Source organism: Pseudomonas sp. MPC6 (assembly GCF_006094435.1).
GTDB lineage: Bacteria > Pseudomonadota > Gammaproteobacteria > Pseudomonadales > Pseudomonadaceae > Aquipseudomonas.
Map to the genome: position 1 here is coordinate 5086560 of NZ_CP034783.1, position 56946 is coordinate 5143505.

At 60.5% G+C, this 56946-nt stretch carries 55 protein-coding genes and 2 pseudogenes (1 of these 57 cut by a window edge); 17 read left to right on the top strand and 40 right to left on the bottom strand.

From position 1 onward, the window contains the following. Positions 1 to 150: 150 nt before the first annotated feature. The 7 genes from lpdA to sdhC form a co-directional block, all read right to left on the bottom strand. Positions 151 to 1587, bottom strand: coding sequence for a dihydrolipoyl dehydrogenase (gene lpdA / locus ELQ88_RS25450; RefSeq protein ID WP_128870177.1), 1437 nt, complete (start codon positions 1585 to 1587; stop codon positions 151 to 153). A gap of 98 nt (positions 1588 to 1685) precedes the next feature. Next, positions 1686 to 2906: a 2-oxoglutarate dehydrogenase complex dihydrolipoyllysine-residue succinyltransferase gene (odhB, locus tag ELQ88_RS25455; protein WP_128870178.1), complete on the bottom strand. Its 1221-nt coding sequence runs from the start codon at positions 2904 to 2906 to the stop codon at positions 1686 to 1688. Between the two features lie 42 nt (positions 2907 to 2948). Then, on the bottom strand, positions 2949 to 5780 hold the full coding sequence (locus ELQ88_RS25460) for a 2-oxoglutarate dehydrogenase E1 component (protein ID WP_138968532.1): 2832 nt from the start codon (positions 5778 to 5780) through the stop codon (positions 2949 to 2951). Between the two features lie 261 nt (positions 5781 to 6041). Further along, positions 6042 to 6746 carry a succinate dehydrogenase iron-sulfur subunit gene (locus ELQ88_RS25465; RefSeq protein ID WP_128870180.1) on the bottom strand — a complete coding sequence of 235 codons (705 nt, stop codon included), beginning with the start codon at positions 6744 to 6746 and terminating at the stop codon, positions 6042 to 6044. 11 nt (positions 6747 to 6757) lie between these two features. Then, complete coding sequence (gene sdhA, locus ELQ88_RS25470; RefSeq protein WP_128870181.1) at positions 6758 to 8530, bottom strand: succinate dehydrogenase flavoprotein subunit; 1773 nt, start codon at positions 8528 to 8530, stop codon at positions 6758 to 6760. Positions 8531 to 8533: 3 nt separating this feature from the next. Continuing rightward, on the bottom strand, positions 8534 to 8902 hold the full coding sequence (gene sdhD, locus ELQ88_RS25475; RefSeq protein WP_007977503.1) for a succinate dehydrogenase, hydrophobic membrane anchor protein: 369 nt from the start codon (positions 8900 to 8902) through the stop codon (positions 8534 to 8536). After that, the gene (sdhC, locus tag ELQ88_RS25480) at positions 8896 to 9270 is read right to left on the bottom strand and encodes a succinate dehydrogenase, cytochrome b556 subunit (RefSeq protein WP_128870191.1); all 375 of its coding nucleotides are present in this window, start codon (positions 9268 to 9270) and stop codon (positions 8896 to 8898) included. The genes sdhD and sdhC overlap by 7 nt, the downstream gene beginning before the upstream one ends. Positions 9271 to 9633: 363 nt before the next feature. On the opposite strand from sdhC, the gene gltA reads away from it, so the two are divergent. After that, positions 9634 to 10923: a citrate synthase gene (gene gltA, locus ELQ88_RS25485; RefSeq protein WP_128870182.1), complete on the top strand. Its 1290-nt coding sequence runs from the start codon at positions 9634 to 9636 to the stop codon at positions 10921 to 10923. A gap of 466 nt (positions 10924 to 11389) precedes the next feature. On the opposite strand, the gene ELQ88_RS25490 is transcribed toward gltA, so the two are convergent. The 3 genes from ELQ88_RS25490 to ELQ88_RS25500 all read right to left on the bottom strand — a co-directional run bounded on the left by ELQ88_RS25490 (position 11390) and on the right by ELQ88_RS25500 (position 14517). Beyond that, positions 11390 to 13048, bottom strand: a complete 1659-nt coding sequence (locus tag ELQ88_RS25490) for a cation acetate symporter (protein WP_138968534.1) — start codon at positions 13046 to 13048, stop codon at positions 11390 to 11392. Further along, the gene (locus tag ELQ88_RS25495) at positions 13045 to 13356 is read right to left on the bottom strand and encodes a DUF485 domain-containing protein (RefSeq protein ID WP_017337238.1); all 312 of its coding nucleotides are present in this window, start codon (positions 13354 to 13356) and stop codon (positions 13045 to 13047) included. Before ELQ88_RS25495 ends, ELQ88_RS25490 begins: the two co-directional genes overlap by 4 nt. Before the next feature lie 309 nt (positions 13357 to 13665). After that, on the bottom strand, positions 13666 to 14517 hold the full coding sequence (locus ELQ88_RS25500) for a glycine betaine ABC transporter substrate-binding protein (RefSeq protein WP_138968536.1): 852 nt from the start codon (positions 14515 to 14517) through the stop codon (positions 13666 to 13668). Between the two features lie 300 nt (positions 14518 to 14817). Between ELQ88_RS25500 and ELQ88_RS25510 the strand changes: the two genes are divergently transcribed. Then, a complete protein-coding gene (locus tag ELQ88_RS25510; RefSeq protein ID WP_138968538.1) occupies positions 14818 to 16413 on the top strand; it encodes a beta (1-6) glucans synthase in 1596 nt (531 codons plus the stop codon). A gap of 125 nt (positions 16414 to 16538) precedes the next feature. On the opposite strand, the gene ELQ88_RS25515 is transcribed toward ELQ88_RS25510, so the two are convergent. Then, on the bottom strand, positions 16539 to 16907 hold the full coding sequence (locus tag ELQ88_RS25515; protein ID WP_138968540.1) for a hypothetical protein: 369 nt from the start codon (positions 16905 to 16907) through the stop codon (positions 16539 to 16541). Between the two features lie 224 nt (positions 16908 to 17131). Here ELQ88_RS25515 and ELQ88_RS25520 point away from each other — a divergent pair, with 224 nt between their 5' ends. Then, complete coding sequence (locus ELQ88_RS25520; protein ID WP_138968542.1) at positions 17132 to 18430, top strand: serine/threonine protein kinase; 1299 nt, start codon at positions 17132 to 17134, stop codon at positions 18428 to 18430. After that, positions 18423 to 19211, top strand: coding sequence for a VacJ family lipoprotein (locus tag ELQ88_RS25525; RefSeq protein ID WP_138968544.1), 789 nt, complete (start codon positions 18423 to 18425; stop codon positions 19209 to 19211). The genes ELQ88_RS25520 and ELQ88_RS25525 overlap by 8 nt, the downstream gene beginning before the upstream one ends. Positions 19212 to 19400: 189 nt before the next feature. Here ELQ88_RS25525 and ELQ88_RS25530 read toward each other — a convergent pair whose 3' ends face one another. Then, entirely contained in the window at positions 19401 to 20315 is a 915-nt protein-coding gene (locus tag ELQ88_RS25530; protein ID WP_128870189.1) for a DUF808 domain-containing protein, read from the bottom strand. Positions 20316 to 20449: 134 nt separating this feature from the next. Between ELQ88_RS25530 and ELQ88_RS25535 the strand changes: the two genes are divergently transcribed. Next, complete coding sequence (locus tag ELQ88_RS25535) at positions 20450 to 21058, top strand: TetR/AcrR family transcriptional regulator (protein ID WP_128870190.1); 609 nt, start codon at positions 20450 to 20452, stop codon at positions 21056 to 21058. 128 nt (positions 21059 to 21186) lie between these two features. On the opposite strand, the gene ELQ88_RS25540 is transcribed toward ELQ88_RS25535, so the two are convergent. Together ELQ88_RS25540 and ELQ88_RS25545 are read right to left on the bottom strand one after the other, a co-directional pair. Further along, on the bottom strand, positions 21187 to 21645 hold the full coding sequence (locus tag ELQ88_RS25540; RefSeq protein WP_128869378.1) for a transposase: 459 nt from the start codon (positions 21643 to 21645) through the stop codon (positions 21187 to 21189). 231 nt (positions 21646 to 21876) lie between these two features. Further along, positions 21877 to 22317 (bottom strand): heme-binding protein, encoded by a 441-nt coding sequence (locus ELQ88_RS25545; protein ID WP_138968546.1) that lies wholly within the window; start codon positions 22315 to 22317, stop codon positions 21877 to 21879. 265 nt (positions 22318 to 22582) lie between these two features. On the opposite strand from ELQ88_RS25545, the gene gcl reads away from it, so the two are divergent. From gcl to ELQ88_RS35070, 10 genes and pseudogenes are all read left to right on the top strand, one after another. Then, entirely contained in the window at positions 22583 to 24358 is a 1776-nt protein-coding gene (gcl, locus tag ELQ88_RS25550) for a glyoxylate carboligase (RefSeq protein ID WP_138968548.1), read from the top strand. Between the two features lie 135 nt (positions 24359 to 24493). Next, positions 24494 to 25276, top strand: a complete 783-nt coding sequence (hyi, locus tag ELQ88_RS25555) for a hydroxypyruvate isomerase (RefSeq protein WP_128869375.1) — start codon at positions 24494 to 24496, stop codon at positions 25274 to 25276. A gap of 153 nt (positions 25277 to 25429) precedes the next feature. Continuing rightward, on the top strand, positions 25430 to 26320 hold the full coding sequence (locus ELQ88_RS25560; protein ID WP_128869374.1) for a 2-hydroxy-3-oxopropionate reductase: 891 nt from the start codon (positions 25430 to 25432) through the stop codon (positions 26318 to 26320). Between the two features lie 158 nt (positions 26321 to 26478). Beyond that, on the top strand, positions 26479 to 27759 hold the full coding sequence (locus ELQ88_RS25570) for a glycerate kinase (protein ID WP_138968550.1): 1281 nt from the start codon (positions 26479 to 26481) through the stop codon (positions 27757 to 27759). Then, entirely contained in the window at positions 27749 to 29164 is a 1416-nt protein-coding gene (pyk, locus tag ELQ88_RS25575) for a pyruvate kinase (RefSeq protein WP_128869725.1), read from the top strand. Before ELQ88_RS25570 ends, pyk begins: the two co-directional genes overlap by 11 nt. A 130-nt stretch (positions 29165 to 29294) precedes the next feature. Continuing rightward, positions 29295 to 30210: pseudogene (locus ELQ88_RS25580) on the top strand (urea transporter). 21 nt (positions 30211 to 30231) lie between these two features. Continuing rightward, positions 30232 to 31056, top strand: coding sequence for an ion transporter (locus ELQ88_RS25585; protein ID WP_128869723.1), 825 nt, complete (start codon positions 30232 to 30234; stop codon positions 31054 to 31056). 213 nt (positions 31057 to 31269) lie between these two features. Beyond that, positions 31270 to 32268, top strand: a complete 999-nt coding sequence (locus tag ELQ88_RS25590) for a sulfate ABC transporter substrate-binding protein (RefSeq protein WP_064680773.1) — start codon at positions 31270 to 31272, stop codon at positions 32266 to 32268. Between the two features lie 378 nt (positions 32269 to 32646). Continuing rightward, positions 32647 to 33852 carry an MFS transporter gene (locus ELQ88_RS25595; RefSeq protein ID WP_138968554.1) on the top strand — a complete coding sequence of 402 codons (1206 nt, stop codon included), beginning with the start codon at positions 32647 to 32649 and terminating at the stop codon, positions 33850 to 33852. Between the two features lie 86 nt (positions 33853 to 33938). Next, positions 33939 to 34034 (top strand): annotated as a pseudogene (locus ELQ88_RS35070) (DNA-binding protein); the annotation flags it as partial. Between the two features lie 273 nt (positions 34035 to 34307). On the opposite strand, the gene phnP reads toward ELQ88_RS35070, so the two are convergent. From phnP to ccmA, 23 genes are all read right to left on the bottom strand, one after another. Beyond that, positions 34308 to 35057, bottom strand: a complete 750-nt coding sequence (gene phnP / locus ELQ88_RS25605; protein ID WP_138968556.1) for a phosphonate metabolism protein PhnP — start codon at positions 35055 to 35057, stop codon at positions 34308 to 34310. After that, positions 35048 to 35617: a phosphonate metabolism protein/1,5-bisphosphokinase (PRPP-forming) PhnN gene (gene phnN, locus ELQ88_RS25610; protein WP_128869720.1), complete on the bottom strand. Its 570-nt coding sequence runs from the start codon at positions 35615 to 35617 to the stop codon at positions 35048 to 35050. The genes phnP and phnN overlap by 10 nt, the downstream gene beginning before the upstream one ends. Continuing rightward, positions 35617 to 36762 carry an alpha-D-ribose 1-methylphosphonate 5-triphosphate diphosphatase gene (locus ELQ88_RS25615; RefSeq protein ID WP_138968558.1) on the bottom strand — a complete coding sequence of 382 codons (1146 nt, stop codon included), beginning with the start codon at positions 36760 to 36762 and terminating at the stop codon, positions 35617 to 35619. Before ELQ88_RS25615 ends, phnN begins: the two co-directional genes overlap by 1 nt. After that, positions 36752 to 37471, bottom strand: coding sequence for a phosphonate C-P lyase system protein PhnL (gene phnL / locus ELQ88_RS25620; protein WP_138968560.1), 720 nt, complete (start codon positions 37469 to 37471; stop codon positions 36752 to 36754). The genes ELQ88_RS25615 and phnL overlap by 11 nt, the downstream gene beginning before the upstream one ends. A gap of 29 nt (positions 37472 to 37500) precedes the next feature. Then, complete coding sequence (gene phnK, locus ELQ88_RS25625) at positions 37501 to 38310, bottom strand: phosphonate C-P lyase system protein PhnK (RefSeq protein ID WP_128869717.1); 810 nt, start codon at positions 38308 to 38310, stop codon at positions 37501 to 37503. After that, the gene (locus ELQ88_RS25630) at positions 38307 to 39173 is read right to left on the bottom strand and encodes an alpha-D-ribose 1-methylphosphonate 5-phosphate C-P-lyase PhnJ (RefSeq protein WP_168187304.1); all 867 of its coding nucleotides are present in this window, start codon (positions 39171 to 39173) and stop codon (positions 38307 to 38309) included. Before ELQ88_RS25630 ends, phnK begins: the two co-directional genes overlap by 4 nt. 13 nt (positions 39174 to 39186) lie before the next feature. Next, a complete protein-coding gene (locus ELQ88_RS25635; protein ID WP_138968562.1) occupies positions 39187 to 40263 on the bottom strand; it encodes a carbon-phosphorus lyase complex subunit PhnI in 1077 nt (358 codons plus the stop codon). Next, positions 40263 to 40862 carry a phosphonate C-P lyase system protein PhnH gene (gene phnH / locus ELQ88_RS25640; protein ID WP_138968564.1) on the bottom strand — a complete coding sequence of 200 codons (600 nt, stop codon included), beginning with the start codon at positions 40860 to 40862 and terminating at the stop codon, positions 40263 to 40265. Before phnH ends, ELQ88_RS25635 begins: the two co-directional genes overlap by 1 nt. Further along, positions 40862 to 41308, bottom strand: a complete 447-nt coding sequence (gene phnG, locus ELQ88_RS25645; protein WP_138968566.1) for a phosphonate C-P lyase system protein PhnG — start codon at positions 41306 to 41308, stop codon at positions 40862 to 40864. The genes phnH and phnG overlap by 1 nt, the downstream gene beginning before the upstream one ends. Positions 41309 to 41322: 14 nt before the next feature. After that, complete coding sequence (gene phnF, locus ELQ88_RS25650) at positions 41323 to 42027, bottom strand: phosphonate metabolism transcriptional regulator PhnF (protein WP_138968568.1); 705 nt, start codon at positions 42025 to 42027, stop codon at positions 41323 to 41325. Between the two features lie 37 nt (positions 42028 to 42064). Then, positions 42065 to 42847, bottom strand: coding sequence for a phosphonate ABC transporter, permease protein PhnE (gene phnE, locus ELQ88_RS25655; RefSeq protein ID WP_138968570.1), 783 nt, complete (start codon positions 42845 to 42847; stop codon positions 42065 to 42067). 149 nt (positions 42848 to 42996) lie between these two features. After that, on the bottom strand, positions 42997 to 44010 hold the full coding sequence (gene phnD / locus ELQ88_RS25660; RefSeq protein WP_128869712.1) for a phosphonate ABC transporter substrate-binding protein: 1014 nt from the start codon (positions 44008 to 44010) through the stop codon (positions 42997 to 42999). 35 nt (positions 44011 to 44045) lie between these two features. Then, the gene (gene phnC / locus ELQ88_RS25665) at positions 44046 to 44879 is read right to left on the bottom strand and encodes a phosphonate ABC transporter ATP-binding protein (RefSeq protein WP_128869711.1); all 834 of its coding nucleotides are present in this window, start codon (positions 44877 to 44879) and stop codon (positions 44046 to 44048) included. Between the two features lie 234 nt (positions 44880 to 45113). Then, positions 45114 to 45524 (bottom strand): hypothetical protein, encoded by a 411-nt coding sequence (locus ELQ88_RS25670; RefSeq protein ID WP_138968572.1) that lies wholly within the window; start codon positions 45522 to 45524, stop codon positions 45114 to 45116. A 14-nt stretch (positions 45525 to 45538) separates the two neighbouring features. Then, positions 45539 to 46741: a c-type cytochrome biogenesis protein CcmI gene (gene ccmI / locus ELQ88_RS25675; RefSeq protein WP_138968574.1), complete on the bottom strand. Its 1203-nt coding sequence runs from the start codon at positions 46739 to 46741 to the stop codon at positions 45539 to 45541. Next, entirely contained in the window at positions 46734 to 47207 is a 474-nt protein-coding gene (locus ELQ88_RS25680) for a cytochrome c-type biogenesis protein (RefSeq protein WP_128869465.1), read from the bottom strand. The genes ccmI and ELQ88_RS25680 overlap by 8 nt, the downstream gene beginning before the upstream one ends. Continuing rightward, a complete protein-coding gene (locus ELQ88_RS25685) occupies positions 47204 to 47740 on the bottom strand; it encodes a DsbE family thiol:disulfide interchange protein (protein WP_138968576.1) in 537 nt (178 codons plus the stop codon). The genes ELQ88_RS25680 and ELQ88_RS25685 overlap by 4 nt, the downstream gene beginning before the upstream one ends. After that, positions 47737 to 49725 (bottom strand): heme lyase CcmF/NrfE family subunit, encoded by a 1989-nt coding sequence (locus tag ELQ88_RS25690; RefSeq protein WP_128869467.1) that lies wholly within the window; start codon positions 49723 to 49725, stop codon positions 47737 to 47739. The genes ELQ88_RS25685 and ELQ88_RS25690 overlap by 4 nt, the downstream gene beginning before the upstream one ends. Position 49726: 1 nt before the next feature. Further along, entirely contained in the window at positions 49727 to 50182 is a 456-nt protein-coding gene (ccmE, locus tag ELQ88_RS25695; protein WP_138968578.1) for a cytochrome c maturation protein CcmE, read from the bottom strand. Further along, complete coding sequence (gene ccmD, locus ELQ88_RS25700) at positions 50179 to 50355, bottom strand: heme exporter protein CcmD (protein WP_128869469.1); 177 nt, start codon at positions 50353 to 50355, stop codon at positions 50179 to 50181. The genes ccmE and ccmD overlap by 4 nt, the downstream gene beginning before the upstream one ends. Then, positions 50352 to 51107, bottom strand: a complete 756-nt coding sequence (locus ELQ88_RS25705; protein WP_128869470.1) for a heme ABC transporter permease — start codon at positions 51105 to 51107, stop codon at positions 50352 to 50354. Before ELQ88_RS25705 ends, ccmD begins: the two co-directional genes overlap by 4 nt. A gap of 94 nt (positions 51108 to 51201) precedes the next feature. After that, positions 51202 to 51870 (bottom strand): heme exporter protein CcmB, encoded by a 669-nt coding sequence (gene ccmB, locus ELQ88_RS25710; RefSeq protein ID WP_093225052.1) that lies wholly within the window; start codon positions 51868 to 51870, stop codon positions 51202 to 51204. Continuing rightward, positions 51867 to 52502: a cytochrome c biogenesis heme-transporting ATPase CcmA gene (gene ccmA, locus ELQ88_RS25715; protein WP_128869471.1), complete on the bottom strand. Its 636-nt coding sequence runs from the start codon at positions 52500 to 52502 to the stop codon at positions 51867 to 51869. The genes ccmB and ccmA overlap by 4 nt, the downstream gene beginning before the upstream one ends. A gap of 198 nt (positions 52503 to 52700) precedes the next feature. Here ccmA and ELQ88_RS25720 point away from each other — a divergent pair, with 198 nt between their 5' ends. After that, on the top strand, positions 52701 to 54272 hold the full coding sequence (locus tag ELQ88_RS25720) for a flagellar hook-length control protein FliK (protein ID WP_138968579.1): 1572 nt from the start codon (positions 52701 to 52703) through the stop codon (positions 54270 to 54272). Beyond that, complete coding sequence (locus tag ELQ88_RS25725; RefSeq protein ID WP_128869473.1) at positions 54269 to 54598, top strand: EscU/YscU/HrcU family type III secretion system export apparatus switch protein; 330 nt, start codon at positions 54269 to 54271, stop codon at positions 54596 to 54598. The genes ELQ88_RS25720 and ELQ88_RS25725 overlap by 4 nt, the downstream gene beginning before the upstream one ends. Before the next feature lie 541 nt (positions 54599 to 55139). Here ELQ88_RS25725 and ELQ88_RS25730 read toward each other — a convergent pair. The 3 genes in view from ELQ88_RS25730 to ELQ88_RS25740 are tightly spaced (at most 40 nt apart) and all read right to left on the bottom strand, a layout consistent with a single transcriptional unit that may run on beyond the window. Next, the gene (locus tag ELQ88_RS25730) at positions 55140 to 56165 is read right to left on the bottom strand and encodes a DUF6396 domain-containing protein (protein ID WP_228761564.1); all 1026 of its coding nucleotides are present in this window, start codon (positions 56163 to 56165) and stop codon (positions 55140 to 55142) included. A gap of 2 nt (positions 56166 to 56167) precedes the next feature. Beyond that, on the bottom strand, positions 56168 to 56587 hold the full coding sequence (locus tag ELQ88_RS25735; protein ID WP_138968581.1) for a hypothetical protein: 420 nt from the start codon (positions 56585 to 56587) through the stop codon (positions 56168 to 56170). A gap of 40 nt (positions 56588 to 56627) precedes the next feature. Next, positions 56628 to 56946 carry the final stretch of a DUF6396 domain-containing protein gene (locus tag ELQ88_RS25740; protein ID WP_228761565.1) on the bottom strand. It continues 707 nt past the right edge of the window, so 319 of the gene's 1026 nt are visible here — the last part of the coding sequence; its start codon lies beyond the right edge, outside the window; the stop codon is at positions 56628 to 56630.

Below are 56946 nucleotides of genomic sequence, written 5' to 3' on the forward strand. Positions count from 1 at the left end.
GTTCAAGTGCCGCACCACCTGTGACTGCTGCTTGCGTAGCCTTTCCGGACAACCGGTGCAGCTACGCAAGACTGCGTCCAGCGGATGTTCCGCGGTGAGTCTTGCTTGCAAGGCTCACGACGGGCTATACCGCCGTGGTTTCTTATTGTCTTAACGCTTCTTCTTGTTGGCGATGTGAATGGCGCCGCCATTCACTGCCAGAGCGGCTTCGTGCAAGGCTTCGGACAGGGTCGGATGGGAGAAGACCATCATGCCCAGGTCTTCAGCGCTGGTGCCGAATTCCATACCGATCGCGCCCTGCTGAACCAGTTCCGCAGCGCTCGGGCCAATCACGTGGACGCCCAATACGCGGTCAGTCTTGGCATCGGCAATGACTTTCACGAAACCGCCGGTATCGTTGGCTGCCATGGCACGGCCACTGGCTGCGAACGGGAAAGTGCCGACGTTAACTTCAACGCCTTCAGCTTTCAAGGTCTGCTCGGTTTTACCGACCCATGCGATTTCCGGGTGAGTATAAATAACCGAAGGGATCAAGTCATAGTTCATCTGGGCTTTGTGGCCCTTGATGCGCTCGACGACCATGATGCCTTCTTCCGAGGCCTTGTGAGCCAGCATCATGCCGCGAACCACGTCGCCGATTGCGAAAACGCCCGGTACGGTGGTGGCGCAGTGATCGTCAACGTGCACGAAACCGCGCTCGTCGAGGGTCACGCCGCAGTCGGCGGACAGCAGATCAGTGGTCACCGGACGGCGACCAACGGCTACGATCAGCTTGTCGAAGGTGATGGTCTGCTCGCCCTTGGCGTCGGTGTAGTTCACCACGACTTCGTCGCCGTTCACTTTGGAACCGGTGACGCGAGCGCCCAGCTTAATGTCCAGACCCTGTTTGGTCAGGGTTTTCAGCGCTTCCTTGGAAACGGCAGCGTCAGCGGCCATCAGGAAGGTGTCCAGCGCTTCGAGAACGGTGACTTCCGCACCCAGGCGGGACCAGACCGAACCCAGTTCCAGACCGATCACGCCAGCGCCGATCACGCCCAGACGTTTTGGTACGGATTGGAATTCCAGCGCGCCCGTCGAATCGACGATCACATTCTGGTCAACCGGAGCCGGTGGAATGTCGATCGGACGCGAGCCAGGGGCCAGAATCACGTTTTCGGCTTCGATGATTTCTACCGAACCGTCAGGTTTGGTGACTTCGACTTTCTTGCCGGCCAGCAGCTTGCCGTGACCCTGGATGGAGGTCACACCGTTGGCTTTGAACAGGGTCGCAACACCGGAAGTCAGACCCTTGACGATGTTGGCCTTGCGGCCGACCATCGCTGGCACGTCCATGGTCACGCCGGCGTGGTTGATCCCGTGGATCGCGAAGCCTTCTTTGGCTTCCTTGTATTTCCAGGAGCTGTCCAGCAGCGCCTTGGAAGGAATGCAACCGACGTTCAGGCAGGTACCGCCCAGAGCCAGCTTGTCTTCCTTGTCGGTGTACTTCTCGATGCAGGCCGTCGAAAGACCCAGCTGCGCGGCCTTGATGGCAGCCACATAGCCGCCAGGGCCAGCGCCGATCACTACTACGTCAAATTTCTGCGACATTCAAAAATTCCTCTTTTGGCAACAAGCTTGAAGCCACAAGCCTCAAGCCAGGCTGCAATCGCTTGCAGCTTGTGGCTTGAAACCTGTAGCGGCTTCTATCAGATATCCAGCAGCAAACGAGCCGGGTCTTCCAGCAGGTTCTTGATGGTAACCAGGAAGGTCACAGCTTCTTTGCCATCGATCAGACGGTGATCGTAGGACAGCGCCAAGTACATCATCGGACGGATGACAACCTGACCATTGATCGCCATAGGACGCTGCAGAATGTTGTGCATGCCCAGGATGGCCGCTTGCGGCGGGTTGACGATCGGGGTCGACATCATCGAACCGAAGGTACCACCGTTGGTGATGGTGAACGTGCCACCGGTCATCTCGTCCATCGACAGTTTGCCGTCACGGGCTTTCTTGCCGAAAGTGGCGATGCCGCCTTCGATTTCAGCCAGGCTCATCAGTTCGGCGTTACGCAGGACCGGTACAACCAGACCGCGGTCGCTGGAAACAGCCACACCGACGTCAGCGTAGCCGTGGTAAACGATGTCCGCACCGTCGATCGACGCGTTGACGGCCGGGAAGCGTTTCAGCGCTTCGGTGGCAGCCTTGACGAAGAACGACATGAAGCCCAGGCGCACGCCATTGTGGGACTTCTCGAACAGATCCTTGTACTTCGAACGCAGCGCCATGACTTCGGTCATGTCGACTTCGTTGAACGTGGTCAGCATCGCCATGTTCGATTGTGCTTCAACCAGACGCTTGGCGACGGTAGCGCGAACGCGGGTCATCGGTACGCGCTTCTCGATGCGATCGCCGGCAGCGAACACTGGAGCAGCAGCGGCAGGTGCAGCAGCCTTGGCAGGCGCGGCAGCCGGAGCGGCTTTCTTGGCAGCAACGGCTGCAACCACGTCTTCCTTGGTCACACGACCGCCTTTGCCAGTGCCGGCAACGGAAGCGATGTTGATGCCGTTTTCTTCAGCCAGCTTGCGAGCAGCCGGTGCAGCAACAGGATCGTCTTCGCCTTCGGCGGCAGGAGCCGCAGCCTGTGCAGCGGCCGGAGCAGCGGCAGCGGCTGGAGCGGCAGCAGCGCCGCCCGCTTCGATGGAGCCCAGGACTTCGTCGGACAGAACGGTCTCGCCTTCGTTCTTGACGATAGCGCCCAGCACGCCGTCAGCGGTAGCCAACACTTCCAGTACGACTTTGTCGGTTTCGATGTCGACGATCAGGTCGTCACGCTTGACGGCGTCGCCCGGCTGTTTGTGCCAGGTGGCAACGGTGCCATCGGCAACCGATTCCGGGAAAGTGGGGGCTTTGATTTCGATAGCCATTATCTGTGGGTCCTTAAATTCGGTTTCAGGTGCGCGAAGGCGTTAAACAGTAAAGGCGTCTTGCAGCAGTTTTTCCTGCTGCTCGGCGTGCATCGATGCGTAACCGCATGCAGGTGCAGCAGAAGCCTCACGGCCCGCGTACTCGAGTACGAGAGACTTGTCGAGGTTACTGATGCTGCGACGCATGTGGTGTTGGCTGCAATACCACGCACCCTGGTTCATCGGCTCTTCCTGGCACCAAACGGCATGCTTGACGTTGGTGTAAGGAGCCAGGACTTCTTTCAAGTCGTCCTCAGGGAATGGGTACAGCTGCTCGATACGCACGACGGCGATGTCGTCACGGCCTTCGGCACGGCGTTTTTCCAGCAGGTCGTAGTAGACCTTGCCGCTACACAGAACAACGCGCTCGACCTTTTTCGGATCCAGTGCATCGATTTCCGGGATGACGGTCTGGAACGAACCTTCGGCCAGATCTTCCAGGGTAGACACAGCGAGCTTGTGACGCAGCAGCGACTTCGGCGTCAGCACGATCAACGGCTTGCGCAGCGGGCGAATCACCTGACGACGCAGCAAGTGGTAGATCTGAGCCGGTGTAGTCGGTACGGCTACCTGAATGTTGTGCTCGGCGCACAGCTGCAGGTAACGCTCCAGACGAGCCGACGAGTGCTCCGGACCCTGGCCTTCATAACCGTGCGGCAGGAGCATGGTCAGACCGCAGAGACGGCCCCACTTGTGCTCGCCACTGGTGATGAACTGGTCGATGACCACCTGGGCACCGTTGGCGAAGTCGCCGAACTGGGCTTCCCAGATCACCAGCGCTTCCGGCGTGGTGGTCGAATAACCGTATTCGAACGCCAGAACCGCTTCCTCGGACAGGAACGAATCGTACAGGTCGAAACGTGGCTGACCTTTGTACAGGTTCTGCAGCGGAATGTAGCTGCCGGTGTCTTTCTGGTTGTGCAGGACGGCGTGACGGTGCGAGAACGTACCGCGACCGATGTCCTGACCCGTCATGCGAATCGGGTGACCTTCGAACGCCAGGGTCGCGTACGCCATGGTTTCGGCGTAACCCCAGTTGATCGGCAGGCCGCCGGCTTGCATCTTCTGACGGTCTTCGTAGATTTTCGAGACCTGGCGCTGAACCACGAAGCCTTCCGGAATTTCCAGCAGCTTGGCGGACAGTTCCTGCAGGGTCTTCAGATCGAAACGCGTGTCGTGACGCGCGGTCCAGGCGTGGCCCAGATACGGACGCCAGTCCACGAACAACTCTTTGTTCGGCTCTTTGACCAGGCTTTTCACTACGTGCAGACCGTTGTCCAGCGCGTTGCGGTATTCGTCGACCTTGGCCTGGACACGCTCGGTGTCGAGCACACCGCCCTGGGTCAGGCGATCGGCATACAGCTCACGGGTGGTACGCTGCTTGGCGATCTGCTGATACATCAGCGGCTGGGTACCGCTTGGCTCGTCGGCCTCGTTGTGGCCGCGACGACGGTAGCAGACCAGATCGATCACCACGTCACGCTTGAACTGCATGCGGTAGTCGATGGCCAGCTGGGTCACGAACAATACGGCTTCCGGATCATCACCATTCACATGGAGGATCGGCGCCTGGATCATTTTCGCGACGTCGGTGGCGTACTCGGTGGAACGCGAGTCCAGCGGGTTGCTGATGGTGAAACCGACCTGGTTGTTGATCACGATGTGCACGGTACCGCCGGTTTTGAAACCGCGGGTCTGCGACATCTGGAAGGTCTCCATGACCACGCCCTGACCGGCAAATGCCGCGTCACCGTGGATGGAAATCGGCAGAACCTTCTCACCGGTCGGGTCGTTACGACGATCCTGACGGGCGCGAACCGAACCCTCGACCACTGGCGAAACGATTTCCAGGTGGGACGGGTTGAACGCCATGGCCAGGTGAACTTCACCACCGGTGGTCATCACGTTGGAGGAGAAGCCCTGGTGGTATTTAACGTCACCGGAACCCAGCTCGACCTTTTTCTTGCCTTCGAACTCGTCAAACAGCTCGCGCGGGTTCTTGCCGAAGGTGTTGACCAACACGTTCAGGCGACCACGGTGAGCCATGCCGATCACGATTTCCTTGGTGCCGTAGGAACCGGAACGCTGGATCAGCTCGTCGAGCATCGGAATCAGGCTCTCGCCGCCTTCCAGGCCGAAACGCTTGGTACCCGGGTATTTGGTACCCAGGTATTTTTCCAGGCCTTCGCCGGCGGTCACGCGCTCGAGCAGGTGGCTCTTGATGTCGGCGGAGTACGTCGGACGGCCACGCACGCTTTCCAGACGCTGCTGGAACCACTGGCGCTGCTCGGAATCGGTGATGTGCGTAAACTCAGCGCCAATGGTGCGGCAATATGTCTGCTGCAACGCTTCGTGAATTTCGCGTAGGCTCGCCTCCTCTTTGCCGATGAACAGGTCGCCGGCACGGAAGGTCGTATCAAGATCGGCATTGGTCAAGCCGTAATGATTGATCGACAGGTCTGCAGGTGCAGGACGCTGCCACAGCCCCAGCGGGTCAAGCTGGGCTGCCTGGTGGCCACGCATACGGTAGGCCTGGATCAATCGCAGCACTTCAACTTGCTTCTTCTCGTGCTCACTGCTCACGCTGCCGGCGGAAACCGGTTGGGCGCGGCGCTGGTTCTTTGCCAGCAAGACGAAATGATCGCGAATCGTGGAGTGCGAAACATCGGTGGCAGAGTTGCTGTCGGCAGGCAACTTCTGGAAGTAGGTGCGCCACTCTTCTGGCACAGCGTTAGGGTCGTGCAGGTAGAGCTCGTAGAGCTCTTCCACATAGGCAGCGTTACTACCGGATAGGTAGGCGCTGTTCCACATGCGCTGCATCACGCTTTCTTGCATGCTTGGTCACCCTCGGTTAGGGGAACACCACCGGCGTCGACACCGAGCACGCTTGCAGAAGTCCGAATGCAGCGACTAAAACAAGCCACTAGGATCACGCTGATAGTCCGGGTACCAGCCCGGATGCCCCTGCTTGTCTCATTTCTTCAAAATAAGAGCCGCAGCCTTTTAAGCTGCTGCTCAGGTTAAAACTACGGCGCCGGTTGAAGCCTGCGCCGTAGCATCTACGGGTACAGCGGTCTTGCGGGTACTACAGCTGAATCACACGCCGCTTTGCAGAAGCATGTTACGAATGTGACCGATGGCCTTAGTCGGGTTCAGGCCTTTCGGACAAACGTTGACGCAGTTCATGATCCCGCGGCAGCGGAATACGCTGAACGGGTCATCCAGTGAAGCCAGACGCTCGGCAGTCTTGGTGTCACGGCTGTCCGCCAGGAAGCGATACGCTTGCAGCAGGGCAGCTGGACCCAGGAACTTGTCCGGGTTCCACCAGAAGGACGGGCAAGAGGTCGAGCAGCAAGCGCACAGGATGCACTCGTACAGACCGTCGAGCTTTTCCCGCTCTTCCGGGGTCTGCAGACGTTCGATGGCCGGAGCCGGCGTGTCGTTCTGCAGGTAAGGCTTAACCTTTTCATATTGCTTGTAGAAGATGCTCATATCGACGACCAGGTCACGGATTACCGGCAAACCAGGCAGAGGACGAACAACCAACTTGTTACCTTTTACGACGGCAGACAGCGGCGTGACGCACGCCAGGCCGTTTTTGCCGTTGATGTTCATGCCGTCGGAACCGCAAACACCTTCACGGCAAGAGCGACGATAGGAGAAACCTTCGTCCTGCTCTTTGATCAGGGCCAGCACGTCCAGCACCATCAGGTCTTTACCACCGGTGTCGACCTGGAATTCCTGCATGAACGGCGCAGCGTCCTGATCAGGGTTGTAGCGATAAACACTGACTTTCAACATGGCGGCCACCCTTAATAAGTCCGAATCTTAGGTTCAAAAGTCGGAACAGTCTTCGGCGAGAAGTTCACAGCACGCTTGGTCACGCGCTTGTCACCCGGGAAGAACAGGGTGTGGCACAGCCAGTTTTCGTCGTCGCGGTCTTCGAAGTCTTCACGGGCGTGAGCGCCGCGGGACTCTTTGCGGATCTCTGCAGCGATGGCGGTGGCTTCGGCCACTTCCAGCAGGTTCTGCAGTTCCAGCGCTTCGATACGTGCAGTGTTGAACGCCTGCGACTTATCGTTGATCTTGACGTTGGCGATACGTACGCGCAGGTCAGCCAGCTGGGCAATACCCTTCTGCATGTATTCGCCGGTACGGAATACACCGAAGTAGTTCTGCATGCAGTTTTGCAGCTCGCGACGCAGGGTTGCCACGTCTTCGCCATCGGTACGCTCGTTCAGAGCGGACAGACGGGCCAGGGCCGTTTCAATGTTGGCGTCGGTGGCGTCGTCGTATTCGATACCGTCGGTCAGCGCTTTTTCCAGGTGCAGACCAGCAGCACGACCGAACACCACCAGGTCGAGCAACGAGTTGCCGCCCAGGCGGTTGGCACCGTGAACCGATACGCAAGCCACTTCGCCCACTGCGAACAGGCCAGGAATGATGGTGTCGACGCCTTCGGCATCCTGGGTGATCGCCTGGCCATGAATGTTGGTCGGAACGCCGCCCATCATATAGTGGCAAGTCGGAACGACCGGAACCGGGGCAACCACCGGGTCAACGTGAGCAAACGTCTTGGACAGTTCGCAGATGCCTGGCAGGCGGCTGTGCAGTACTTCTTCGCCCAGGTGATCGAGCTTGAGCAGTACGTGGTCGCCATTCGGACCGCAACCGTTACCGGCGATGATCTCTTTAACCATCGAACGGGCAACGACGTCACGACCGGCAAGGTCTTTGGCGTTCGGAGCGTAACGCTCCATGAAACGCTCGCCGTGCTTGTTGATGAGGTAACCACCTTCACCACGGCAACCTTCAGTCACCAGTACACCAGCGCCGGCGATGCCGGTCGGGTGGAACTGCCACATTTCGATGTCTTGCACCGGCACGCCAGCACGCAGAGCCATGCCGACGCCGTCACCGGTGTTGATCAGGGCGTTGGTGGTGGACGAGTAGATACGACCGGCACCGCCAGTGGCCAGAACGGTGGCCTTGGCACGGATGTAGCTGGTTTCACCGGTTTCGATGCAGATGGCGATCACACCGACGAACTCGCCTTCCTGGTTTTTCACCAGATCAACCGCGTAGTACTCGTTCAGGAACGTGGTGCCGGCTTTCAGGTTGCCCTGATAAAGCGTGTGCAGCAGCGCGTGACCGGTACGGTCGGACGCGGCGCAGGTACGGGCAGCCTGGCCACCTTTACCGTAATCCTTCGACTGGCCGCCGAATGGACGCTGGTAGATACGACCTTGTTCGGTACGGGAGAACGGCAGACCCATGTGGTCCAGTTCAAATACCGCAGCCGGGCCTTCCTGACACATGTATTCGATAGCGTCCTGGTCACCGATGTAGTCGGAACCCTTGACGGTATCGTACATGTGCCAGCGCCAGTCATCGTTCGGATCAGCCGAAGCGATGGCGCAGGTAATGCCACCCTGAGCGGAAACGGTGTGCGAACGGGTCGGGAACACCTTGGTGATCACGGCAGTCTTGTGACCGCCTTGCGCCAGTTGCAGCGCGGCGCGCATGCCGGCACCGCCACCACCAATAATGATGGCGTCGAAAGAAATCGTTGGAATGTTAGCCATGAATCAGATACCCCAGAGAATCTGCACACCCCAGACGAAGTAAGCGAACATCGCAACGCCGCATACTGCCTGGAAAAGGAAACGTACTGCAGTCGCGGACTTGCCCAGCGCCATCGGCGTCAGGTAGTCGGTCGCGATGGTCCACATGCCGACCCAGGCGTGAGCGCCCAGGGCCACAAGGGCCAGCAGACTGAAGATACGCATCCCGTTGTGGGCGAACAGGCCATGCCATTGGTCATAGCCAATGCCCGGGTTCGCCGCGAGGTATCCGATCAGGAAGATGAAATAAGCCGCGAGAACGACCGCAGACACACGTTGCGCCATCCAGTCATAAAGACCGGAACGCGAAAGGTTCGTAACGCTGGTTACCATATCCAAACTCCTGCCAGAACGATCAGCACCACGGAAATGGCGATGATGATTTTCGAGCCCAGGCGGCCGCCTTCAAGCGTCTCACCGATGCCCATATCCATGATCAAGTGGCGCACACCGGCTACCAGGTGATACAGAAGAGCGGACAGGAGGCCCCATGCTACGAACTTGGCCAGCGGGCTGGTCAAGGTTGCCTTCACGTCGACAAAACCTTCCTCGGAACCCAGGGATTTGCCCAATGCATAAAGCATGAAGCCAAGGCCCAGGAAGAGGATGATGCCGGAAACACGGTGAAGAAACGACGTAACGCCGGTGATGGGGAGTTTGATGGTCCTTAGGTCTAGGTTTACAGGTCGTTGGCTTTTCACGGCTTTTTTTTCACACTGAAGAGCCCCTAACAATCAGGGCAAAGTTGTTGGGGAGTGCACTGGTCAGGTAACCACCACCCAGGGATGCGACCCCCAATAAAGCAGGCCCAAAAGCCCCTGGCGGTCGGTGGCCGAGTATAGACAGTTAGGCTACTAATGACAACGCGTTCGCCTACCCCCAATAGCGCATTGCACAAGTGGGATAAAAGGCGTAAATGGCAGTCAATTTCGAGGAAAAAGTCCGGTTAAAGCCTTCTGGAGCAAGAGTTTAGGCAAATTGACATTCGAATTTATCTCACTATAGTGGTGCGGGCCCTGCGTGGGGGGTCTGTCTGATGATTTCAAGCATAAATAGGAGGCCACATGGCTGACAAAAAAGCGCAGTTGATCATCGAGGGCGCAGCCCCCGTCGAGCTGCCCATTTTAACCGGCACCGTTGGTCCCGATGTTATCGACGTTCGGGGCCTGACGGCCACGGGCCGTTTCACCTTTGACCCTGGTTTCATGTCGACTGCTTCCTGCGAGTCGAAGATCACCTATATCGATGGCGACAACGGCATTCTGCTGCACCGCGGTTACCCGATCGAACAGCTGGCTGAAAAGTCGGACTACCTGGAAACCTGCTATCTGCTGCTCAACGGCGAACTGCCGACCGCAGAACAGAAGGCCCAGTTCGTCAGCACCGTGAAGAACCACACCATGGTTCACGAGCAGTTGAAGACCTTCTTCAACGGCTTCCGTCGCGACGCCCACCCGATGGCCGTCATGTGCGGTGTAGTCGGCGCCCTCTCGGCCTTCTACCACGACTCCCTGGACATCAAGAACCCCCAGCATCGCGAAATCTCCGCGATCCGCCTGGTGGCCAAGATGCCGACCCTGGCAGCGATGGTTTACAAGTACTCCATGGGTCAACCCATGATGTACCCGCGCAACGACCTGACGTACGCGGAAAACTTCCTGCACATGATGTTCAACACCCCGTGCGAGATCAAACCGATCAGCCCGGTGCTCGCCAAGGCCATGGACAAGATCTTCATCCTCCATGCCGACCACGAGCAGAACGCATCGACCTCCACCGTGCGCCTGGCCGGTTCGTCGGGTGCCAACCCGTTCGCCTGCATCGCCGCCGGTATCGCTGCACTGTGGGGCCCTGCCCACGGCGGCGCGAACGAAGCCGTTCTGTCCATGCTTGACGAAATTGGCGATGTCTCGAACATCGACCAGTACATCGCCAAGGCCAAGGACAAGAACGATCCGTTCAAACTGATGGGCTTTGGTCACCGGGTTTACAAAAACCGCGACCCACGCGCCACCGTGATGAAGCAGACCTGCGACGAAGTACTCAAAGAGCTGGGCATTACCAACGATCCGCAACTCGAACTGGCCATGCGCCTGGAAGAGATCGCCCTGACCGACCCGTACTTCATCGAACGCTCGCTGTACCCGAACGTCGACTTCTACTCGGGGATCATCCTCAAGGCGATCGGCATTCCAACCAGCATGTTCACCGTGATCTTCGCCCTGGCGCGGACCGTGGGCTGGATCTCCCACTGGAAAGAAATGCTCTCCAGCCCGTACAAGATCGGCCGCCCGCGCCAGTTGTACACCGGCTACGAGTCGCGTGACATTCCTGATCTGGAAGACCGCAAATAAGACCTGCCTTGCGATAATGTCTTGAGTTGTACCGGGAACGGCCTCTATTTATAGGGGCCGTTTTTGTTTGTGTGCCTTTTTTGATGCGCGGCGGCCTCAGGGCCGACCGGGAAGGCACCGCGCAATCATGTTGAAGATCAAAAGATCGCGGCCTGCGGTAGCTCCTACAGGGGGTTTGGGTACATTCGGGAGATCAGGTCGGCTGGCAGGCCGCCTTCGCTGGCAAGCCAGCTCCTACAGGGGGTCTGGGTACATTCGGGAGATCAGGTCGGCTGTCAGGTCGCCTTCGCTGGCAAGCCAGCTCCTACAGGGGGTCTGGGTACATTCGGGAGATCAGGTCGGCTGGCAGGTCGCCTTCGCTGGCAAGCCAGCTCCTACAGTTAACATCAGCGCCCACAAAAAATGCCCCGATCTTTCGACCGGGGCATTTCTGTTTAACGCAGCTTATATATGGAAACCTGAAGCCTTAGTGAGCAACCGCCCCACTCGCCCCCAACCCCGTCTGCGAGCGAACAAATTGCGGGAAGAACAACGCCCGCTCATTGGCCCCAGCCGTGGACTTGTCCGTGATCGAGAAGAACCAGATCCCGATAAACGCAATGGCCATGGAGAACAGCGCCGGGTACTCATACGGGAAGATCGCCTTCTCGTGATGCAGGATCTGCACCCAAATGGTTGGCCCAAGCACCATCAAGCCAACGGCACTGATCAGGCCCAACCAGCCGCCGATCATCGCACCGCGGGTGGTCAGCTTCTTCCAGTACATGGAAAGCAGCAGCACCGGGAAGTTACAGCTCGCCGCGATGGAGAACGCCAGGCCCACCATGAACGCGATGTTCTGGCTTTCGAACAGGATACCCAGACCGATCGCCAGCACACCCAGGCAGACGGTGGTGATTTTCGAGACGCGGATCTCATCCTTGTCGTTGGCCTTGCCCTTCTTGACCACACTGGCGTAAAGGTCGTGGGATACCGCCGTGGCACCGGCCAGCGTCAGACCGGCAACCACTGCCAGAATGGTCGCGAACGCTACCGCCGAGATGAAGCCCAGGAAAATACTGCCACCGACCGCATTGGCCAGGTGCACCGCCGCCATGTTGTTGCCGCCCAACAGCGCGCCAGCCGCATCTTTGAAGGCCGGGTTGGTGCTGACCAGCAGGATCGCGCCGAAGCCGATGATGAACGTCAGGATGTAGAAGTAGCCAATGAAGCCGGTTGCATACAGCACGCTCTTGCGAGCTTCTTTCGCGTCACTCACGGTGAAGAAGCGCATCAGGATGTGCGGCAGGCCAGCGGTACCGAACATCAGGGCCAGGCCCAGGGAGAACGCAGAGACCGGATCTTTGACCAGACCGCCCGGGCTCATGATCGCCTCACCTTTAGGGTGAACCTTGATCGCCTCGGAGAACAGCGCGCTGAAGTCGAAGTTGACGTGTTTCATGACCATCACTGCCATGAACGTAGCACCGGACAGCAGCAACACGGCCTTGATGATCTGCACCCAGGTGGTCGCCAGCATGCCGCCGAACAACACGTACATGCACATCAGGATACCGACCAGGATCACCGCGACGTAGTAGTCGAGACCGAACAGCAGCTGAATCAGCTTGCCGGCGCCGACCATTTGCGCGATCAGGTAGAACGCTACCACCACCAGCGAGCCACAAGCGGACAGCGTGCGGATCTGGGTTTGCCCCAGGCGGTAGGACGCCACGTCGGCAAAGGTATATTTACCCAGGTTACGCAGGCGCTCGGCGATCAGGAACAGAATGATCGGCCAGCCCACCAGGAAGCCGATCGAGTAGATCAGGCCGTCGTAGCCGGAGGTGAACACCAGGGCGGAAATACCCAGGAAGGACGCCGCGGACATATAGTCGCCGGCAATCGCCAGGCCGTTCTGGAAGCCGGTGATCTTGCCACCCGCCGCATAGTAGTCGGCCGCCGAATTGTTGCGCTTGGAGGCCCAGTAGGTAATGCACAGGGTCAAGCCGACGAATGCCACGAACATCAGGATGGCGGAAACGTTGAGCGGTTGTTTGTGCACTTCGCCAGTCAGGGCTTCAGCCGCCCAGGCGCCAGGTGCAAAGGCTGCGATGCTCAATAGAGCCATTAGACGCCGGATCATTGCTGAGCCTCCTTGAGAATCGCATTGTTCAGGTCGTCGAATTCGCCATTGGCGCGTCGTACGTAGATTGCCGTCAGGATAAAGGCCGAGAGAATCAGCCCGACACCAATGGGTATGCCCCAGGTAATCGATGATTCAGGACTGATTTTCGCGCCCAGGATATGCGGCCCGTAAGCAATCAACAGGATGAATCCGGAGTAAAGCCCAAGCATGATCGCCGAAAGAATCCAGGCGAACCTTTCTCGCTTACTAACCAGCTCCTTGAAGCGCGGGCTGTTTTGAATCGAGAGGTAAATGCTGTCGTTCATTGTTTTTATCCTCGCAGCACAGATGAAGTTGTAACGTCTTCCACTCTATGCGGCTGCGGAACTGGTTCCAGACGACCTTAGTATTAGAACGACATGACAGAATCGCCAAACTGTAGGAGCGAGCTTGCTCCGGGCGGCGTTCCGACGATGGACTCAAAGGCGCCGCGTTCATCCGGAAGCACGCGTTATCGTTATCGATCATCGCGAGCAATCGAGCGTCGACCGGCTGCTCCTACAGAAAAGCAAAAGGCCGCTCGGCATAAATACCAAGCGGCCCCGGGAGGTGCCGACCAGACGGGTCAGCTCAAATCATTTGGTCCAGTCTGCAACGCGCTCCGGGTGTTTGGCCACCCAGTCCTTCGCCGCCGCTTCAGGCTTGGCACCTTCCTGAATCGCCAGCATCACTTCGCCGATTTCGTCTTTCGACGCCCACTGGAAGTTCTTCAGGAACTTGACCACTTCCGGCGCCTTGGCTTCCAGGCCTTTGCTGCCGATGCTGTTCACGGTTTCAGCCGCGCCATAAACGCCTTTCGGGTCGTCCAGGAAGCGCAGTTTCCACTTGGCGAACATCCAGTGCGGCACCCACCCCGTGACGGCAATGGATTCCTGTTTTTTCTCGGCACGGGTCAGCTCGGCAATCATCCCGGCGCCAGAACTGGCCTTGAGCTGATACCCGGTCAGATCGTAGTCCTTGATCGCCTGTTCGGTCTTGAGCATCACGCCCGAACCAGCGTCGATGCCGACAATGCGTTTTTTGAAGCTGTCATCGGTTTTCAGGTCTTGAAGCGACTTGGCCTTGACGTACTCCGGCACGATCAAGCCGATCCTGGCGTCCTTGAAGTTCGGGCCGTAGTCGACCACCTGATCCTTGTTCTTGGCCCAGTAATCGCCGTGAGTCACCGGCAGCCAGGCTGAGAGCATGGCGTCGAGTTTGCCCGTGGCGACACCCTGCCACATGATCCCGGTGGCGACCGCTTGCAGCTTCACGTCGTAATCGAGTTTCTGCTTGATCACTTCGGCTGCCACATGGGTGGTCGCAACGCTATCGGACCAGCCGTCGACGTAACCGATGGTCACGGCTCCCTTCGCGGCCAACGCCTGGGTGGAGCCGATCGCAAGCGCCAGTGCGGCACTTGCGCCTAAAAGTCGTCGCATCTTCATCGTTACTTCCCCGAAAGTGCTGCGCTCGGCGGATGCCGAGTCGCGTCAACGTATTGTTATGGTGCGCGGCGCCCCCATCACGCCTCACCGCAAACTCGTTCCACATCAGCGCGATTTTCCGATGAGAGCGCTGACGCCTCGATAATCAACCTGACGACAACTGCGACCTGCTCTGCCAGCGACCTCAAGGCATCGAGAAACGACATCAGAACGCCATTAATCTAGACCAGCGAAAGTCCCCCGGCCAATCCGCCCGAACTTTGCATGTCAAAATCATGCAGGCCACCAGACACGCGACAAATGCAGGTAACATGCGCGGCTTTGCTCCCAGACGGCCTGACCATGCCCGCGACATCGCGCTTTCCTTTTTTTGCTTATCTATTTGCCTGCCTGCTGGGGCTTTTTGCCCTGGGTGGCTTCTGGTACGGCCTCGGCAAACCCGTGGTCCTGCCGGACGTGGCCAGCGCTTCGCACAAACTGCAATGTGCCTCCTACACCCCGTTCGACAAGGACCAGTCGCCATTCGATGTGCCGTTCAACTTGCGCCCGGAACGCATGGACGCCGACCTCGCGTTGCTGGCCAAAAGCTTCGAATGCATTCGCACCTATTCCATGACCGGCCTCGAGGCCGTGCCCGCCCTGGCGCGCAAGCACGGTTTGAAGTTGATGATCGGCGCCTGGGTCAACAGCAACCCGGTGGACACCGCGAAAGAAATCGACCTGCTGATCGCCTCGGCCAATGCCAATGCGGACGTGGTGACCTCGGTCATCGTTGGCAACGAGACCCTGCTGCGCAAGGAAATCACCGGCGCGCAGTTGGTGAAACTGATTGACCGGGTCAAGAGCCAGGTCAAACAGCCTGTCACTTATGCCGACGTCTGGGAGTTCTGGCAAAAGCACCCGGAAGTGGCTCCGGCGGTAGATTTCATCACTATTCACTTGCTGCCGTACTGGGAGGATCACCCTTCGAACATCGACGTCGCCCTGTCGCAGGTGGCCGCCGTGCGTCAGTCTTTCGGCAGCATGTTCGCGCCCAAGGACGTGATGATTGGCGAAACCGGCTGGCCGAGCGAAGGCCGCCAACGTAAAACCGCCCTGCCGAGCCGGGTCAATGAAGCCAGGTTCATCCGCGGTTTTGTCATCATGGCCGAGCAACAAGGCTGGCACTACAACCTGATCGAAGCCTTCGACCAACCGTGGAAACGCGCGAGCGAAGGTGCGGTCGGTGGGTACTGGGGGCTGTTCGACGCCGATCGCCAGGACAAGGGCGTTTTGGCCGGTCCGGTGTCGAACGTACCGTACTGGTCGCAGTGGCTGGCGGTCGGTGGCCTGATCTTCTTCGGCACGCTGATCCTCGGCGGTCGAGTACGCAGCACACGCGCGGCGCTGGTGCTGCCACTGCTCGGTGCACTGGCCGCCTGCTCGATCGGCGCCTGGGGCGACCTGGCCCGTGTCACCACCCGCTTCGCCAGCGAGTGGCTGTGGGTCGGCCTGTTGACGGCGTTGAACCTGCTGGTGCTGGCCCATGCGGCACTGACCCTGAGCGCTCGTACCGGTTGGCGTGAGCGCGCGTTCAATGTTCTGGAACGTCGGGCTGGCTGGTGGCTGGCAGCAGCAGGCTTCGCCGCGGCGGTGACGATGCTGGAACTGGTGTTCGATCCGCGTTATCGCAGCTTTCCGAGTGTTGCGTTCATCCTGCCGGCACTGGTGTACCTGTGCCGCCCGGTGAGCGTGCCGCGCCGGGAGATTGCCTTGCTGACCTTCATCATCGGTGCCGGGATTGCGCCGCAGTTGTATCAGGAAGGGCTGCAGAACCAGCAGGCGTGGGGTTGGGCGCTGGTGAGCGTGCTGATGGTTGGGGCGTTGTGGCGCAGTTTGCGGGTTCGCAAAGTCTGATCTTCAGCGGGGCCGCTGGCTTCTTCGCGAGCAAGCCCGATCCCACAAGGGATCTTCAGTGAACACAAATACGGTGTACGGCTAAGATCAACTGTGGGAGCGGGCTTGCTCGCGAAGACTGTCTATCAAACGCTAGAGGAAGCCCTGACCAGACGCAACGCCGCAATCACCACCGCAAAAACAGCCAGCGTTGTGTTGTACAACGCCAACGCCGGCAAGCCGAACACCAACGCCAACACCGCCAACCACCACCCTGCCCGGCCTGGCAGTACAAAACCGATCACCGCGGCCGCCACTGCAGCCCAACCCAATACCCTGAAATGAATCATCAGCCCCAGGTTCGAACGGACCTGGCATTCCCAGCGGCTCGCTTCGTCCACACAGATGCCGACCCATTGAGCATCCTCCATGAAGCCATAACGCGCGCCATAACTGGCGGCCAGCCATAATGGCAGCAAAACAAGCAGCAAAATCACGGGCAGACGGCGGGACATGAAACACTCCAATACGCGAAAACGGCGGCCAGCTTAATCCCCCGGCAGCGGTTAGCAAGCGCGTGACACAGATAATTGGTCACGAAACAGCCGCAAAGTGTATCGTCCAGCTACCATTACTCCGAAATTAGGCCTGATTGGTGTCGATCCATGGCACTTTGGCGCAAAACCCGTGGTCATAGCCTGCGAACTTCATTCGGCACCTTCCTCTAAGGGATCTAGTCATGCTCCGTTCCTTGCGCTTCGCCGCCCTGTTTGGCGGCATTATTTTGAGTGCGTCCGCACTGGCGGTCGATATCGACGCCGCCAGTTATGGCTATCCCTTGACCAACCCGTTCGAGGCGACCATTGCCACGACGCCACCGGACCTGCGCCCGGAGCTGCCGCTTGACGATGACATCAACCAGTCAACCCGCAGCGTCACATTGCGCCCGGAGCGCGAGTTCCAGTTGCCGGACAACTTCTGGCCGGTGAAGAAACTCACTTACCGCATTGCCACCCAGGATAAAGCCGCGCCGCTGATCTTCCTGATCGCCGGTACCGGCGCGCGTTATGACAGTACCCTCAACGAATACCTGAAGAAGCTCTACTACAAGGCCGGCTACCACGTGGTGCAATTGTCGTCGCCCACCAGCTTCGACTTCATGAGCGCGGCCTCACGCTTTGCCACGCCCGGCATCACCAAGGAAGACGCCGAAGACATGTACCGGGTGATGCAGGCCGTGCGGGCGCAAAACCCCAAGGTCGCCGTCACCGACTACTACCTGACCGGCTACAGCCTGGGCGCACTGGATGCAGCATTCGTCGCCCACCTTGACGAAACCCGTCGCAGCTTCAACTTCAAGAAAGTCCTGCTGCTCAACCCGCCGGTCAACCTCTACACCTCGATCACCAATCTGGACAAGCTGGTCCAGACCGAGGTCAAGGGCATCAACAACTCCACCACCTTCTATGAACTGGTGCTGAACAAACTGACCCGCTACTTCCAGCAAAAGGGCTACATCGACCTCAACGATGCGCTGCTCTACGACTTCCAGCAGTCCAAGCAGCACCTGAGCAACGAACAGATGGCCATGCTGATCGGCACCTCGTTCCGCTTCTCGGCGGCCGATATCGCCTTTACTTCGGACCTGATCAACCGTCGCGGCCTGATCACGCCGCCGAAATACCCGATCACCGAAGGCACCACCCTCACGCCGTTCCTCAAGCGTGCGCTGCAATGCGACTTCGATTGCTACATCACCGAGCAGGTCATCCCGATGTGGCGCGCCCGCACCGACGGCGGCAGCCTGCTGCAACTGATCGACCAGGTCAGCTTGTATGCGCTCAAGGATTACCTGCGCGACAGCCCGAAAATCGCCGTCATGCACAACGCCGACGACGTGATCCTCGGCCCTGGCGACCTGGGTTTCCTGCGCAAGACCTTCGGCGATCGCTTGACTGTTTATCCACTGGGCGGCCACTGCGGCAACCTTAATTACCGCGTCAACAGCGACGCCATGCTGGAGTTTTTCCGTGGCTAAATACCCCCTGCTTATCGCCGCGTTACTCTGTGCAAGCGTCGCCAATGCCGACAACAGCAAAGCCAACGCCCCGGTATTGATCGACAGTGACGGTTTCAAGGAGCCGCTGAGCAAACTCAAATTCAACCCGGGGCTGGATCAGCGCGAGTTCGAGCGCTCGACGCTCAACGCGCTGAACGTCTACGACCCGCTGGAAGAGTGGAACCGCCGCGTCTACCACTTCAACTACCGCTTCGACCAATGGGTGTTTCTGCCGGTGGTGGACGGTTATCGCTACATCACCCCGAGCTTCCTGCGCACCGGCGTCAGCAATTTCTTCAACAACCTCGGTGACGTGCCGAACCTGATGAACAGCCTGCTGCAGTTCAAGGGCAAGCGCTCGATGGAAACCACCGCGCGCCTGCTGCTCAACACCACCGTCGGCATCGCCGGCCTGTGGGACCCGGCCACGGCCATGGGCTTGCCGCGCCAGAACGAAGACTTCGGTCAGACCCTGGGTTTCTATGGTGTACCGGGTGGCGCCTACTTCGTGTTGCCGATCCTCGGCCCTTCGAACATCCGCGACACCGGGGGCCTGGCCGTCGATTTCACCGCCGAGAACGCGATCAACTTCCTGAACGTCGCGGAAGTCAGCGCCAACCATCCCGAGGTCTGGCTCCTGCGCAGCGTCGACAAGCGATATCAGACCGGCTTTCGCTATGGCCAGCTGAATACGCCGTTCGAGTACGAGAAGGTGCGTTACGTGTACACCGAATCGCGCAAGCTGCAGATCGCCGAGTAAGTCCATCGGCCACAAAAAAGGCCATTCGATGCGAATCGAATGGCCTTTTTATTGGGTAACCCACAGCCGCCTGTAGGAGCTGGCTTGTCGGATCACCGCACCGCAGCGAAGGCAATACTCGCCACACCGAAGATAGTTGTCGCCAAATCGGGCCTCTTCGCTGGCAAGCCAGCTCCTACAGGTTTGGCGCTAGCCTTTGACTGAGCGCCAGATTTTGCTCGCGGCCATGACGCCGGCCAACACCACCGCACCCGCCACGATCCCCGCCACCGCATTCAACAACGTCGGCACGATAAACCCGGCACCGCCCGCCCCCGCGCTGACACTTTCAATCCAGTGATGAACCACCGGCACGCCGTGAGTCAGGATCCCGCCGCCTACCAGGAACATTGCCGCCGTGCCGATCACCGACAGGCTTTTCATCATGTACGGTGCTGCACGCAGAATCCCGCCACCGATGCTTTTGGCCATCTGCCCGGGTTTCTGGGTCAGCCATAACCCGAGGTCGTCGAGTTTGACGATGCCGGCCACCAGGCCATAAACACCGATGGTCATGACGATGGCGATACCCGACAGCACGATGACCTGCTGGGTCAGAGGCGCATCGGCCACAGTCCCGAGGGTGATGGCGATGATTTCCGCCGAAAGGATGAAGTCGGTGCGAATCGCGCCCTTGATCTTGTCCTTCTCGAACGCCACCAGGTCGACTGCCGGATCGGCCACGGCTTCAACCAACTCCGCATGTTCGGCCTGATCCTCGGCCTTGCTGTGCAGGAATTTATGGGCGAGTTTCTCGAAACCTTCGAAACACAGGTAGGCGCCGCCGACCATCAACAACGGCGTGACCAGCCACGGAATGAACGCACTGATCGCCAGGGCGGACGGCACCAGGATCAGCTTGTTGATGAACGAGCCCTTGGCTACCGCCCATACCACCGGGATTTCCCGCTCGGCGCGTACGCCGCTGACCTGCTGGGCGTTGAGCGCCAGATCGTCACCGAGTACGCCGGCCGTCTTCTTCGCTGCCATTTTGGTCATCAACGCCACATCGTCGAGTACCGCGGCGATGTCGTCGATCAGCAACAGCAAACTGCTTCCTGCCATGAATCAGGCTTCCTTCTTGAATGAATGCTGCGCAGCATAGCGCGGCTCAACCGGCTGCGGGGCATTCTTGAGCGCCGCGCGAGGCCGGTGCTACCATGCGCAACCGCCAGTACAGGCAAGGAACCACCGGGTTTATGAGCACTATCCGCGAGCGCAACAAAGAACTGATCCTGCGTGCCGCCAGTGAAGAATTTGCCGACAAGGGCTTCGCTGCGACCAAAACCAGTGACATCGCAGCCAAGGCGGGATTGCCCAAACCCAACGTCTACTACTACTTCAAATCCAAGGAAAACCTCTACCGCGAGGTCCTGGAAAGCATCATCGAGCCGATCCTGCAGGCTTCGACGCCGTTCAATGCCGACGGCGTGCCCAGTGAAGTGCTGAGCGGCTACATCCGTTCGAAAATCCGCATCTCCCGCGACCTGCCCTTCGCCTCCAAGGTGTTTGCCAGCGAAATCATGCACGGCGCCCCGCACCTGAGTCCCGACCTGGTCGACCAGCTCAACGGCCAGGCCAAGCACAACATCGACTGCATCCAGACCTGGATCGACCGCGGCCAGATCGCCCCCATCGACCCCAACCACCTGATGTTCAGCATCTGGGCCGCGACCCAGACGTATGCCGACTTTGACTGGCAGATCACGGCCATCACCGGCAAGGCCAAGCTGGATGAAGAGGATTACGAAGCGGCGGCGCAGACGATTATCCGGTTGGTGTTGAAGGGGTGTGAGCCGGACCGTTAGACCGCAGTGCGTCCATTCGCGAGCAAGCCCGCTCCCACAGTGGTTTGGTGGTGTTCACATATTTTGTGTTCACCACGAACCAGTGTGGGAGCGGGCTTGCTCGCGAAAGGGACAACTCGGTCTTGAGACTAAACCCAAATGGCATCCCACAACGGATAGTCGCCAAGCTTCTCAACCAGCCTCGCCCGCAATGGATTGGCGACAACATACCGGGCCAGCTTCACCAAATCCTCCTCTCGCCGCAAAGCATGATCATGAAAACTCTGCTGCCAAAGACTACCTGCCCTGCCAGTCGCAGCATTGATTGATCGGGTACTCAACGATTTAGTTGAGCACATCAATTGGCCCAATGACCCTTTTTGCAACTGGATCAACCAGTGAAAATGATCGGGCATGATCACAAAGGCCAAGGAGTCGGCAAACCCTTGATCATGAGCTTGTTTGAATTGGTGTACGACTTTCCTGCCCAAGGTGTAATCCCTGAAGATAGGCTCCCGCTTGAGGGTATTGGCTGTCAGAAGGTAGATGCGGTTTTGCTCGGCATAGCGGCCGATACGCAGGCGGTGTGATGATGAAAGTTCAGGCATTCCCTTGCCTCTCTCATGGATGAATTCATGAGAAGGCTAGCTCAGTAAACTGAAAGCTGAGGGACAGACTTTTGGCCGGATGTGTCTGGGAGATTGCCTTCGCGAGCAAGCCCGCTCCCACAGGGGATTGGTGGTGTTCACATATTTTGTGTTCACCACGAACCAGTGTGGGAGCGGCGGTGCGACGATTCGACTTGCTCGCGAAAGCGCTAGATCAAACTACAAAAGATGTCAGGCACTCACCCCCGCATCCGCCCGCAACCCCAGCGCCTCGATCGCACTGATCGCACACTGCTCATCAACATCCGACAGATCCCCGCTGATCCCCACCGCCCCCAGCACATTCCCTTCCTGATCCCGAATCAGCACCCCGCCCGGCGCCGGCACGACACTGCCCTGCCCCAAGCTGTTCAAGGCCGCGATAAATGCCGGGCGTTGTTGGGCGTCCAGCGCCAGCAGGCGTGAGCCCTTGCCCAGCGCAATGGCGCCCCAGGCTTTGCCGATGGCGATCTGCGGGCGCAGCAGGCTGGCGCCGTCCTCGCGCTGCAGGGAGACCAGGTGCCCGCCGGCATCCAGCACGGCGATGGTCAATGGGGCCGCGGCGATTGCACGCCCCGCGGCGATGGCCTGGCTGGTCAGGTTGACTGCGACTTTCAAGGTTAAAGCGCTCATGGTGCTGTCCTCATTTTGTTATAGGGAAAGCCGTTGGACTGCTTTTGTGCAGAAGTCCGCTGCCACAAATAGAACACAATGAGTTATTTTTTTGTATACAATAATTCACGAAAATCGCTACATGCGACGAAAAGCCACAGCAGATCAGGCTTCCGACAAATGGAACAGACGCTTGATAAAATGGATTGACCTGCGTCGCCCGCCGTGAATACACTCTGCACAAAGCCACTTGTATACAATTATAAAACGTAAGAGGCACAAAACCATGAGCAAAATGAGAGCAATCGAAGCCGCCGTTCTGGTGATGCGCCGTGAAGGGGTTGATACCGCTTTTGGCATCCCCGGCGCCGCAATCAACCCGCTGTACTCCGCCTTGCAGAAGGTCGGTGGCATCGATCACGTCCTCGCTCGCCACGTTGAAGGCGCCTCGCACATGGCCGAGGGCTTCACCCGCACCAAGGCCGGCAACATCGGCGTGTGCATCGGTACTTCCGGCCCTGCCGGGACCGACATGGTCACCGGGCTCTACAGCGCCTCGGCCGACTCGATCCCGATCCTGTGCATCACCGGGCAAGCACCCCGCGCCCGTATGCACAAGGAAGACTTCCAGGCGGTCGACATCACCGCCATCGTCAAGCCAGTGACCAAGTGGGCAACCACCGTCATGGAACCGGGCCAGGTGCCCTATGCGTTCCAGAAAGCCTTCTACGAAATGCGCTCCGGCCGTCCAGGTCCAGTCCTGATCGACCTGCCGTTCGACGTGCAGATGGCTGAAATCGAATTCGACATCGACGCCTACGAACCGCTGCCGCTGGCCAAACCCACCGCGAACCGCGTGCAGATCGAGAAGGCCCTGGCCATGCTCGATCAGGCCGAGCGCCCGTTGCTGGTCGCCGGTGGCGGCATCATCAATGCCGACGCCAGCGAGTTGCTGGTGGAGTTCGCCGAGCTGACCGGTATCCCGGTCATTCCTACCCTGATGGGCTGGGGCACGATCCCGGACGATCACCCGCTGATGGTCGGCATGGTCGGCCTGCAAACCTCGCACCGCTACGGCAACGCGACAATGCTCAAATCCGACCTGGTATTGGGCGTCGGCAACCGCTGGGCCAACCGTCACACCGGTTCGATCGACGTGTACACCGAAGGCCGCAAGTTCATCCACGTCGACATCGAGCCGACGCAAATCGGCCGCGTGTTCAACCCGGACCTGGGCATCGTGTCCGACGCCGCGGCCGCGTTGACCGTATTCATCGAAGTCGCTCGTGAATGGCAAGCCGCCGGCAAGCTGAAAAACCGCAGCGCCTGGCTGCAGGATTGCCAGCAGCGCAAGGCCACCCTCCAGCGCAAGACTCACTTCGACAACGTGCCGGTCAAGCCGCAGCGCGTCTATGAAGAGATGAACCAGGTGTTCGGCAAAGACACCTGCTACGTCAGCACCATCGGTCTGTCGCAGATTGCCGGCGCGCAGTTCCTGCACGTCTACAAGCCGCGCCACTGGATCAATTGCGGTCAGGCAGGCCCTCTGGGCTGGACCATTCCGGCGGCGCTGGGCGTGGTCAAGGCCGACCCGACCCGCAAGGTCGTGGCCCTGTCGGGCGACTACGACTTCCAGTTCATGATCGAAGAACTGGCGGTGGGCGCGCAGTTCAAGCTGCCGTACATCCACGTGGTGGTCAACAATTCGTACCTGGGACTGATCCGTCAGGCCCAGCGCGGTTTCGACATGGATTACTGCGTGCAGTTGTCCTTCGATAACCTGAACGCTCCGGAACTCAACGGTTACGGAGTCGACCACGTCGCGGTGGCCGAAGGCCTCGGCTGCAAGGCGCTGCGAGTGTTCGAACCGGCCCAGATCCAGCCTGCCCTGCGCAGGGCCCAGGAACTGATCGAAGAGTTCAAGGTACCGGTGATCGTCGAGATTATTCTGGAGCGCGTGACCAACATTTCCATGGGCACCGAGATCAACGCCGTCAACGAATTCGAAGACCTGGCACTGGTCGGCAACGATGCGCCAACGGCGATTTCGATGCTGGACTAACAGCTGATCACTCCCCTGTAGGAGCCGGCTTGCCGGCGAAAGCGGTGTGTCAATCGACATGAATGTGTCTGATACCCCTTCGCCAGCAAGCCGGCTCCTACAAGGGGGGACCTCACACATTCAAGGGAAACCACCATGCCGCGTTTCGCAGCCAACCTGTCCATGCTGTTCACCGAACAGGATTTTCTTGCCCGTTTCGAGGCGGCCGCCAAGGCCGGCTTCAGTGGCGTCGAATACCTGTTTCCTTACGACTTCAGCTCCGCCGAGATCAAGGCCAGGCTCGACGCCAACGGCCTGACCCAGGTGCTGTTCAACCTGCCGGCCGGTGACTGGGCCAAGGGTGAGCGCGGTATCGCCTGCCTGCCGGACCGGGTCGAAGAGTTCCGCGCCGGGGTCAAGCTGGCGATCGCCTACGCCAAAGTGCTGGGCAATACCCAGGTCAACTGCCTGGCGGGTATCCGTCCACAAGGCGTCGACGATGCCACCGTGGAAAAAACCTTCGTCGCCAACCTCAAGTACGCGGCCGACACGCTGCAAGCGGCGGGCATCAAACTGGTGATGGAAGCGATCAACACCCGCGACATTCCCGGTTTCTACCTGAACAACACGGCGCAAGCCCTGTCGATTCGCGAGCAGGTCGGCAGCGCCAATCTGTACCTGCAATACGACATCTACCACATGCAAATCATGGAGGGCGACCTGGCCCGCACCATGGCCGCGCACCTGGGCGAGATCAACCACATCCAGTTGGCCGACAACCCGGGGCGCAACGAACCGGGCACCGGTGAAATCAACTACCGCTTCCTGTTCGAACACCTGGACCGCATCGGTTACCAGGGTTGGGTTGGCTGTGAATACAAGCCGCTGACCACCACTGAAGCGGGTCTGGGCTGGCTGAAAACCCATAACGCAATCTGACACAGATCCCTGTAGGAGCTGGCTTGCCAGCGAAGGCAATGTCACTGCCAATAAAGAGGCTGGATGTGATGGCCTCTTCGCCGGCAAGCCGGCTCCTACAAAAGCAGTGCTCCCCTATTTGCTTGAGCAAGAAAAAAACAAGAGGAATTTCTCATGGCTAAAATCGGATTTATCGGCACCGGCATCATGGGCCACCCAATGGCGTTGAACCTGCAGAAAGCCGGGCACAGCCTGTTCCTGTCGGCGCACCACGACGCCGCCCCGGCCGACCTGATCGCCGCTGGCGCGGTCGCCCTGGCCAACCCGAAAGAAGTCGCCCAGGAAGCCGAATTCATCATCATCATGGTGCCGGATACTCCACAGGTCGACGACGTGCTGTTCCGCGCCGACGGCGTTGCGGCCGGTGTCGGCAAAGGCAAGGTGGTGATCGACATGAGCTCGATCTCGCCGACTGCCACCAAGGCGTTCGCGGCCAAAATCAACGAAAAAGGCGCGCAGTACCTCGACGCGCCAGTGTCCGGCGGTGAAGTCGGCGCCAAGGCCGGGACCCTGAGCATCATGGTCGGCGGCGATGCCGATGCCTTCGAACGCGTGTTGCCGCTGTTCCAGGCCATGGGCAAGAACATCACCCTGGTCGGTGGCAACGGCGACGGTCAGACCGCGAAAGTGGCGAACCAGATCATCGTCGCGTTGAATATCCAGGCCGTGGCCGAAGCCCTGCTTTTCGCCTCGAAGAACGGTGCCGATCCAGCCAAGGTGCGTGAAGCCCTGATGGGCGGTTTCGCTTCGTCGAAGATCCTCGAAGTCCACGGCGAGCGCATGATCAAAGGCACCTTCGACCCGGGCTTCCGCATCAGCCTGCACCAGAAGGACCTCAACCTGGCCCTGGCCGGCGCGCGTGAACTGGGGATCAACCTGCCGAACACCGCCAACACCCAACAAGTGTTCAGCACCTGCGCGGCCATCGGTGGCAGCAACTGGGACCACTCGGCGCTGATCAAGGGCCTGGAACACATGGCGAATTTCTCTATTCGCGATAAATAAGCGAGCCCTGCACAAAACCCCTGTGGGAGCGGGCTTGCTCGCGAAGACGGCTTCACATTCAACAAAAATGTTGACTGACACACCGCTTTCGCGAGCAAGCCCGCTCCCACAGAGGAACCGAGTTGCCCTCCACATAACAAGAATTCCGGGAGCCCGCCATGTCGGTCGATCCGCAACAATTGCTGCGCGAGCTGTTTGCCACAGCCATCGACGCCGCCCATCCAGAGCAAGTCCTCGAAGCCCATTTGCCCACTGACCGCAGCGGTCGGGTGATCGTCATCGGCGCCGGCAAAGCCGCGGCGGCCATGGCCCGGGTGGTCGAGCGTTGCTGGCAGGGTGAAGTCAGCGGTCTGGTGGTGACCCGTTACGGCCACGGCGCCCCGTGCGAAAAAATCGAAGTGGTCGAAGCCGCGCATCCGGTGCCTGATGCGGCCGGCCTGGCCGTCGCCAAACGCGTGCTGGAACTGGTCAGCAACCTGACTGAAGAAGACCGGGTGATCTTCCTGCTCTCCGGCGGCGGCTCGGCATTGCTGGCGCTGCCCGCGGCCGGTATCACCCTGGCCGACAAGCAATCGATCAACAAAGCCCTGCTCAAATCCGGCGCCACCATTGGCGAGATGAACTGCGTGCGCAAGCACCTCTCGGCGATCAAGGGTGGCCGTCTAGGCAAAGCCTGCTGGCCTGCCACTGTTTATACCTACGCCATTTCCGATGTACCGGGCGACCTCGCCACGGTCATCGCGTCCGGCCCGACCGTGGCCGACCCGAGCACCTCCAGCGAAGCGTTGGCGATCCTCAAGCGCTACGGCATTGAAGTGCCTGCCTCCGTGCGCAACTGGCTGCAAAGCCCGGAATCGGAAACGGTCAAACCCGGCGATCCGAGCCTGGCGCGCAGTCATTTCCAATTGATCGCCCGCCCCCAGCAATCGCTTGAGGCCGCGGCGGTGAAAGCCCGTCAGGCCGGTTTCAGTCCGCTGATCCTCGGTGACCTGGAAGGCGAATCCAGGGAAGTGGCCAAGATTCACGCCGGCATCGCCCGTCAGATCGTGCGCCATGGCCAGCCGTTGGCGGCCCCCTGCGTGATCCTCTCTGGCGGTGAAACCACCGTCACGGTGCGCGGTAACGGCCGTGGCGGACGCAACGCCGAGTTCCTGCTGAGCCTGACCGACAGCCTCAAAGGCCTGCCCGGCGTCTACGCCCTGGCCGGTGACACCGATGGCATCGACGGCTCCGAAGACAACGCCGGCGCGCTCATGACCCCGGACAGCTACGCCCGCGCCGCCTCTCTCGGCCTGAGCGCCAGCGACGAGTTGGACAACAACAATGGCTACGGCTATTTCGCGGCGCTGGACGCCCTGATCGTCACCGAACCAACCCGCACCAACGTCAATGACTTCCGCGCCATCCTGATTCTCGAGAGCACAAACAATGACGCCTGACAAAAAAGTCAAAATCCTCGCCACCCTCGGTCCGGCCACGCACGGGATCGATGACATCCGTGAGCTGGTGCAGGCCGGGGTCAACATCTTCCGCTTGAATTTCAGCCACGGCGATCATGCCGACCACGCCCAGCGCTACCAGTGGATTCGTGAAGTCGAGCGCCAGCTGAATTATCCGCTGGGCATTCTGATGGACCTGCAGGGTCCGAAACTGCGGGTCGGCAAGTTCGCCGACGGCAAGGTGCAACTGCATCGCGGTCAGGCACTGCGTCTGGACCTGGACCCGACGCCGGGGGATCAGCGGCGGGTCAATTTGCCCCACCCGGAAATCATCGCTGCGCTGGAACCGGGCATGGACCTGTTGCTCGATGACGGCAAGCTGCGGCTGCGCGTGGTCAGCAAATACGCCGAGGCCATCGACACCACCGTGCTCAATGGCGGCGAACTGTCGGACCGCAAAGGCGTCAACGTACCGCAAGCGGTGCTCGAGCTGAGCCCGCTGACCGCCAAGGATCGTCGCGACCTGAGCTTCGGCCTGGAACTGGGTGTGGACTGGGTGGCGCTGTCGTTCGTACAGCGTGCGGAAGACATTCGCGAAGCCCGCGAACTGATCGGCGACAAAGCGTTTTTGATGGCCAAGATCGAGAAGCCGTCGGCGGTGGCGCAACTGCGGGAAATCGCCGAGCTGAGCGACGCGATCATGGTCGCCCGCGGTGACCTGGGCGTGGAAGTGCCGGCCGAAAGCGTGCCGCAGATTCAGAAAAACATCATTGGCATCTGCCGCGAGCTGGGCAAACCGGTGGTGGTGGCGACACAGATGCTGGAGTCGATGCGCTTCTCTCCCGCGCCCACCCGTGCCGAAGTGACCGACGTCGCCAACGCCGTGGCCGAAGGCGCGGACGCGGTGATGCTGTCGGCGGAAACCGCGTCCGGCGAGTACCCGCTGGAAGCGGTGCAGATGATGAGCAAGATCATCCGCCAGGTGGAAAACGGCCCGGACTATCAGGCGCAACTCGACGTCAGCCGGCCGAAGGCCGAGGCCACTGTGTCCGACGCCATCAGCTGTGCGATCCGGCGCATCAGCAATGTGCTGCCGGTGGCGGTGCTGGTGAATTACAGCGAGTCGGGTACGTCGAGTTTGCGTGCGGCACGGGAACGGCCGACGGTGCCGATCCTCAACCTCACGCCGAACCTGCAGACCGCGCGCCGGTTGACGGTGGCGTGGGGCGTGCACTCGGTGGTCAATGACCGGTTGCGGCAGGTGGACGAGGTGTGCTCGACAGCGCTGGAGATTGCGCAGGCGCAGGGCATGGCTCAGCGCGGGGATACGTTATTGATCACGGCGGGAGTGCCGTTCGGGCAGCCGGGGTCGACTAACTCGCTGCGCATCGAGACGTTGATTTAGCATCTGCACCGGCCCCTTCGCGGGCAAGCCCGCTCCCACATTTAATCTTTGATCGACACAAGACTAATGTGGGAGCGGGCTTGCTCGCGAAGCAGGCGACACGGTTTAACTGAAACCCACAGACCCCATCATGCCAGCCCACCACTTCAACACCCACTGCCCCGACTGGGCCACCGCCCTGCTCAACGGCTTCAGCCAGATTTTCCTCCAGCGTCACCCGCTGTGCGGCCTGCTGTGCCTGTTGGCCATTCTTTTCACCGCGCCCTCCCTGCTCGGCGGTGCGCTGCTGGGTGGCGTCGCCGGACTGTTCACCGCCCAACGTCGCGGCTACGCCAAGGCCGATCGCCAGGCCGGGCTATTCTGCTACAACGGTATTTTGCTCGGCATGCTGCTGTGCCTGTGTTACCCCTGGTCCGCGATGTTGCCGCCGCTGATCATCGCCGCCGGTGGCCTGTGTGCGATGCTGACTCAACAATGGCTTAAACGCACCCGCGATCAACATTCCCTGCCCGCCTACACTCTCCCCTATGTCGGGTTGAGCTGGTGGCTGCTCTCGTTTGCCACGCCGCGACATCCGGCGCCGCTGCTCGAAATGAATACCCTCAACCTGCTCGCCGCCTCATTGAAGGGCTTCGGTCAAGTGGTGTTCCTGGGGCATCCGTTGGCCGGTGCACTGATTGCGGCGGGTCTGCTGATCGCCGATCGCCGGGCCTTTCTCTGGGGGCTGCTCGGCTCGATGGCCGGCCTCGGATTCGCGCTGTTACATCACGATACTTCAAGCGCGCTGCAGGGGTTGAGCGGCTACAACCCGGCGCTCGCCGCCCTCGCCTTGAGTCAGGTTCGCCGCCACCCCTGGCTGCCGCTGCTGGGCATTGTCCTGGCAATACTGCTCACACCCGGCTTCGCCGCACTCGGCCTGGCCACTTTGACCGCGCCGTTCATCCTCGCCTGTTGGCTGATCCAGGCGAGCATTCGTGTGCCGCGCCAAGCCCCCCTTGGACAGCGCGCCTTGCGCAACCACCGGGAATCACCCTAGGCTTCGCTGATTCCCGGTTCAGGCGTTTTCCATGGACAGCAGCAAAAACTGGCGTGAAGAGCTTTACGTCATGATTTTCCAGAGCGAGACCAAGGCCGGACGGCGCTTTGACGGCATTCTGCTGTTGATCATCCTCGCCAGCCTGGTGATCGTGATGCTCGACAGCATCGACACGGTCCACCAGAACTACGCCAATGTGCTGGCGTATATCGAGTGGGGCTTCACCATCATCTTCGTCATCGAATACGGTCTTCGCCTGTATTGCTCGCCCAAGCCGTTGCGCTATGCATTCAGCTTCTACGGGCTGGTGGATCTGCTGGCCATCGTGCCCGGCATCCTGGCGTTGTATTACAGCGACGCGCAGTACTTGCTGATTATCCGGATCATCCGGATGCTGCGAATTTTCCGCGTGCTCAAGCTCAGCCCTTATCTGAAGCAAGCCAACTACCTGATGTCGGCGCTGCGCGGCAGCAAACAGAAGATCGTGGTGTTTCTGGTCAGTGTCTGCACGCTGGTCACGGTGTTCGGCACGCTGATGTACGTGATCGAAGGCCCGGAACACGGCTTCACCAGCATTCCCAAAGGCATCTATTGGGCTATCGTGACGCTGACCACCGTGGGCTTCGGCGACATCGTGCCCAGGACGCCATTGGGTCAGGTGATTTCGTCATTGGTGATGATCACCGGCTATTCGATCATCGCGGTGCCGACCGGGATTTTCACCGCCGAACTGGCGAACGCGATGCGCGGTGAACAGCAGCAGACCGATTGTCCGGTGTGCAAGAAAAACACCCACGAACAAGGGGCGGCATTCTGCTCGCGCTGCGGCAACGCATTGTTTAAGAAACTGGAATAAGCAAAGCACTTTTTAATCTTTAAAGGACTATGCGTGTCCGGCTATAGTCGCTGGCAAAACGGTGGCAACACCTCTCGATGACTGACAACAAACCCTGTAGGAGCCGGCTTGCCGGCGAAGGTCTCTAACGATAACGCCTGTTTGCTGAAGGAACGCGGCGCCCTTTAGACCTTCGCCGGCAAGCCGGCTCCTACAAAAAACAAGGAATGCGCAGTGAAAAAACTCTTTGGCGCCTCACTTCTGGCCGCTGGCTTGGCCCTGACCAGCGTGGCGCAAGCCGCACCGACCCTGCTTAACGTGTCCTACGACGTGATGCGAGATTTCTACAAGGACTACAACACTGCGTTCCAGAAACACTGGAAAGCCGAGCACAACGAAAACATCACCCTGCAGATGTCTTTCGGTGGCTCCAGCAAACAGGCGCGTTCGGTGATCGACGGCCTGCCAGCCGACGTCATTACCATGAACATGGCCACCGACATCAATGCCCTGGCGGACAACGGCAAACTGATCCCGGACAACTGGGTCACTCGCCTGCCGAACAACAGCGCGCCTTTCACCTCGGCCACCGTGTTCATCGTGCGTAAAGGCAACCCGAAAGCCCTGAAAGACTGGCCGGACCTGCTCAAGGATGGCGTGCAAGTGATTGTGCCGAACCCGAAAACCTCGGGTAACGGCCGCTACACCTACCTCTCGGCCTGGGGTTATGTGCTGAAGAATGGCGGTGACGAAACCAAAGCCAAGGACTTCGTCGGCAAGCTGTTCAAACAAGCGCCGGTGCTGGACACCGGGGGCCGCGCAGCCACCACCACCTTCATGACCAACCAGCTTGGCGACGTGCTGGTGACCTTCGAAAACGAAGCGGAAATGATCGCTCGCGAGTTTGGCCGCGATCAGTTCGAAGTCATCTACCCAAGCGTCTCCGCCGAAGCCGAGCCACCGGTCTCCGTGGTCGACAAAGTGGTCGAGAAGAAAGGCACCCGCGCTGCGGCCGAGGAATATCTGAAGTACCTGTGGTCGCCGGAAGGCCAGGAGATCGCCGCGGCGAACTACCTGCGTCCACGTGATCCGGCGGTATTGGCGAAGTACACCGACCGCTTCCCGAAAGTGGACTTCCTGTCGGTGGAGAAAACCTTTGGTGACTGGCGCACCGTGCAGAAGACCCACTTCAATGATGGCGGGGTGTTTGATCAGATTTACAGCGGTCAGTAAGCGCTGAGCCCAACGAAAAAGGCGACCTGCAGAGGTCGCCTTTTTTGTGGGTTTTCTGCGGTCACAGAATCCTCGTACGACATTATTCCTGTGGAATCGCCGCACCGCCGCTCCCACAGGGATTTGGACGCGCCGTCACATTGGTGGTGCAACGCCGTCCTTGCCAGCCGAAATTGAGAACATAAGCACGCTATCGAACAAGATGTAAGTGAATGTATCATCAGACCTCGAATTTTTGACATAAGGTACTTCCGCAACCACGCCAACCAGGGACATTCATTGCGCACAGGCATGATGACTATCACTCCAATCCCTCTTCCACCGCTTTGGCCCGCCGCTTAGCCTGCGCACCTTCCCTACAGTTCAGCGAGACCCGTTATGAGCCCAGCCACCCAGTTGCCCCACGGTACCGCGACAATGACCCGAGGCATGGTCCTGCTGTTCGCCTTCTGCTGCGGCGCCATTGTGGCCAACCTCTACTACGCCCAGCCGATCATCGATCTGATCGCTCCGGACGTCGGCCTGAGCAGCTCCATGGCCAGTTTCATCGTTTCGCTGACCCAGATCGGTTACGCGTTGGGCATGCTGTTCCTGGTGCCGCTGGGTGACCTGCTCGAGAACCGCCGACTGATGATCATCACCAGTGTGGTGGCGATTGCCAGCCTCCTGGGCGCGGCGTTCACCGATCAGCCGAACGTGTTTTTGCTGATTTCACTGCTGGTGGGTTTCAGTTCGGTGTCGGTGCAGATCCTGATTCCGCTGGCCGCGCACCTGGCGCCGGAAGAGTCTCGCGGTCGGGTGGTCGGCGGGATCATGGGTGGTTTGCTGCTGGGGATTCTGCTGGCGCGTCCGGTGTCCAGCCTGGTGGCTGACCATTTCGGCTGGCGGGCGATGTTTGTGATTGCAGCGGTATTGATGGCCGCGATCAGCATCGTGTTGGCGGTGACCATTCCCAAGCGCCAGCCTGATCACAGCGCTACTTATGGCCAGTTGCTGGGTTCGCTCTGGACCCTGCTGCGTAAAGAACCGGTACTGCGTCAGCGCGCGCTGTATCAGGGCTGCATGTTCGCGACCTTCAGCCTGTTCTGGACCGCCGTGCCGCTGGAACTGGCGCGCAATCATGGCCTGTCGCAAACCCAGATCGCGATCTTCGCCCTGGTCGGGGCCATCGGCGCCATTGCCGCGCCCATCGCCGGTCGCCTGGCCGATGCCGGCCACACCCGCATCGCTTCGTTGCTGGCGCTGCTGTTCGCCAGCCTGAGCTTCCTGCCGGCCTTCATCCATCCGGTCTACAGCGTCATCGGCCTGGCGGTCACCGGTGTGGTTCTCGACTTTTGCGTGCAGATGAACATGGTGCTCGGTCAACGCGCGATTTACGCCCTCGACGCCAAAAGCCGCAGTCGGTTGAATGCGCTGTACATGACCAGCATCTTCATCGGTGGCGCGTTTGGTTCGTCGGTGGCCAGTGCGGTGTATGAGCATGGCGGCTGGTTGTGGATCGTGATCGTCGGCAGTGCGTTTCCGTTGCTGGCGTTGTTGCGGTTTTTGAGTGTTTCAGAGAAACGTTCGCTCGCTAGCGCGTGAACGTCAAAAAGCGTTGGTTTACGGCGGGTGATTGAAGCTCCCACCCAGCATGAGTCTTACCCTCATCGATTCCAATTACCTTACCCATGGAGCGTGAGGTGCAGGCTACTGTTGAAGGCCAGCGCACCTTGGCTGCCTTCCTCACGACTCAAATCGAAACTCAGCACATCCAGATTTTTGACCAACAGAACACTTTCAATCAGAAAGACTTCCCTCGTGAGGTACCAGGTCCTTTCGGTATCGAGGCTCAGCATCCTGACCAGTTCGTCGACAACCTCTTTGACCTGGACCCGGCAGCAGTGATAGCGGCGGCCCAACGCCAACGGAAGCAGTTGAAGATGCCACCGATAGACGTCAACACCTATCTCGATCTTCTTTTGCGTCAGGGCCTGGTTCAGTCGAGTAAAGCATTGACTCTCTATGCGGCCATTCTCTGACTGCTGCTCCCCAGGGCGCTAAACCTCACACCCATCGAATCCCACAGTGACATTCCCTGGCAATTGGCCCCGATGCTCCAGCAACCACGCATCCAGCGCATGGCCGACATGGGTCAACACCGCCAACTCCGGTTGCAGCGCTTCAATGCACCGCAACGCCAGGTTCAGGTCGTTGTGGTTACGCGGCGCCTGGGGCTGTGGCGGTATCGAGCAGTCGAGAACCAAGACATCAAGGGGCGCCTGTTGCAGCCAGGTGGTGGTGGCCGGCGGCAAGCCTACGGTGTCGGTCAGGTAGGCGATGCGCCGTCCCTCGCCTTCCAGCAGGTAGCCGAGAGTTGGCCTGGAGTGTTGCAGCGGTAACGCCGTGACGCTGAGTGCGCCAAACCGGCGGGTATCGAAGGCTGCGAACGGCTGACTGAAGTCGAGAATGCCGGGGTGTTTGTAGAGGTCGGCCAGGCCTTCCGGGTCCACCGGCCCATGCACCGGAATGACCAGCCCCTGGCCCCAGCGCAAATGCAGCAGGCCCTGGGCGTGATCGGCATGGTAGTGGGTCTGGAAAATGCCGTTGAAGCTGCGCGGCGGGAAGCGTTCGGTCAGGTCCGGCAGGCCGCTGTCGATCAACCAGCGCTGATCGCCACATTCGATCAAGGCGCTGCAGGGGCGACGCCTGCGGCGTTCGTCCTTGCGCGCCAGGTCACAGGCTGCGCAGTCGCAGCCGTAGACCGGCACCTGTCGCGCATCACCGGTGCCGAGCAAGGTCAGGCGCATTCGGATTGTCCGTCGACGCAGGCCAGCAAACGTTCGACCGTGTGCTTCAGCGGCCCGGAGTTGTCGAGCACATGCACTGCCGGATCGTGCCCGGCGAGCACGCGCTCGCTGAAGCGGGCATTGCGCGCCAGCCGCGCCTCGATCTCGGTGACCGACTCCCGCCCCCGTGCCAGCAGGCGCTGGCGCAAAACGGCTTGATCCACGGTCAGCAACAGCACGAGCAGGTTTGGATAACGCCGGCGCGTAGCTGGCAAATGGCCGCGGGAGCCATTGACCAGGACGTCCTGCCCCGCCGCCAGCCAGTCGTCGATTTCCCGCGGGATGCCATAGGCCAGGCCATTGGCGTGCCAGCTCAGGGCAAACGCGCCCTGCGCCTCCATGTCGGCGAACTGTTGCGCAGTGACACCTTGCGCCGCCTCCCCTACCGCTTCCGCCGAGCGGGTGATGACCCGCCGCACCATGCGACAGCCGCGATCGGCCAACGGCACCCGTGCCGCCTCCAGCAGGCTGTCCTTGCCTGAACCGGAAGGTCCGATGAGATAGATCAACCTGCCCGCCATCAAAACACCCTCTTCGCCTGTCGCCAGACTTGTTGTACGACCGGCAATCCGTCCTGGCTTCGGGCCTGCACCAGGTCCGCGCGCAAGCCCGGTGCCAGTTCGCCGCGATCGTTCAAACCTGCCGCCCTGGCCGGGGCCTGGGTGACCATGCGCACCGCCTGCGCCAGGTCGCAGTTATTGTCCTGGGCCGCCAGCAAAAACGCGGCCTGCAGCAGACTGGCCGGGTAGTAGTCACTGGACAGGATATCCAGCAGCCCCGCAGCCGCCAGGTCTGCCGCGGCGACGTTACCCGAGTGGGAACCGCCGCGCACGATGTTCGGTGCGCCCATCAACACCTTCATCCCCCGTTGTTGGCTGCCCTGCGCGGCCTCGACGGTGGTCGGGAACTCGGCGATGGTCATGCCGTAGCGCGCCGACTCTTCGACATGCGCCAGGGTCGCATCGTCATGGCTGGCCACCGAGAGGCCAAGCGCCAGGCAATGTTCCACAATCGCCGCGCGATAGCGGGTGCTGTACTGACGTGAGTTGGCCATCTGCAACTCGATGAATTCATCCATTTGCAGGGTCGTCAGGTGGTACTTGCCCATGTAGTACTCACGGTACTTGGATTCCTGCACAAACTGGCGCTGACCCGGCGAGTGGTCCATCACCGACACCAATTGCACCAGGGGATGTTGCACCAGGTCGCGGAACACACTCAGGGTGTCGGGGTGACACAGTTCGCATCGCAGGTGCAAACGGTGTTCGGCGCGGGTCAGCCCGGCGCGGGACGCGCTGGAGATCGCTTCGAGCATCGCCGGCAATTTCTGCATGCGATTGCCCTTGGGGTTCACATCGCCGATGGACACGGCGTCGAACACCGTGGTGATGCCGGCCGCGATGATCTGCGCATCGTGGCTGAGCACCGCCGAGGTCGACGGCCAGTCGACGCCGGGGCGCGGGGTCATGTGCCTTTCCAGGTTGTCGGTATGCAGCTCGACCAGCCCCGGCAACAGGAAATCGCCGCTCAGGTCCTGGGCCTGGGACAACCGGCTCGGGCCTTCGGCGATGTCGGCAATCATGCCGTCACGCAGCATCAGGGTGCCGAGGAACACCCGGTCAGCGGTGACCAGGCGGGCATTGCTGAGGATCTGTTCAACGGGCATCGGCGTATTCCTCATGGTTGACGGCGGCTGGGGTCATGTCGAGATGGCGATCGGCAACCGCTTCGCGGGCGGTGCGGTCGTGGAAGATGCCGATCAACGCGGCGCCTGCCGCCTTGGCCTCGTTCATCAGCTCCAGCACCACCTGGCGATTGGTGTCGTCCAGGGACGCGGTCGGTTCGTCGAGCAGCATCACCGGCCAGGCCACCATGAAGCCGCGGGCGATGTTGACCCGTTGCTGTTCGCCCCCGGAGAAGGTGCCGGGGGCCAATTGCCAAAGGCGTTGCGGGATATTCAAACGGCTGAGCAACAGCTCGGCGCGCGATTGCGCCCGGTGTGTTGACCAGCCGCGGGCCAACGCCGGTTCCATCACCACGTCCAGGCAGGCCACCCGTGGAATCACCCGCAGGAATTGACTGACATAGCCCAGGGTTCGCTGGCGCACCTGGAGAATGTCCCGCGGCTCGGCGCCCACCAGCTCCAGCCAGTCACCGTCGTGCTGCACGCGAATGCTGCCGCCGGCCGGCAGGTAATTGCCATACAGGGTGCGCAACAAGGTGCTTTTACCGGCGCCGGACTGGCCATGCAGCACCAGGCATTCACCGCCCGCCACGCTGAAATCCACCCCGCGCAGCACGTTCAGGACCACCCCGTGCTGTTGATGCAAAGTGAAGGTTTTCGAGAGGTCACGGACTTCGATCAAGGTATTCATCGCTCGATTTTCCACAGAGGGGCGGGGCTTCACGGCTGCAACACCGAGGACACCAGCAGTTGCGAGTAAGGGTGTTGCGGATCGTCGAGGATCTGGTCGGTCAGGCCGGTTTCCACCACCCGCGAGCGCCGCATCACCATCAGCCGGTCCGCCAGCAGACGCGCCACGGCCAGGTCGTGGGTGACGATGACCACCGCCAGGTCCAGTTCCCGCACCAACCCGCGCAGCAGGTCGAGCAAACGCGCCTGCACTGACACGTCGAGTCCGCCTGTCGGTTCGTCCATGAACACCAGGCGCGGGCTCGACACCAGGTTGCGGGCGATTTGCAGGCGCTGCTGCATGCCGCCGGAGAAAGTCCGGGGCAGGTCGTCGATGCGCAGCGGGTCGATTTCCACCTGGCTCAGCCAGTCGATCCCGGCGCCGCGCAATTGCTGGTAATTGCGCACGCCCTGGGCCATCAGGCGTTCACCGATGTTGGCACCGGCGGAAACGCCCATGCGCAAGCCGTCGCGCGGGTTCTGTTCGACAAAGCCCCATTCGGTGCGCAGCAACGTTCGGCGCTCGGCTTCGCTGGCGCTGTACAGATCGAGCCATTGCCCCTGTTTGTCGCGGTAGCCGATGCTGCCGCGCTGGGGCGGCAGGCGGCCGCTGAGCAACGAGAGCAAGGTCGACTTGCCCGAACCGGACTCGCCGACAATCCCCAGTACTTCGCCTGGGTACAAGTCGAAGCTGACGTCCTGACAGCCCTTCTCCAGGCCGTACAACAACGACAGTTCGCGTACCCGCAGCAAAGGCTCGGCGGTGACGGTGGACAGTGGGTTTTTCAGCGCCTGGTTCATTGGCCCTGCTCCTGCTGGCTGACGCGCTGGGCGCAGTAATAGGTGTCGGAACAGACGAAGCGCTGGGTCCCGGCGTCGTCGATGATCAGCTCATCGAGGAACGAATCATGGCTGGCGCAAATGGCACAGCACTGGTCCCACTTCTGCACTTCGAAGGGGTGATCCTCGAAGTCGAGACTGGTGACCCGGGTGTACGGCGGCACCGCGTACAAGCGTTTCTCCCGGCCGGCGCCGAACAACATCAGTGCCGGGCTCATGTCGAGCTTGGGGTTGTCGAATTTGGGGATTGGCGAGGGGTCCATCACGTAGCGTTCGTCGACCATCACCGGGTAGGCGTACGCGGTGGCGATGTGGCCGAAGGTGGCGATGTCCTCGTAGAGTTTGACGTGCATCACCCCGTAATCATTGAGCGCGTGCATGGTCCGGGTCTCGGTTTCCGAGGGTTCGATAAAGCGCAACGGCTCGGGGATCGGCACCTGGTAGACCATGATCTGCTCGGCGTGCAGCGGGGTTTCCGGGATGCGGTGGCGGGTCTGGATCACCGTGGCGTCCGGGGTGTTTTCAGTGGTGGCGACGCCAGCGGTGCGGGCGAAGAAGCGGCGGATCGACACCGCGTTGGTGGTGTCGTCCGCGCCCTGGTCGATAACCTTGAGCACGTCGTCGGCACCGAGAATGGCCGCGGTCAATTGCATGCCGCCGGTGCCCCAACCGTATGGCAGCGGCATCTCGCGCCCGCCGAACGGCACCTGGTAACCGGGGACGGCCACCGCCTTGAGCAAGGCGCGTCGGATCATGCGTTTGGTCTGCTCATCGAGGTAGGCGAAGTTGTACGCCGCATCGCGCACAGGCGCCCGGTCCTTCATCGGGTTGCTCAGGTCATTCATGGCTGTGGCCCTCGGCCGGTTTGCGCAGTTTGCGGATCAGCTCCAGCTCGGCCTGGAAGTCCACGTAGTGCGGTAATTTGAGGTGCGAGACAAAACCGGCGGCCTCGACGTTGTCGCAGTGCATCAGCACGAACTCCTCCTGTTGCGCCGGGGACAGGATCTCTTCGTTGTACTCCCCGGCCCGCAGCGCACGGTCGACCAGCGCCATGCCCATGGCCTTGCGCTCGGCGTGGCCGAAGGCCAGGCCATAACCGCGGGTGAACTGCGCCAGCTCGGTGGCGGAGCCGACGAACTGGTTGACCATTTCGCACTCGGTGACTTCGATGCTGCCCAGGCAGACGGGAAAACCCAGCTCTTCGGGGTCGATCCACACCTCGACCTCGCCGATGCGAATCTCCCCGGCGAACGGATGATTGCGGCCATATCCGCGCTGGGTGGAATAACCCAGCGCCAGCAGAAACCCTTCATCGCCACGGGCCAGGGCCTGCAAGCGCTGGGCGCGGCTGGCGGGCAGTTCCAGCGGGTCGCGGGTGATGTCCGCGACGCTGTCGCTGTTGTCGGCCTCGTTCTTGATCAGGCCTTCCTTGGCCAGTAAACCGAGCACCCGTGGGCAGGGTTCAAGACGCGCATCCGCAGTGACGGCCGGCCCCGGGTATTCGCCTTCGGCAAGCAACGCAAAGTCCAGCAGACGATGGGTGTAATCGAAAGTCGGCCCCAGCAACTGCCCGCCCGGCACGTCCTTGAAGGTGGCCGACAAACGTCGACTGAGCTGCATGTTTGAGGTGTCGATCGGCAGGCTCGGGCTGAAACGCGGCAACGTAGTGCGATAGGCCCGCAGCAGGAAGATCGCCTCGACCAGATCCCCCGCCGCTTGCTTGATCGCCAGTGCGGCCAGTTCCTCGTCGTACAGCGAGCCTTCGCTCATCACCCGGGCCACGGCCAGCGGCAGTTGCTGGCGGATCTGCTCGACGCCGAGTTCAGTGACTGCAGGATCGCCCCGACGTTTTTTGGCCAGCAGACGGTGGGCGTTGTCGATGGCCTGTTCGCCACCCTTGACGGCTACATACATCAGACAGGCTCCTGGGTGGTGTGGATGACCCGCGTGCTGCGCGGCAGGCCGATAACGTCGTGACCGGCGCTGAAAAACAGGTCCAGTCCCCGGGGAAATTCGTTGCGCCGTTCACGTTCACGCCAGAAGCCATCGGCCACGGGCAGCGCCACGCCGTGCTCGTGCTCGATCCCCGGTCCGCGCCAGCCCAGCCCTGCCCCGCCGTCCAGGCTCGGCAGCTGAACCAGCAAAGTGCAGGACTGATCCGGGTAGCGATCGTTGCCATGGTCGAAGTCGCTGAGATCGAGCAGGTCCTCGGCCGCGAGCACGGCAAACCGCGCATCTTCGCGGCGTGGGGTCAGCGGGCAACCACAGTGAAAGGCCAGGTTGGCGCGGATCGTCGGCGTGTCGAAGGACGGTGCCAGCCACAGCGGCGTGTCGGCATCCAGCAAGGCCAGGCACAACCCGTAGGTCGCCGGCGCCAACCCTTCAAGGCGTGGGGAGGCGTGCAGGGTCTGGATCGATCCGGGCCCGGCCAGCGCCTTGAGCGCGGCGCGAAAACCGCGCTGGGCATCCAGCACCGGGTCGTTGAACGCCGGTTGCAACAACGGTGCGCTCATCAGTTTTCTCCTCGCACGAGGGTGAAGAATTCGACTTTGGTGGCGGCGGTTTCCGCCTCTTTTTGCGCCCGGCGTTGTGCCTGGGCGCTGGCCAGCGGCGTGATCACTTCTTCAAGCCAACGACGCTGTTGCGTGCCCTGCAAATGAGCGTCGGCCAGGGCCGCCAACTCGGCGTGGACCTTGTCGCGGCCCGCCAGGTAGCTGTAACCGGTACGCCCATCGGCCAGGCGCACGACGCAGCGGGTCACGCTCATTTCGCCGACGTTGAAGGGCGCACCGTTGCCGCCCATGCGGCCACGGACCAGGGTCATGCCGATTTCCGGGGCGCGGATCAGTTGGTATTCAATGTCGCGCAGCGCGGCCTCAAACGGCTGCAATTCGCCGCGACGGGCGCGGGCCAGCACGCCGATCCAGTGCTGCCGCGCAGCGTAAGGAACAGGGTTCATGGTTGAGTTCTCCATCAGATGACGACCTGGTACTGGAAGCGATCCGAACGGCTGGTGGACTGGGCCAGCTCCACCGGGCGGCCGTCGCGATCGCGGGACAGGGTGAACACACTCAGCGCCGGCAAGTGCCGGGGCATCATCAGCAACGCGGCTTCTTCGCGGCTGGGCAAACGGGCGCCGATCAGGCTCAGGGTGCGGGTCAGTGGCAGGTCCCGTTCGCTCAAGTACTGCCGCAGGGATCCGCCGGTGTAGTCGGCCAGCAACGGCGCGTGGCTGGCGCAATAGCGATGACGGATCAGGCTGACCGGCTGGTGGTCGAGCTTGCGCAACGTCTGCAATTCGATCATCGGGGCCATCTCGGCAAGACCGAGGTGTTGCGCCTCTTCGCGGCTGGCAAAGCAGTAACGGCGCTTGAGCAGCACCGCCTCGACGCCCAGGCCCTGGGCCGATAACGACTGGCTGTAGGCACTGTCGGCCGCCATCGGATAAATCAGCGGCCGCTCCAGCACTTGAGTGCCCTTGCCCTGGCGGCGCAACAGGCTGCCTTCGAACACCAGCTCATCGATGGCGCGGCGCAAGGTATGGCGGTTGACCCCGAAACGTTCGGCCAACTGCACCTCCGCCGGCAGGAAATCCCCGGCCTGATAATCGGCCAGCTCACGGCGCAGGATGTCGGCCAGTTCGCGGTACACCGGTTCATCTTGTCTAGACAACTGCATGCTTAAAAAAAAGCGCCCGGGGGCACCCCTCCGAAATTCAGATGAACCGCTTGCGCAGGCGTTGCGACAGGATGTCGATCAGGCTGACGACGACTATGATGACCAGCAACACCGCACAGGTCTGGACGAACTGAAAGGCGCGGATGTTCTCCCACAGAATCACCCCGATCCCGCCGGCACCGACCATCCCGACCACCGTCGCCGAGCGCACGTTGGCCTCGAAACGGTAAAGCGCGTAGGACACCCACAGCGGCATCACTTGCGGAATAACGCCGTAGATCACCTCTTGCAGGGCGCTGGCACCGGTCGCGCGAACACCTTCCACCGGGCCCGGGTCGATGGCCTCGACCGCTTCGGCGAACAGCTTGGCGAGCACCCCGGTGGTGCTGATCCACAGCGCCAGCACCCCGGCGAATGGCCCCAGCCCGACCGCCACCACAAACAACATGGCAAACACCATTTCGTTGATCGAACGGAAGGCATCCATCACCCGCCGCAGCGGCTGGTGAATCCACCAGGGGGTGATGTTCTCGGAGCAGAGAATCCCCAGGGGGATCGAGCAGACGATCGCCAGCACCGTGCCCCACAACGCGATTTGTACGGTGACGATCATTTCCTTGAGGTAGGCGCGCCATTCGTGGAAGTCAGGCGGGAAAAAATCGGCGGCGAAGGTCGCCATGTTTCCCGAATCGCGGTACAGCGCCATCGGGTTCATCTCGGCGCCGTGCCAGGCCCAGGCCAGCAGGACCAGGAACAAGCCCCAACCGGCGTACTGCGGCCAGGTGCGCTTGCCGACAGCTTCAGCGTGCAGAGTGGTCATAGGGTTTCTCTAAAAATGCGCAATGCAAAAACCTGTAGGAGCGAGCTCGCTCGCGATGGTCGTTAACGATGACGCGGGAAGCCTGGAGAAACGCGGGGCCCTTGAGTTCTTGGCGAGCAAGCTCGCTCCTACAAGAGCCCCGCGGTGGATCAACCGGCATTGGCGGTCTTTTTATCGGTGGATTTCTCAAGGAAGGTCAGGCGCTCTTGCAGCTTCGCCAGCTCGGCATCGATCTCGGCCAGGCGCTTGGCCTTGTCCGCCGCCTCAAGCTTGGTGTCGGCATTGATCGTGGTGCGCTGCTTGAACAGCTCAAGCTGACGGATCGGCAGCAACTGGTCGTCGCTGGAGGCCAGGAACTTGCCCAGCTGCATGCCCTTGAGCACCGCTTTCTCGGACTCGGTATCGCCATAGCTGAAGATGAAATCGCGGATCTTGTTCTTCTCGCGATCGCTCAGGGCCTTGCTCCACACCAACGGGTCGGCAGGGATCAGCGGCGACTTCCAGATCACCTTGAGCAATGCAGCCTTGTCCGGCTGGGTCACTTCCAGGCGGTCCCAGCTTTCCGTGTTGAACGTCGCCACATCCAGTTGCCCCTTGGCCACGCTCAAGGCGTTGACCTCATGGCTGGAGTTGAGGGTGCGCTTGAACGCGGTGGCCGCATCGACCCCGTTCTTGGCGAACACGTAATAGCCCGGCACCAGATAGCCCGAGGTGGAATTCGGATCGCCGTTGCCGAAGGTCAGGGACTTAGCGTTTTTCAGCATGTCGTCGACGGAGTTGATCGGGCTGTCCTTGCGCACGATCAGCAGGCTCCAGTAGCCGGCGGCACCGCTGGCGGCTGCGGTCTGGGCGAAGATCTCGCCATTGGAGCGGTCTACCGCTTCGATGGCGGCCTTGTTGCCCAGCCAGGCGACGTCGACCTTGTTGAAGCGCATGCCCTGGATCAGGCCGGCATAGTCGGAGGCGAAGGTGGCGTTGATCTTCAGGCCGGTCTTCTTGTGCATGTCGTCCAGAAACGGCTGCCAGATGCTCTTGAGGTTCTGCGAAGACTCGGTGGACATGATGCCGAAGTTGATGGCTTTATCTTCCGCCTGGGCGGTGCCCAGTACGCAGCTTGCAAGGAGTGTTGCGCCAGCAAAAACGCGACCGATACGGTTCAACATGGAAAGGATTCCTGAGGGTGCAAAATGGGGGGTGTTCACACGCGAGCCAGCACCAGCCGGGGCGCGGGTTCGGGGCGGCGGGCCTGCTCGGAAAACATCAGGCTGGCGTCGAGGTCGGCGCCGTACAGATCATTGAGGAACTGACTGCTGAGGTCGGCGGCGAGGCCATCGAAATGGATGCGCCCGCCCTTGAGTGCCACGGCACGCGGGCAATAACGCGTGGCGTAATCGACCTGATGCAGGGTGACCACCACGGTCTTGCCGTCGCGGCGGTTGATGTCGGCGAGGATCTCCATGACCTTGCGCGCCGACTCCGGGTCCAAGGACGCGATGGGCTCATCGGCCAGAATCACCTCGGCACGCTGGGTCAGGGCGCGGGCGATCGCCACCCGTTGCTGCTGGCCGCCGGACAAGGTCGACGCCCGTTGCGCCGCCAGGTCGGCCAGGCCGACACGGTCCAGGGACTCCATGGCGAACTGTTTTTCCTCGGCATTGAACAGGCCCAGATTGCCGCGCCAGCGTGGCATGCGGCCCAGGCAGCCGAGCAGCACGTTATCGAGCACGCTGAGGCGGTTGACCAGGTTGAACTGCTGGAAGATGTAGCCGATATCGGCCCGCAAGCGACGAACCTTGCCATTGAGCCGGCCGGACGCCTGCACTTCCCGCCCCAGCACCTTGACGCTGCCGCCATTGTTGCGATCGCAACAGGCCAGGCCCGCGAGGTGGCGCAACAAGGTGGATTTGCCGGAGCCGGAAGCGCCGATCAGCGCGACCATCTCACCGGCACCGATGGTGAGTTGGAGGTCGACCAGTGCAGTCTTGCGCGCAAAGGTCTTGTTCAGATGATCGACATGGATAGCTGCGTTCATGGGCTTCTCTGTCTGGTTGAACAGCCGTCCATGGCCGCTTTGAAGTTCAACCGACTTTAGGCACAGGCTGTGTCAGCCCTATGACTTGCACATGTCGCTGGGTTATCTATTTGATGAAGGTTTTGTGAAAGGTTGAGCCGCAAGGGTCAACCACAGGGTGTTGAGTTGAATTCACTATCCCTGGACGACCCACAAAAAAGGCGACCCGAAGGTCGCCTTGTGATGTGCTGACTGTTACTGCCCGAACTGCCGTCCCAACCCGCCCGGCACGCCCTGGATAGTGGTCTCTTCCCACGGCCCGTTGGGGCTGATCGAACGGCTCCAGCCGTTGTTCCAGCGGTAGTAGGTGCGCTGGCGGTAGAAGGTGTTGGGCTGATCATCGAGCACGTACACGCTGAGCTTGGGATCCCAGTGGCTGCTGCCACCCGGTGGCGGGGCGAAGCTGGCGGAGGTGCGAGGCAGCGGTTTGGCGGGCTTGGCCGGAATGCTCGGCTTGCTCGGCGTCGGTGCGGTAGACGGCGTCGGGCGGGGCTGCGAAGGCGGGATCGGCGGCAGCGGCGTCGGTGTCGGCTCGGGTCGCTGGACCGCGCAAGCGCTTAACCCCAAAACCATACTGAGCAGGGTGATACGAGCGATGGCGGTCATGGTTGCATTTCCTGTCATTTATCCGGACTGTCGATGGTCAGTTGTTGCGGTGCGGTGGTGCTGCTGGCCAAGGGCTGGCTGCGACCGATCCATTCGCCCGCCGTGGGTTGGCCGGCGCGGGAGATGCGTGCAACCAATTGGACTTCAGGGAAGTTCGACAGTTTCAACTGCGGCATCATGGCATCGGCATCGCCCAGTTCGACGGTCGCCGGCAAGTCGGCCACGGTCAGGCGTTTGGCGGCCAGCGGCGCGGGCGGGCCGGACGTGGCGCGGGCAAAGATGAACACGCTGTCGCCCGGCTGGACCTTGGCCTTGAGCTCGGGTGAAAGATCCACACGGACCTTGAGCACCGCGGCGACCTTGGCCGCCGGCGCCTGGGCCACCTTGCCGCCGCTGGCGACGAGTTTTTCGCTGGCCCGCGCAATCCCGCCTTGCAGCGCGGCACGGGAATTGTCCTCCGGCGGCAATTGCGCCAGCAGGCGATTCCAATAGTCGATGGCGTCCTGATAACGCTCGCTTTCGAACGCGGCGATACCGAGCAGGCCGAGGCTGGTGACCTCCTTCGGATCGGCCTTGAGCGCTTCGTCGGTCAAGGCCTGGACCTTGTCCGACCACTTCTTGCCGTCGGCGAAGTACTGGGCCTGGGCCCACTGACCGAGCAGCTCCGGCTGACGCCCGGCCAGGCTGACCGTGCGTTCGAAGATCTTCGCCGCGTCGCCAGGACGCTCCTGAGCCATGTAGGTGCGACCGAGGAAGTACAGGCCTTCAGCCGAATCCGGCTGCGCCTCGACCGCGCGCTCCAGGCGACGGGTCATCTCTTCCATCGACTGTGGCGCCTGGGCGAATTCGCGGGTCAGCTCGACCTTGTCGCTGGCCCCGAAATGCAGGTACAGGCCAAGGCCCAGCACCGGCACCAGAATTGCCGCCAGCAAGGGCCACGGTTTGCCCAGGCGCGACACGCGCGGCGCCTCGACGCCTTCGGTGTCCGCCAGCAACTCACGCGCCGCTTCGGCGCGGCCGGTGTCCATTTGCACGGCGTCGAGAACGCCCCCTTCCTGCTGGGTTTGCAGTTCGGCCACGCGTTCCTGATAGAGCGCGACGTTGAGGGCGGTACGATCCTCTTCCAGCTGGGCGCGTCGGCCACGCAGAACGGGGATCAGCAGAAAACTCAGGGCAACCAGTAGCAGCAGACCTGCAGCGAGCCAGAAATCAATCATTCTTGGTTTTATCCAACAGGTGGTCGAGGCGCTCACGCTCCTCGGCAGAGAGCTCATCCTTGGTCGCAGCGCGTTGCACGCGACGACGGCGGACGATCACGGCAATGATCACGAAACCGCCCAGCAGCAGGCCGGCGGGGCCGAACCAGAGCACGGCGGTCTTGGCGTTCAGCGCGGGTTTGTAGCGGACGAAATCACCGTAGCGGTCGACCATGAAATCGATGATCTGCTGGTTGTCCTTGCCCTCGCCGAGCATGCGGAAAATCTCTTTGCGCAGGTCGGCGGCAATCGGTGCGTTGGAATCGGCGATGTCCTGATTCTGGCACTTGGGGCAGCGCAGTTCTTTGGTCAACTCGCGAAAACGCTCGCGATCGCCTTCCTTGGCGAACTCATAAGTGTCGATGGCCGCGTGCGCCACGCCGGCCATGCTCAAGCCCAACACCACAGCGGCTATCCAGCGCTTCATGGCTTGGCCTCATCCACCAGCGCCTGATACTTGGCCGCCAGTTTTTCGCGCCAGACCTGCTCGTCGATCACCCCGACGAACTTGTCGCGGATGATGCCCTTGGCGTCGATGAAGAACGTTTCCGGGGCACCATACACGCCGAGGTTCAGGCCCAACGTGCCCGCATCGTCGCGGATGTCCAGCTGGTACGGATTGTGGAATTCTTCCAGCCACTTCAAGGCATCGACGTTGATGTCCTTGTAGTTGATGCCGTAGATCAGCACGCCCTTCTCGGCCAGCTTGTTCAGCACCGGGTGCTCGACCCGGCAGGAAATGCACCAGGTGCCCCAGACGTTGACCAGCGCCGGTTTGCCGAGGAGGTCGGCCCGGGTCAGGATCTTGTCGCCCTGCACCGCGGGCAGGGAGAACTCCGGGAACGGCTTGTTGATCATCGCCGAGGGCAGCTCGGCCGGGTTCAGGTACAGGCCGCGGTACAGGAACACGGCAACCACCAGGAAAACCGCCAGGGGCAACAGCATCAGCCAACGTCTCATGCGGTCGCTCCCGTCATGCCCAGTGCTTCACGCACGCGGCTTTTCACCTTGACCCGGTAACGCCGATCCAGCGCCGCCAGCAACCCGCCGAGACCGGTGAGCAGGCCGCCGAACCAGATCCAGCGCACGAACGGCTTGACGTGCACGCGCACGGCCCAGGCGCCATCGCCCAGCGGTTCACCGAGGGCAACGTAGAGATCGCGGGTGAAACCGGCGTCGATCCCGGCTTCGGTCATCACCGAATTCTGCACGGTGTACAACCGTTTTTCCGGGTGCAGCACGCTGATTTCCTTGCCATCGCGGATCACCCGAACGGTGCCCTTGTCAGAGGTGAAGTTCGGGCCTTCGTAGTGCTTGGCGCCTTCGAACACGAATTGGTAACCGCCCAGGTCCATGGATTCGCCCGGCGCCAGGCGCAGGTCGCGCTCGGCACTGTTCTGGCTCGACAGCACGACACCCAGGGCGCACACGGCAATGCCGAGGTGCGCGATCTGCATGCCCCAATAGCTGCGGGTCAGGGTCGGCAGGCCTTTGATCAGGCCCTTGTGGCGAGTCTTGTCGACGATGTCGCGAGCGCCGGCCAGCAACACCCAGGCCGCGAGCATGAAGGTGGCGATCACCGCCCAGTTGAAATCACCGTAAGCGACGCCAGCCACCACCGCCAACGCGGCGCTGCCGAGCAACACCGGGGTCAACATGCCCACCAGCCATTTGACCGGGGTGTCTTTCCAGCGCACCAGCATGCCGACCGCCATCACCATCATCAGCAACGCCATCAATGGAATGAACAACGCGTTGAAGTACGGCGGGCCGACCGACAGCTTGGCGCCGGTCATTGAGTCGAGGATCAGCGGGTACAAGGTGCCGAGCAGAATCATCGAAGCCGCCACCACCAGCACCAGGTTGTTGCCCAGCAGCAGGGTCTCCCGGGACCAGAGGTTGAAGCCGACGTGACTCTTGACCACCGGTGCACGCAGGGCGAACAGCGTCAGCGACCCACCGACCACAAACAACAGGAAGATCAGGATGAACACGCCACGCTCGGGGTCGGACGCAAAGGCGTGCACCGACGTCAGCACACCGGAACGGACGAGGAAGGTCCCGAGCAGGCTCAACGAGAACGCGGCGATGGCCAGCAGCACGGTCCAGCTCTTGAACACGCCACGCTTTTCCGTGACCGCCAACGAGTGAATCAGCGCCGTACCGACCAGCCAAGGCATGAAGGAGGCGTTTTCCACCGGGTCCCAGAACCACCAGCCGCCCCAGCCGAGCTCGTAATAGGCCCACCAGGAGCCCAGCGTGATGCCGATGCCGAGGAAGGCCCAGGCGACGATGGTCCACGGACGGGACCAGCGCGCCCACGCCGCATCGAGACGACCGCCGAGCAACGCGGCGATGGCAAAGGCGAAGGCCACGGAGAAACCGACATAACCCATGTACAGCATCGGCGGGTGAACGATCAGGCCGATGTCCTGCAGCAAGGGGTTGAGGTCATGACCGTCCGTGGGAATCTGCGGCAGGATCCGTTCGAACGGGTTGGACGTCAGGATCAGGAACAGCAGGAAACCGATGCTGATCATGCCCATGATCGCCAGCACCCGCGCCAGCATTACTTGCGGCAACTGTCGCGAGAATACCGACACGGCGAAGGTCCAGCCGCCGAGGATCATCGCCCACAGCAGCAACGAGCCTTCGTGAGCACCCCATACCGCGCTGAATTTGTAGTACCAGGGCAAGGCGCTGTTGGAGTTGTTGGCGACGTAAGCCACGGAGAAGTCGTCGACCATGAACGCATACGTCAGGCAACCGAAGGCGAACAGCAGAAACGCGAATTGCCCCCAGGCCGCCGGCTGGGCGAGGCTCATCCACAAGCGGTCGCCGCGCCAGGCACCCAGCAATGGCACCACGGCCTGGACCAGCGCGAAACACAGCGCCAGGATCATTGCCAGGTGGCCCAGTTCGGGAATAAAGATGCCAGAAGTCATATCAACCCTCCTTCGCGGGTGTCGGGGCGGATTGACCACTGTCTTTCAAGGCCTTGGTCACTTCCGGCGGCATGTACTTTTCATCGTGTTTGGCCAGCACTTCATCCGCCACCACGACGCCATCGGCGTTGATTTTGCCCAGGGCGACGATGCCCTGCCCCTCACGGAACAGGTCCGGCAGGATGCCACGGTAGCTGATGGTCACGGATTTGTTGAAATCGGTGACGATGAATTTCACATCCAGTGAATCGCCGGAACGCGTCAGCGACCCCGCCTCGACCATGCCGCCGGCGCGGATGCGCGTGTCTTGCGGGGCTTCGCCGTTGGCGATCTGGGTCGGCGTGTAAAACAGGTTGATGTTCTGTTGCAGGGCGCTCAGGGCCAGGCCGACGGCGGCGCCGACGCCGACCAGGATCGCGAGAATGATGATGAGACGCTTTTTACGCAGGGGATTCACTTGCCGTTCTCCCGGCGCAAACGACGCGCCTCTTGTTGCAGATACCGCTTGCGGGCCAGGACCGGCGCCGCCACGTTGAGGACCAGGACCGCCAGGCAGATGCCATAGGCCGACCAGACATACAGGCCGTGATGGCCCATGGCGAAAAAGTCGCCGATTGAAGCAAAACTCATCGAGCGGCCTCCAGGCTGTTCTGCACTTCGGCCTTGACCCAGCTGGCGCGGGCTTCGCGCTTGAGCACTTCAAGGCGCATGCGCAGCAACAGCACGGCGCCGAAGAAACAGTAGAAACCCAACACCGTCAGCAGCAGTGGCAGCCACATCTCTGCAGGCATCGCCGGTTTTTCGGTGAGGGTGAAGGTCGCGCCCTGGTGCAGGGTGTTCCACCACTCCACCGAGTACTTGATGATCGGGATATTGATCACGCCGACGATCGCCAGCACCGCGCAGGCCTTGGCCGCGCTGTCACGATTGCTGATCGCGTTGCCCAGCGCAATGAGACCGAAGTACAGAAACAGCAGGATCAGCATGGACGTTAGTCGCGCATCCCAGACCCACCACGAACCCCAGGTCGGTTTACCCCAGATCGCGCCGGTGACCAGCGCCACGGCGGTCATCCAGGCACCGACGGGCGCCGCGCATTGCAGGGCGACGTCGGCCAGTTTCATCTTCCAGACCAGCCCGACGATGCCGCACACGGCCAGCATCACGTAGATGGACTGCGCGAGCATGGCGGCCGGGACGTGGATATAGATGATGCGAAAGCTATTGCCTTGCTGGTAGTCCGGCGGCGCGAAGGCCAACCCCCATACTACGCCAACGCCGATCAGCAGCAACGCCGCGACGCCAAGCCACGGCAGCAGTTTGCCGCTGATGCCGTAAAACCATTTGGGTGAGCCGAGCTTATGAAACCAGGTCCAATTCATTGCTGTTTCCATCACGGTTGCCACTCGTTGTCACGAGTTGGCCAGGGTCTGCTTTTTTAAGCAAAAATGGTTAAAAAATAACCAGACCTCATTATTATTCGCCGACGCTGATCTTCAGGCCAGCAGCTATTGCAAAAGGTGTCAGGGTTATCGCCAGGGCGGTCAGGCTACCAAGCCACAGGAGATAACCGGTCGCCGGCATGCCCTGCAAGGCCGCCTGCAAGGCGCCACTGCCCAGGATCAACACCGGGATGTACAACGGCAGGATCAGCAACGCCAGCAGCAGGCCGCCTCGCTTCAACCCCACCGTCAACGCCGCGCCCACCGCACCGAGCAGGCTCAGCACCGGTGTACCCAGCAATAACGAAAGCAGCAACACCGGCAGACAGGCGGCAGGCAAACCGAGCATCAATGCCAGCAGTGGTGCCAGCAAAACCAGTGCCAGGCCAGAGAAGGCCCAGTGTGCCAGTACCTTGGCCAATACCAGAAGAGGCAGGGGGTGCGACGAAAGGACCCACTGCTCGAGGGAACCGTCCTCGAAATCACTGCGGAAAAGCCCGTCCAGCGAGAGCAAAACCGATAAAAGGGCCGCTACCCAGACCAGTCCCGGAGACAAGGTTTGCAACAATTGAGACTCGGGCCCGACCGCCAACGGGAACAGGGAAACGACGATCGCGAAGAATACGAGCGGATTGGCCAGTTCCGCGGGACGGCGGAACAGCAGACGGGCCTCACGGGCGACCAACAGGCCGAAGACACTCATACGGCCCAATTCCCCAGATCGATGTCGCGATAACCCGCCGGCATCCGGCTCAGGGTGTGATGCGTGGTCAGCACCACCATGCCACCGCGCTCGCAATGGGCGGCCAGGTGTTCCTCGAGCTGCGCCACGCCTTGTTTATCGAGCGCGGTAAAGGGCTCATCGAGGATCCACAGTGCCGGGCTGTCCAGGTACAACCGCGCCAATGCCACGCGGCGCTGCTGGCCGGCAGACAGGGTATGGCAGGGAACATCCTCGAAACCGCGCAGACCGACAGCGGCCAGCGCTTGCCAGATCGCCTCATGGGAGGCCGGTCGGTGCAAGGCGCAGAGCCAGCTCAGGTTTTCTTCCGGGGTCAGCAGGTCCTTGATCCCGGCGGCATGGCCGATCCACAGCAGGTTGTGCGCCAGTTCACTGCGTTGCTCGTTCAGCGGCTGGCCGTTGAGCAGCACTTGACCGGCGGTCGGCTGCATCAGGCCGCACAACAAACGCAGCAGGCTGGTCTTGCCGCTGCCGTTAGGGCCACTGATTTGCACCATTTCGCCACTGGCCAGTCTCAATTCGAGATTTTCGAAAAGCAGCCGGAGGTCTCGCTCACAGGCAAGGGCAACGGTTTGCAGGACAGGACTGGTCAAGAGATCACGGGCCTTTACGGTTCAAGTCGGCAGCGGTGCGGCCGCTAAAGAGATGCAGGATAAATGCTTTGGCGGCTCGGTCTAAGGCGCCAGATCAAGAATTTGCAAATGATTTCAGCGCCCCGGATACAACGGGGCCGCATTATACATGCCATGCCCTACTCTCAAGAGGGCAATTTCCTCAGGTTGTGACCGCATATGACAGGCGAAATGAACATCCTCCCGCTACCGCCAACCGCGCCTGCGCCGCCACGTGCGCAGGCGGTCAGCGGCGAGCTGCTCAAGTTGCTGACGCCGATGGAGGGTTTGATCAGCACCGGTCAGAGCGCCAAGGCCGAAGTGCTGTCGCTCAAGCAGGCGGAACAGACTTTTCAACTGCTGCTGAAGGTCACCCTCGACAGCGGCCGCCAGACCACGGTCCAGGCCACCAGTGCCCAGCCGCTGCTCCAGGGCACCCGCCTGGCGATCACCCAGCCATCGGCAGGCAATCTGGCGGTCACCGTGCAACAGGCCGTCGCGTCCAGCGTCGCCACCCTCACCCGCATCGACACCGCGCAACTGCCGGCCGGCACCCTGCTGCAAGGCAAAGTGCAGACCTCGCAAGCGCTGCCCCAGGTGCCGGGCCAGCCAACGGTCTTTCGCTCGATGGTGAGCCTGCTCAATACGGCGTTGAGCGGCCGCACTCTAAGCATCGACAGCCCGCAGCCGCTGCGCATCGGCACCTTGTTGAGCGCCCGGGTGCAGGACGCCCAGACCTTGCAGTTCGTGCCGTTGAGCAGCCGCCAGGAACAACTGGCCGTGACCCAGCAACTGGTCAGCCAGCAGAGTCGCCAGGGTTCGCTCGACGGGCTGTTGAAAATCCTGCAAAACCTGCCCGCGGATCAAACCTCCAGTGATGTGCGCGCGGCCGTGGACAAGCTGCTCGCCGGCCTGCCGGACGTTCACCAACTCAGTACGCCCAAGGGCCTGGCCCAGGCACTGGCCAGCAGCGGGCTGTTCCTCGAAGCGAAGCTGCTCGGCGGGCAGAACCCGACGCTGGCACCGGACATGAAGGGCGACCTGCTCAAGCTGATCGCACAATTGACCCCGGGATTGCCGGCCAACACCAACCTGAATGCGCTCATTGCCGCCAATACCCTGGCCCAGGCCATGCCGGGGTTCGTGCGCAGCGCCCTCGGCATGCTGGGGCAGGTCAGCGCCAAACCGTCGCCGACCAGCTTCCCCCTGCCCGAACGCCTGCTGCAAAGCGCAGACGGCGAGGACGATCTCGAGCACCTGCTGCGCTTGGCGGCTGCAGCGGTTTCACGCTTGCAAAGCCATCAGCTGTCGAGCCTGGAACAGACCGGCATGACCAGTGACGGACGCCTGATGAGCACCTGGCAACTGGAAATCCCGATGCGCAACATGCAGGACATCGTGCCATTGCAGGTCAAGTTCCAGCGCGAAGACGCTCCCGAACAGCAGCAGCCAAAGGAACGTCAAGAAGAACGCCCGCCCAAACAACACCTCTGGCGCGTCGAACTGGCGTTCGACATGGAGCCGCTGGGGCCGTTGCAGGTGCAGGCGCAGTTAATCAGTGGCAGCCTCTCCAGCCAGCTATGGGCCGAGCGGCCGTATACCGCGAGCCTGATCGAAAGCAATCTGGCGGCACTGCGCCAACGCCTGCTGGATTCAGGCCTGAACGTCGGCGACATCGATTGCCACCTCGGCACACCGCCGCAAGGCGCCCAAACCCGTCTCGAACAACGCTGGGTCGACGAAACCGCATGAAAACCCCTGACACCCCACGCCAGGCCATCGCCCTCAAGTACGACGGCAGCCACGCCCCCACCCTCACGGCCAAGGGCGACGACGCACTGGCCGAAGCCATTCTGAAAATTGCCCGCGATTATGAAGTGCCGATCTACGAGAACGCCGAACTGGTGAAGCTGCTGGCGCGGATGGAATTGGGGGAAAGTATTCCAGAGGAGTTGTATCGCACGATTGCCGAGATTATTGCGTTTGCGTGGAATCTCAAGGGGAAATTCCCTGAGGGGCAGGATCCGGATGGGCCGATGGTCGAGAAGGACATCACCGATCGCGGGGATGATTATTAAGGTTTCGACGACGCCATCGCGAGCAAGCTCGCTCCTACACTGGAAATTACATTGCACATCCAAATAGCCTGAAATATATCCAAGAAACCGTTGCGGCTTCTCGGGCTCGTAGGTTTCTATCGTACCGAAATGACGGATCTGTTTTCCATCCATGTTAAATATCCTGATACTATTTTAATTTAAAACTTATTCAACCATTACACTCACCACAAAAAAGCGAGCGCATTCATTAAATACCCAGCACAATTAAAAAAAACACTATCAGTTGTAATAGTATCTACGCCCACAGGAAACCTCACCCTAATAGGTTTGAATTTTGTTTCGTTATTGGCGGGGACACGCAACGGGGGGATTACTGAGGATTTGAGGACGCCACATTGTAGGAGCAAGCTTGCTCGCGAAAATCGTCAACGATGACGCGTTATACCTGGCAAACCGCGGCGCTCGTTGGTTTTTCGCGAGCAAGCTTGCTCCTACAGGGGATCGTGAACGGCCCTGCCAGTTTTTGTGGATCGGTTACGTTCAATCCTAGCGTAACCACCTAGGCTTTTCCGGCAGATAGAGGCAAGCCAGTGGCAGGATCAAGGCCTTTCTCGGCGCTGAGTTTTTCGATCAGTTCTGAAGACGGAATGACTGGAACAGCAGAGTCTCGCTCACGTTTCCACTGGAAAGTGCCATCCCACTCGGGGAGGATGGCTGGTGGGAGTGGGACGATGTTATCGAGATCAGGAATTTTGGCTCCGAGGTGTTCGTGGCGGGTAAGGAAGGCGCTTATTTTGTTATAGCGCTCGACTCGCTCATCATCTTTTTGTAAAGCCAAGTAGTAAAGCCGCTCAGACTTAGGTGGTCCTTCGAAGGCATACGCCAGTCGATGTGCACTACTGTCGTCGCCATTTCGAATTGCAGTTTGATAGCCTTGTAGGGATTGCTGATAAAGCCCAATGACCTTTGAATAACTAGAATAATCTCTTCCTGCCAAGCGATTACCCTGCTCCATAGCACACTTGTACATCGACAACATGATTTCAGAGGTATTTGGAACATTAGTTAAAAGCCTACCAATATAATACTGAGCGTCCGGATTGCCCATATCGGCAGCCCGTCGAAAATACGTTCTGGACGCAGCGACATCCTTCTTCACGCCATAACCCAATTCGAGATAATGTGCCATATCGTAGTAAGCACCAGGAATTCCCATTGCAATAAAATGTTCGGCCAAATCGATAGTTTCCTTGCTGGTATCTGGGGAAGTGGCTTGTCCAACTGACAGAATATATTGCAAATTAGTCGCCGCTTTGTAATGGTCGTGAGCAGCAGCGATGCGATAATAGCGCGCAATTTCGTCGTAGTCCTTCTTACCTTTTAGTTTCTCCAAATAGAGAGAATAACGATAGAAAAGATCTGCGTCTTTTTTCAATGGAGGCAGAAACTTCACCTCGTGCACACATTTAAATTCTAATCTCGAGTAAGCAAAATCCACCTGTGATGCGTCTGGCATATCTTTCTCCTTTTCTGAGCACGCAGCCACAACAAAACATAAAAATAAAATAACCCATAATTTTTTCATATTTAGTCCAAATTTTTCCCGGCTGAACTTTCCTGCAAAAACTCAACCAACGAAGCGGTGGGGGGGGATAGCGGAGTTGCACCGCTATTCCTTTGCGAGCCTGACCCTTTTTTAATTACATTTCGCACCTTCAGGCCGTTAATGTCCGTACTGGAAATACCCGCGTTATCCTTATCCGGAAATTCCTTTTCCAACTGTGCCACCTTGGCGCGCGCCTTGGCTAAATCATCCAATAAGGTTTGGTAGTAGTGGGCAGCCGCTACATCGCGATCGAAATTCCGCATTTTCTTGAAGATCCCCGCATTGACGCTGGCCAACCGCTCGGTTTGCCGGGCCTGCTCAAGCGCGGCGATGGGTTGACGAGGGGCTAGTAGGTCGACATGGGTTTCTTTGTGCCAGGCCTCGCAAAAGTTGTGGTTCATTTCGGGAAGATCTGTTGTGAGTGGGCTTGGCGAAAACTGGCTAGGGTTTTCTAACCGTCAGGGGTAATCCGGTGGAGGGATCAAGCCCCTTCTCGGCGCTGAGTTTTTCGATCAGCTCTGGAGACGGAATGACTGGAACAGCAGAGTCGCGTTCACGTTTCCATTGGAAAGTGCCATCCCATTCGGGGAGGACGGCTGGTGGGAATGGGACGATGCTCTCAAGGTCTGGGACCTTTGCACCAAGATGTTCATGACGTGTTAGAAAATTATATATTTCATGGTAGCGTTCCACTCGCTCTACGTCTCTTTGTAAAGATAAATAGTAGAGTCTATCGGACGCGATTGGACCATTAAAAGAC

Coding starts and splice junctions, on each gene's coding strand:
- lpdA (WP_128870177.1), bottom strand. CDS start 1,587: ATGTCGCAGAAATTTGACGTAGTAGTGATCGGCGCTGGCCCTGGCGGC.
- odhB (WP_128870178.1), bottom strand. CDS start 2,906: ATGGCTATCGAAATCAAAGCCCCCACTTTCCCGGAATCGGTTGCCGAT.
- ELQ88_RS25460 (WP_138968532.1), bottom strand. CDS start 5,780: ATGCAAGAAAGCGTGATGCAGCGCATGTGGAACAGCGCCTACCTATCC.
- ELQ88_RS25465 (WP_128870180.1), bottom strand. CDS start 6,746: ATGTTGAAAGTCAGTGTTTATCGCTACAACCCTGATCAGGACGCTGCG.
- sdhA (WP_128870181.1), bottom strand. CDS start 8,530: ATGGCTAACATTCCAACGATTTCTTTCGACGCCATCATTATTGGTGGT.
- sdhD (WP_007977503.1), bottom strand. CDS start 8,902: ATGGTAACCAGCGTTACGAACCTTTCGCGTTCCGGTCTTTATGACTGG.
- gltA (WP_128870182.1), top strand. CDS start 9,634: ATGGCTGACAAAAAAGCGCAGTTGATCATCGAGGGCGCAGCCCCCGTC.
- ELQ88_RS25490 (WP_138968534.1), bottom strand. CDS start 13,048: ATGATCCGGCGTCTAATGGCTCTATTGAGCATCGCAGCCTTTGCACCT.
- ELQ88_RS25495 (WP_017337238.1), bottom strand. CDS start 13,356: ATGAACGACAGCATTTACCTCTCGATTCAAAACAGCCCGCGCTTCAAG.
- ELQ88_RS25500 (WP_138968536.1), bottom strand. CDS start 14,517: ATGAAGATGCGACGACTTTTAGGCGCAAGTGCCGCACTGGCGCTTGCG.
- ELQ88_RS25510 (WP_138968538.1), top strand. CDS start 14,818: ATGCAGGTAACATGCGCGGCTTTGCTCCCAGACGGCCTGACCATGCCC.
- ELQ88_RS25515 (WP_138968540.1), bottom strand. CDS start 16,907: ATGTCCCGCCGTCTGCCCGTGATTTTGCTGCTTGTTTTGCTGCCATTA.
- ELQ88_RS25520 (WP_138968542.1), top strand. CDS start 17,132: ATGCTCCGTTCCTTGCGCTTCGCCGCCCTGTTTGGCGGCATTATTTTG.
- ELQ88_RS25530 (WP_128870189.1), bottom strand. CDS start 20,315: ATGGCAGGAAGCAGTTTGCTGTTGCTGATCGACGACATCGCCGCGGTA.
- ELQ88_RS25535 (WP_128870190.1), top strand. CDS start 20,450: ATGAGCACTATCCGCGAGCGCAACAAAGAACTGATCCTGCGTGCCGCC.
- ELQ88_RS25540 (WP_128869378.1), bottom strand. CDS start 21,645: ATGCCTGAACTTTCATCATCACACCGCCTGCGTATCGGCCGCTATGCC.
- ELQ88_RS25545 (WP_138968546.1), bottom strand. CDS start 22,317: ATGAGCGCTTTAACCTTGAAAGTCGCAGTCAACCTGACCAGCCAGGCC.
- gcl (WP_138968548.1), top strand. CDS start 22,583: ATGAGCAAAATGAGAGCAATCGAAGCCGCCGTTCTGGTGATGCGCCGT.
- hyi (WP_128869375.1), top strand. CDS start 24,494: ATGCCGCGTTTCGCAGCCAACCTGTCCATGCTGTTCACCGAACAGGAT.
- ELQ88_RS25560 (WP_128869374.1), top strand. CDS start 25,430: ATGGCTAAAATCGGATTTATCGGCACCGGCATCATGGGCCACCCAATG.
- ELQ88_RS25570 (WP_138968550.1), top strand. CDS start 26,479: ATGTCGGTCGATCCGCAACAATTGCTGCGCGAGCTGTTTGCCACAGCC.
- pyk (WP_128869725.1), top strand. CDS start 27,749: ATGACGCCTGACAAAAAAGTCAAAATCCTCGCCACCCTCGGTCCGGCC.
- ELQ88_RS25585 (WP_128869723.1), top strand. CDS start 30,232: ATGGACAGCAGCAAAAACTGGCGTGAAGAGCTTTACGTCATGATTTTC.
- ELQ88_RS25595 (WP_138968554.1), top strand. CDS start 32,647: ATGAGCCCAGCCACCCAGTTGCCCCACGGTACCGCGACAATGACCCGA.
- phnP (WP_138968556.1), bottom strand. CDS start 35,057: ATGCGCCTGACCTTGCTCGGCACCGGTGATGCGCGACAGGTGCCGGTC.
- phnN (WP_128869720.1), bottom strand. CDS start 35,617: ATGGCGGGCAGGTTGATCTATCTCATCGGACCTTCCGGTTCAGGCAAG.
- ELQ88_RS25615 (WP_138968558.1), bottom strand. CDS start 36,762: ATGCCCGTTGAACAGATCCTCAGCAATGCCCGCCTGGTCACCGCTGAC.
- phnL (WP_138968560.1), bottom strand. CDS start 37,471: ATGAATACCTTGATCGAAGTCCGTGACCTCTCGAAAACCTTCACTTTG.
- phnK (WP_128869717.1), bottom strand. CDS start 38,310: ATGAACCAGGCGCTGAAAAACCCACTGTCCACCGTCACCGCCGAGCCT.
- ELQ88_RS25630 (WP_168187304.1), bottom strand. CDS start 39,173: ATGAAGGACCGGGCGCCTGTGCGCGATGCGGCGTACAACTTCGCCTAC.
- ELQ88_RS25635 (WP_138968562.1), bottom strand. CDS start 40,263: ATGTATGTAGCCGTCAAGGGTGGCGAACAGGCCATCGACAACGCCCAC.
- phnH (WP_138968564.1), bottom strand. CDS start 40,862: ATGAGCGCACCGTTGTTGCAACCGGCGTTCAACGACCCGGTGCTGGAT.
- phnG (WP_138968566.1), bottom strand. CDS start 41,308: ATGAACCCTGTTCCTTACGCTGCGCGGCAGCACTGGATCGGCGTGCTG.
- phnF (WP_138968568.1), bottom strand. CDS start 42,027: ATGCAGTTGTCTAGACAAGATGAACCGGTGTACCGCGAACTGGCCGAC.
- phnE (WP_138968570.1), bottom strand. CDS start 42,847: ATGACCACTCTGCACGCTGAAGCTGTCGGCAAGCGCACCTGGCCGCAG.
- phnD (WP_128869712.1), bottom strand. CDS start 44,010: ATGTTGAACCGTATCGGTCGCGTTTTTGCTGGCGCAACACTCCTTGCA.
- phnC (WP_128869711.1), bottom strand. CDS start 44,879: ATGAACGCAGCTATCCATGTCGATCATCTGAACAAGACCTTTGCGCGC.
- ELQ88_RS25670 (WP_138968572.1), bottom strand. CDS start 45,524: ATGACCGCCATCGCTCGTATCACCCTGCTCAGTATGGTTTTGGGGTTA.
- ccmI (WP_138968574.1), bottom strand. CDS start 46,741: ATGATTGATTTCTGGCTCGCTGCAGGTCTGCTGCTACTGGTTGCCCTG.
- ELQ88_RS25680 (WP_128869465.1), bottom strand. CDS start 47,207: ATGAAGCGCTGGATAGCCGCTGTGGTGTTGGGCTTGAGCATGGCCGGC.
- ELQ88_RS25685 (WP_138968576.1), bottom strand. CDS start 47,740: ATGAGACGTTGGCTGATGCTGTTGCCCCTGGCGGTTTTCCTGGTGGTT.
- ELQ88_RS25690 (WP_128869467.1), bottom strand. CDS start 49,725: ATGACTTCTGGCATCTTTATTCCCGAACTGGGCCACCTGGCAATGATC.
- ccmD (WP_128869469.1), bottom strand. CDS start 50,355: ATGAGTTTTGCTTCAATCGGCGACTTTTTCGCCATGGGCCATCACGGC.
- ELQ88_RS25705 (WP_128869470.1), bottom strand. CDS start 51,107: ATGAATTGGACCTGGTTTCATAAGCTCGGCTCACCCAAATGGTTTTAC.
- ccmB (WP_093225052.1), bottom strand. CDS start 51,870: ATGAGTGTCTTCGGCCTGTTGGTCGCCCGTGAGGCCCGTCTGCTGTTC.
- ELQ88_RS25720 (WP_138968579.1), top strand. CDS start 52,701: ATGACAGGCGAAATGAACATCCTCCCGCTACCGCCAACCGCGCCTGCG.
- ELQ88_RS25725 (WP_128869473.1), top strand. CDS start 54,269: ATGAAAACCCCTGACACCCCACGCCAGGCCATCGCCCTCAAGTACGAC.
- ELQ88_RS25730 (WP_228761564.1), bottom strand. CDS start 56,165: ATGAAAAAATTATGGGTTATTTTATTTTTATGTTTTGTTGTGGCTGCG.
- ELQ88_RS25735 (WP_138968581.1), bottom strand. CDS start 56,587: ATGAACCACAACTTTTGCGAGGCCTGGCACAAAGAAACCCATGTCGAC.